General features: G+C 70.8%; 43 protein-coding genes, 1 tRNA gene and 1 pseudogene (1 of these 45 cut by a window edge). 18 read left to right on the top strand and 27 right to left on the bottom strand.

What is annotated here, in order from left to right; translation table 11 throughout:
* Positions 1-1,339, top strand: the 3' portion of a protein-coding gene (locus ACFWM2_RS26480) for a cellulose binding domain-containing protein (RefSeq protein ID WP_383284755.1). It extends 131 nt beyond the left edge of the window; only the last 1,339 of its 1,470 coding nucleotides appear in the window; its start codon lies off the left edge, out of view; it ends in the stop codon at positions 1,337-1,339.
* A gap of 122 nt (positions 1,340-1,461) precedes the next feature.
* Here the strand turns inward: ACFWM2_RS26480 and ACFWM2_RS26475 are convergent, their stop codons facing one another.
* The 4 genes from ACFWM2_RS26475 to ACFWM2_RS26460 form a co-directional block, all read right to left on the bottom strand.
* Complete coding sequence (locus ACFWM2_RS26475) at positions 1,462-2,892, bottom strand: GH1 family beta-glucosidase (protein ID WP_383284752.1); 1,431 nt, start codon at positions 2,890-2,892, stop codon at positions 1,462-1,464.
* 102 nt (positions 2,893-2,994) lie between these two features.
* Positions 2,995-3,927 (bottom strand): carbohydrate ABC transporter permease, encoded by a 933-nt coding sequence (locus tag ACFWM2_RS26470; protein WP_383284749.1) that lies wholly within the window; start codon positions 3,925-3,927, stop codon positions 2,995-2,997.
* The gene (locus ACFWM2_RS26465; RefSeq protein WP_383284746.1) at positions 3,924-4,952 is read right to left on the bottom strand and encodes a carbohydrate ABC transporter permease; all 1,029 of its coding nucleotides are present in this window, start codon (positions 4,950-4,952) and stop codon (positions 3,924-3,926) included. The genes ACFWM2_RS26470 and ACFWM2_RS26465 overlap by 4 nt, the downstream gene beginning before the upstream one ends.
* On the bottom strand, positions 4,949-6,271 hold the full coding sequence (locus ACFWM2_RS26460) for an extracellular solute-binding protein (protein WP_383284743.1): 1,323 nt from the start codon (positions 6,269-6,271) through the stop codon (positions 4,949-4,951). The genes ACFWM2_RS26465 and ACFWM2_RS26460 overlap by 4 nt, the downstream gene beginning before the upstream one ends.
* Positions 6,272-6,670: 399 nt before the next feature.
* Between ACFWM2_RS26460 and ACFWM2_RS26455 the strand changes: the two genes are divergently transcribed.
* Together ACFWM2_RS26455 and ACFWM2_RS26450 are read left to right on the top strand one after the other, a co-directional pair.
* On the top strand, positions 6,671-7,726 hold the full coding sequence (locus ACFWM2_RS26455; RefSeq protein ID WP_383284740.1) for a LacI family DNA-binding transcriptional regulator: 1,056 nt from the start codon (positions 6,671-6,673) through the stop codon (positions 7,724-7,726).
* A gap of 64 nt (positions 7,727-7,790) precedes the next feature.
* Complete coding sequence (locus tag ACFWM2_RS26450) at positions 7,791-8,618, top strand: serine/threonine protein kinase (protein ID WP_383284737.1); 828 nt, start codon at positions 7,791-7,793, stop codon at positions 8,616-8,618.
* Between the two features lie 79 nt (positions 8,619-8,697).
* Here the strand turns inward: ACFWM2_RS26450 and ACFWM2_RS26445 are convergent, their stop codons facing one another.
* From ACFWM2_RS26445 to ACFWM2_RS26425, 5 genes are all read right to left on the bottom strand, one after another.
* Positions 8,698-9,258: a GNAT family N-acetyltransferase gene (locus ACFWM2_RS26445; RefSeq protein ID WP_383284734.1), complete on the bottom strand. Its 561-nt coding sequence runs from the start codon at positions 9,256-9,258 to the stop codon at positions 8,698-8,700.
* Between the two features lie 72 nt (positions 9,259-9,330).
* Positions 9,331-9,403 (bottom strand) — tRNA-His (locus ACFWM2_RS26440).
* A 107-nt stretch (positions 9,404-9,510) separates the two neighbouring features.
* Complete coding sequence (gene orn / locus ACFWM2_RS26435; RefSeq protein WP_383284731.1) at positions 9,511-10,113, bottom strand: oligoribonuclease; 603 nt, start codon at positions 10,111-10,113, stop codon at positions 9,511-9,513.
* Between the two features lie 106 nt (positions 10,114-10,219).
* Complete coding sequence (locus ACFWM2_RS26430) at positions 10,220-11,455, bottom strand: helix-turn-helix domain-containing protein (protein ID WP_383284728.1); 1,236 nt, start codon at positions 11,453-11,455, stop codon at positions 10,220-10,222.
* Positions 11,456-11,833: 378 nt separating this feature from the next.
* Positions 11,834-12,310, bottom strand: coding sequence for a hypothetical protein (locus ACFWM2_RS26425; RefSeq protein ID WP_383284725.1), 477 nt, complete (start codon positions 12,308-12,310; stop codon positions 11,834-11,836).
* A gap of 393 nt (positions 12,311-12,703) precedes the next feature.
* On the opposite strand from ACFWM2_RS26425, the gene ACFWM2_RS26420 reads away from it, so the two are divergent.
* On the top strand, positions 12,704-13,231 hold the full coding sequence (locus ACFWM2_RS26420) for a universal stress protein (RefSeq protein WP_383284722.1): 528 nt from the start codon (positions 12,704-12,706) through the stop codon (positions 13,229-13,231).
* Between the two features lie 211 nt (positions 13,232-13,442).
* On the top strand, positions 13,443-14,012 hold the full coding sequence (locus ACFWM2_RS26415; protein WP_383284719.1) for a GPR1/FUN34/YaaH family transporter: 570 nt from the start codon (positions 13,443-13,445) through the stop codon (positions 14,010-14,012).
* Positions 14,013-14,136: 124 nt separating this feature from the next.
* Here the strand turns inward: ACFWM2_RS26415 and glmS are convergent, their stop codons facing one another.
* Both glmS and ACFWM2_RS26405 read right to left on the bottom strand, forming a co-directional pair.
* The gene (glmS, locus tag ACFWM2_RS26410) at positions 14,137-15,954 is read right to left on the bottom strand and encodes a glutamine--fructose-6-phosphate transaminase (isomerizing) (protein ID WP_383284716.1); all 1,818 of its coding nucleotides are present in this window, start codon (positions 15,952-15,954) and stop codon (positions 14,137-14,139) included.
* Positions 15,955-15,967: 13 nt separating this feature from the next.
* Positions 15,968-16,225 carry a hypothetical protein gene (locus ACFWM2_RS26405; RefSeq protein WP_383284713.1) on the bottom strand — a complete coding sequence of 86 codons (258 nt, stop codon included), beginning with the start codon at positions 16,223-16,225 and terminating at the stop codon, positions 15,968-15,970.
* A gap of 164 nt (positions 16,226-16,389) precedes the next feature.
* On the opposite strand from ACFWM2_RS26405, the gene ACFWM2_RS26400 reads away from it, so the two are divergent.
* A complete protein-coding gene (locus ACFWM2_RS26400) occupies positions 16,390-17,955 on the top strand; it encodes a purple acid phosphatase family protein (RefSeq protein ID WP_383285347.1) in 1,566 nt (521 codons plus the stop codon).
* Positions 17,956-18,004: 49 nt separating this feature from the next.
* Here the strand turns inward: ACFWM2_RS26400 and ACFWM2_RS26395 are convergent, their stop codons facing one another.
* Positions 18,005-18,883, bottom strand: coding sequence for a DUF4429 domain-containing protein (locus ACFWM2_RS26395; protein WP_383284710.1), 879 nt, complete (start codon positions 18,881-18,883; stop codon positions 18,005-18,007).
* 62 nt (positions 18,884-18,945) lie between these two features.
* On the opposite strand from ACFWM2_RS26395, the gene ACFWM2_RS26390 reads away from it, so the two are divergent.
* Entirely contained in the window at positions 18,946-20,535 is a 1,590-nt protein-coding gene (locus tag ACFWM2_RS26390) for a beta-N-acetylhexosaminidase (protein ID WP_383284707.1), read from the top strand.
* A 72-nt stretch (positions 20,536-20,607) separates the two neighbouring features.
* On the opposite strand, the gene ACFWM2_RS26385 is transcribed toward ACFWM2_RS26390, so the two are convergent.
* From ACFWM2_RS26385 to ACFWM2_RS26340, 10 genes and pseudogenes are all read right to left on the bottom strand, one after another.
* Positions 20,608-22,392 carry an IucA/IucC family protein gene (locus tag ACFWM2_RS26385; RefSeq protein WP_383284705.1) on the bottom strand — a complete coding sequence of 595 codons (1,785 nt, stop codon included), beginning with the start codon at positions 22,390-22,392 and terminating at the stop codon, positions 20,608-20,610.
* The gene (locus ACFWM2_RS26380) at positions 22,389-22,991 is read right to left on the bottom strand and encodes a GNAT family N-acetyltransferase (RefSeq protein WP_383284702.1); all 603 of its coding nucleotides are present in this window, start codon (positions 22,989-22,991) and stop codon (positions 22,389-22,391) included. Before ACFWM2_RS26380 ends, ACFWM2_RS26385 begins: the two co-directional genes overlap by 4 nt.
* Positions 22,988-24,271, bottom strand: coding sequence for a lysine N(6)-hydroxylase/L-ornithine N(5)-oxygenase family protein (locus tag ACFWM2_RS26375; RefSeq protein WP_383284699.1), 1,284 nt, complete (start codon positions 24,269-24,271; stop codon positions 22,988-22,990). The genes ACFWM2_RS26380 and ACFWM2_RS26375 overlap by 4 nt, the downstream gene beginning before the upstream one ends.
* Positions 24,255-25,697 carry a lysine decarboxylase DesA gene (gene desA, locus ACFWM2_RS26370; RefSeq protein ID WP_383284696.1) on the bottom strand — a complete coding sequence of 481 codons (1,443 nt, stop codon included), beginning with the start codon at positions 25,695-25,697 and terminating at the stop codon, positions 24,255-24,257. Before desA ends, ACFWM2_RS26375 begins: the two co-directional genes overlap by 17 nt.
* A gap of 164 nt (positions 25,698-25,861) precedes the next feature.
* Positions 25,862-26,737 carry a siderophore-interacting protein gene (locus ACFWM2_RS26365; RefSeq protein ID WP_383284693.1) on the bottom strand — a complete coding sequence of 292 codons (876 nt, stop codon included), beginning with the start codon at positions 26,735-26,737 and terminating at the stop codon, positions 25,862-25,864.
* Between the two features lie 70 nt (positions 26,738-26,807).
* A complete protein-coding gene (locus tag ACFWM2_RS26360; protein ID WP_383284690.1) occupies positions 26,808-27,857 on the bottom strand; it encodes an ABC transporter substrate-binding protein in 1,050 nt (349 codons plus the stop codon).
* A gap of 177 nt (positions 27,858-28,034) precedes the next feature.
* Entirely contained in the window at positions 28,035-29,195 is a 1,161-nt protein-coding gene (locus ACFWM2_RS26355; RefSeq protein ID WP_383285344.1) for an acyl-CoA dehydrogenase family protein, read from the bottom strand.
* Between the two features lie 10 nt (positions 29,196-29,205).
* Complete coding sequence (locus tag ACFWM2_RS26350; RefSeq protein WP_383284687.1) at positions 29,206-30,168, bottom strand: hydroxymethylglutaryl-CoA lyase; 963 nt, start codon at positions 30,166-30,168, stop codon at positions 29,206-29,208.
* Positions 30,169-30,310: 142 nt separating this feature from the next.
* Positions 30,311-32,234: pseudogene (locus ACFWM2_RS26345) on the bottom strand (acetyl-CoA carboxylase biotin carboxylase subunit); the annotation flags it as partial.
* Between the two features lie 14 nt (positions 32,235-32,248).
* Entirely contained in the window at positions 32,249-33,871 is a 1,623-nt protein-coding gene (locus ACFWM2_RS26340; protein WP_383284684.1) for a carboxyl transferase domain-containing protein, read from the bottom strand.
* An 86-nt stretch (positions 33,872-33,957) separates the two neighbouring features.
* Here ACFWM2_RS26340 and ACFWM2_RS26335 point away from each other — a divergent pair, with 86 nt between their 5' ends.
* The 4 genes from ACFWM2_RS26335 to ACFWM2_RS26320 all read left to right on the top strand — a co-directional run bounded on the left by ACFWM2_RS26335 (position 33,958) and on the right by ACFWM2_RS26320 (position 37,843).
* On the top strand, positions 33,958-34,560 hold the full coding sequence (locus ACFWM2_RS26335; protein WP_383284681.1) for a TetR/AcrR family transcriptional regulator: 603 nt from the start codon (positions 33,958-33,960) through the stop codon (positions 34,558-34,560).
* A 201-nt stretch (positions 34,561-34,761) separates the two neighbouring features.
* On the top strand, positions 34,762-35,919 hold the full coding sequence (locus ACFWM2_RS26330; RefSeq protein WP_383284678.1) for an acyl-CoA dehydrogenase family protein: 1,158 nt from the start codon (positions 34,762-34,764) through the stop codon (positions 35,917-35,919).
* Positions 35,920-35,953: 34 nt separating this feature from the next.
* The gene (locus ACFWM2_RS26325; protein WP_383284675.1) at positions 35,954-36,835 is read left to right on the top strand and encodes an acyl-CoA thioesterase; all 882 of its coding nucleotides are present in this window, start codon (positions 35,954-35,956) and stop codon (positions 36,833-36,835) included.
* Positions 36,836-36,844: 9 nt separating this feature from the next.
* Positions 36,845-37,843, top strand: coding sequence for a cation diffusion facilitator family transporter (locus ACFWM2_RS26320; RefSeq protein WP_383284672.1), 999 nt, complete (start codon positions 36,845-36,847; stop codon positions 37,841-37,843).
* 151 nt (positions 37,844-37,994) lie between these two features.
* Here the strand turns inward: ACFWM2_RS26320 and ACFWM2_RS26315 are convergent, their stop codons facing one another.
* Positions 37,995-38,783, bottom strand: a complete 789-nt coding sequence (locus tag ACFWM2_RS26315; RefSeq protein ID WP_383284669.1) for a phosphatase — start codon at positions 38,781-38,783, stop codon at positions 37,995-37,997.
* Between the two features lie 113 nt (positions 38,784-38,896).
* Positions 38,897-40,399, bottom strand: a complete 1,503-nt coding sequence (locus tag ACFWM2_RS26310; protein WP_383284664.1) for a PucR family transcriptional regulator ligand-binding domain-containing protein — start codon at positions 40,397-40,399, stop codon at positions 38,897-38,899.
* Between the two features lie 190 nt (positions 40,400-40,589).
* Here ACFWM2_RS26310 and ACFWM2_RS26305 point away from each other — a divergent pair, with 190 nt between their 5' ends.
* Genes ACFWM2_RS26305 through ACFWM2_RS26295 form a run of 3 tightly spaced genes read left to right on the top strand, consistent with a single transcriptional unit; the run spans position 40,590 to position 44,757 of the window.
* Positions 40,590-42,053 carry a sodium:solute symporter gene (locus ACFWM2_RS26305; RefSeq protein WP_383284661.1) on the top strand — a complete coding sequence of 488 codons (1,464 nt, stop codon included), beginning with the start codon at positions 40,590-40,592 and terminating at the stop codon, positions 42,051-42,053.
* Positions 42,054-42,106: 53 nt separating this feature from the next.
* Positions 42,107-43,075 carry an agmatinase gene (gene speB / locus ACFWM2_RS26300; protein WP_383284658.1) on the top strand — a complete coding sequence of 323 codons (969 nt, stop codon included), beginning with the start codon at positions 42,107-42,109 and terminating at the stop codon, positions 43,073-43,075.
* Entirely contained in the window at positions 43,072-44,757 is a 1,686-nt protein-coding gene (locus ACFWM2_RS26295; RefSeq protein ID WP_383284655.1) for a thiamine pyrophosphate-binding protein, read from the top strand. The genes speB and ACFWM2_RS26295 overlap by 4 nt, the downstream gene beginning before the upstream one ends.
* 82 nt (positions 44,758-44,839) lie before the next feature.
* On the opposite strand, the gene ACFWM2_RS26290 is transcribed toward ACFWM2_RS26295, so the two are convergent.
* The 3 genes from ACFWM2_RS26290 to ACFWM2_RS26280 all read right to left on the bottom strand — a co-directional run bounded on the left by ACFWM2_RS26290 (position 44,840) and on the right by ACFWM2_RS26280 (position 49,797).
* Positions 44,840-46,333, bottom strand: coding sequence for an FG-GAP-like repeat-containing protein (locus ACFWM2_RS26290; protein WP_383284653.1), 1,494 nt, complete (start codon positions 46,331-46,333; stop codon positions 44,840-44,842).
* A 165-nt stretch (positions 46,334-46,498) separates the two neighbouring features.
* Positions 46,499-47,302, bottom strand: a complete 804-nt coding sequence (locus tag ACFWM2_RS26285) for an endonuclease I family protein (RefSeq protein ID WP_383284650.1) — start codon at positions 47,300-47,302, stop codon at positions 46,499-46,501.
* Between the two features lie 395 nt (positions 47,303-47,697).
* Positions 47,698-49,797: an ArnT family glycosyltransferase gene (locus ACFWM2_RS26280; protein ID WP_383285341.1), complete on the bottom strand. Its 2,100-nt coding sequence runs from the start codon at positions 49,795-49,797 to the stop codon at positions 47,698-47,700.
* Between the two features lie 668 nt (positions 49,798-50,465).
* Here ACFWM2_RS26280 and ACFWM2_RS26275 point away from each other — a divergent pair.
* The 4 genes from ACFWM2_RS26275 to ACFWM2_RS26260 all read left to right on the top strand — a co-directional run bounded on the left by ACFWM2_RS26275 (position 50,466) and on the right by ACFWM2_RS26260 (position 57,554).
* A complete protein-coding gene (locus ACFWM2_RS26275; protein ID WP_383284647.1) occupies positions 50,466-51,392 on the top strand; it encodes a serine hydrolase in 927 nt (308 codons plus the stop codon).
* Between the two features lie 187 nt (positions 51,393-51,579).
* Positions 51,580-55,311: an ABC transporter ATP-binding protein gene (locus tag ACFWM2_RS26270; RefSeq protein WP_383284644.1), complete on the top strand. Its 3,732-nt coding sequence runs from the start codon at positions 51,580-51,582 to the stop codon at positions 55,309-55,311.
* 228 nt (positions 55,312-55,539) lie between these two features.
* On the top strand, positions 55,540-55,926 hold the full coding sequence (locus ACFWM2_RS26265) for a hypothetical protein (protein WP_383284641.1): 387 nt from the start codon (positions 55,540-55,542) through the stop codon (positions 55,924-55,926).
* Between the two features lie 179 nt (positions 55,927-56,105).
* Positions 56,106-57,554, top strand: coding sequence for a S28 family serine protease (locus ACFWM2_RS26260; RefSeq protein ID WP_383284638.1), 1,449 nt, complete (start codon positions 56,106-56,108; stop codon positions 57,552-57,554).
* Positions 57,555-57,671: the final 117 nt, after the last annotated feature.

Raw genomic sequence — 57,671 nt, 5'->3', positions numbered from 1 at the left:
GTACACCAAGACCAGCGACTGGTCGACCGGTTACACCGCGCAGTACGTCATCACGAACGACACCGGCCAGGCGAAGAACGACTGGACGCTGGAGTTCGACCTGCCGGCCGGAGCCAAGCTCAGCTCGCTGTGGAACGGCGAGTCCAAGGTGAGCGGACAGCACGTCACCGTGAAGCCGCCGTCCTGGGACAAGGACGGGCTGGCGGCCGGCAAGTCCGTCACCGTCGGCTTCGTCGTGAACGGCACCGCCAACCCCACCGGTTGTCTCATCGACAGCGCCAAGTGTTCGGTGGACGACGGCGCGACCCCCGAGCCGAGCGGCCGCCCGACGGACCCCTCGACGCCCAAGCCGACCGCCACCCCCACCAAGACCACGAGCCCCACGCCGAGCACCCCGGCCACCCCCAGCCCCTCGGCCTCCGAGAGCTCCGGCAGCGGCACCAAGGCGAGCGCCGGCTTCGCCCCCTACGTCGACACGTCCCTCTACCCGGCCTTCGACCTGGTCGCGAGCGCCTCGGCCACCGGCGTGAAGGAGTACAACCTCGCCTTCATCACCGACGGCGGCGGCTGCACCCCCAAGTGGGGCGGCGTGACGGACCTGGGCAGCGACGGGGTGGCCGGACAGATCGGTGCCCTGCGCGCCAAGGGCGGTGACGTCCGGGTCTCCTTCGGCGGCGCCTCCGGCTCGGAGCTGGCGACGACCTGCTCGTCGGCGGACGCGCTCGCGACGGCGTACGGCAAGGTCGTGGACGCGTACAAGCTCACCAAGGTCGACTTCGACGTCGAGGGCGGTGCGCTGCCGAACACGGCCGCCAACACCCGCCGTGCGCAGGCCATCGCCAAGCTGGAGAAGGCGCACCCGAACCTGGACGTCTCCTACACGCTCCCGGTCATGCCCGAGGGTCTGACCCAGGACGGTGTGAACCTGCTGTCCAACGCCAAGTCGAACGGCGTCTCCATCAACACCGTGAACATCATGGCGATGGACTACGGCCCCGGCTACAGCGGTGACATGGGCACGTACGCCGAGCAGGCCGCCACCGCCACCCAGGCCCAGGTCAAGAGCGTCCTCGGGCTCTCCGACAGCGCGGCCTGGAAGGCGGTCGCCGTCACTCCGATGCTCGGCGTCAACGACGTCGCCAGCGAGATCTTCAAGGTCGACGACGCGACGCAGCTGGTGAACTTCGCCAAGTCGAAGGGTCTGGGCTGGCTCTCCATGTGGTCCGCGACCCGCGACAAGCAGTGCGCGGGCGGCGCGAAGAACTCCGCCGACGCCGCCTGCAGCTCGATCGTCCAGGACGGCAACGCATTCTCGAAGGCCTTCGGCGCCTACAAGTAGGAATCCCCAGTCGTCTCCTGCTCACAGGCCCCGAACCCACGGGGGAACGCGCGCCCCGGCCGGAACATCCCCCCACCCGGCCGGGGCGCAGCGCTGCCCTCGTGCGCTGCCCCCCGGCGGCTCTATTCGGCGACCGGCACCGGCGGCAGCTCGGCCGTCCGGGCCGCCTGCCCGTACCAGTGGGCGCTCGACTTCGGCGTACGGGCCAGCGTCGCGTAGTCGACGTACACCGCGCCGAAGCGCTTGCCGTAGCCGTAGGACCACTCGAAGTTGTCCATCAGGGACCAGAGGTAGTAGCCGCGGACATCGGCGCCGTCGCCGATCGCGCGGCGGACGGCGGAGAGATGGCCGTGCAGATACGCGATCCGCTCCGGGTCGTGGACGCGGCCCTCGGGGTCCGGCTTGTCGTCGTACGCAGCGCCGTTCTCGGTGATGTGGAGCGGCAGACCCGGTGCCTCGCGGGTGTAACGCATGATCAGGTCGTGCAGCCCTGTCGGGTCGATCGTCCAGCCCATCTCCGTGCGCTCACCGGGAGTCTGGTGGAAGGTGACGTCCTCCGCACCCGGCCAGGGGGAGTGCTCGCTCGCCCCGTGACCGTCCGCGCTCGACCCGCCGCCGGACGCGTCCCCGGCCGAAACGAGCGCCGGCGTGTAGTAGTTGAGGCCGAGCGCGTCGAGCGGCTGGTTGATCAGCTGGAGATCGCCGTCCAGCACGAAGGACCAGTCGGTGACCGAGGACGTGTCCGCGAACAGGTGCTTCGGGTACGCGCCCTGCAGCATCGGACCGTGGAAGACCCCGTTGGCCAGGTCGTCGATGCGCCGCGCCGCCGCCAGATCGGCCGGGCTCTGCGAAACCGTCCTGACCACCGAGGAGTTCAGGCTCACCGCGACCGTGTTGCGGGCGGGCATCGCGGCCCGGAGCGCGGACGTGCCCAGACCGTGCCCCAGGTTCAGATGATGCGCGGCCCTGAGTGACGCCGCCGCGTCCGTCCGGCCGGGAGCGTGCACGCCCGAGCCGTACCCCAGAAAGGCGCTGCACCACGGCTCGTTGAGGGTGATCCACTGCTCGACGCGATCGCCCAGCGCCTCGCCCACGATCCCCGCGTACTCGGCGAAGCGCAGCGCGGTGTCCCGCACCGGCCAGCCGCCCGCGTCCTCCAGCTCCTGGGGGAGGTCCCAGTGGTAGAGGGTGACGGCGGGCTGGATGCCGTGCGCCAACAGCTCGTCGACCAGGCGGCGGTAGAAGTCCAGGCCGCGCTGGACGGCCGGGCCGCGACCGGTGGGCTGCACCCGGGGCCAGGAGACCGAGAAGCGGTACGCGCCCAGGCCCAGCTCCGCCATCAGGGCCACGTCGTCGCGGTAGCGGTGGTAGTGGTCGACCGCCGTGTCACCGTGCTCGCCGCCGGCCGTCTTGCCGGGCGTATGACTGAAGGTGTCCCAGATCGAAGGGGTACGGCCGTCCTCGCGCACCGCTCCCTCGATCTGGTAGGCGGAGGTCGCCGCGCCCCACAGGAAACCGGGGGGGAAGGTCACGGGCGTTTCGGGCTCAGGCATGGAAGCGCTCCCATAGGTGGTCGTGGAGACCGACGGGTCGGAGGAGGGGGGAGAAAGGGGGCCGGGGCGGCGATGACCCGGCCCCCTGAAGACGGCAGGGGGTCAGCCCTTGATCGCGCCCTGCATGATCCCGCCGACGATCTGCTTGCCGAACAGGAGGAAGGCGATGAGCAGCGGCAGCGTGCCGAGCAGCGCGCCCGCCATGATGACCGCCTGGTCGGGGACGTAGCCGGTGCCCAGCGAGTTGAGGGCGACCTGCACGGTGGGGTTCTGCTGGTTGAGCGCGATGATCGGCCACAGGAAGTCGTTCCAGGCCATCACGAAGGTCAGCAGCCCCAGCACCGCCATCGCCGGCCGCGCCGCCGGGAAGACCACGTGCCACACGACGCGCAGACTGCTCGCGCCGTCGACGCGCGCCGCCTCGATCAGTTCGGTGGGCAGCGCCTGCACCAGGTACTGCCGCATGAAGAACGTGCCGAAGGCGGTGACCAGGGTGGGCAGGATGACCGTCTGCAGATGGTTGGACCAGTGCAGATCGCTCATCCACAGATACAGCGGTACGACGGCCAGCTGCGGCGGGATCATCATCGTCCCGATGGTCAGCAGCAGCAGGGTGCTGGAGAACCGGAACCGCAGCTTGGCGAAGGCGAACCCGGCGAGCGTGGAGAACAGCACCGTGCCGACCGTGATGGTGCCGGCCACGATCGTGCTGTTGAGCATGGCGGTGCCGAGGCCGGCCTGCTCCCAGGCGGACTGGAGGTTCTTGAACAGGTTCCCGCCGAACCACAGCGGCGGGGGCGCCTGCGCCAGCCGGGTGTCAGAGCGCGAGGCCGCGATCGCCGTCCACACCAGCGGCGCCAGCGAGATCAGCGCGAAGACGGTCAGCACGACGTAGGTGACCGGGCCCGCGTGCAGCTGTTTGCCCGCGCCGAGCACCCGAGGACGCCGGGATGCCCGGCGTTTCTCGCCGTTGCCCGCTCCCGTGCCCCCGCTCTTAACCCCGGCCTGAGGCATCGTCAGGTCACTTGTGGTCATTGGGACTTCCTCAGGCGACGGGTGAGCAGCAGATTGATCACGGCGACGATCAGCAGGATCAGGAACATCGACCAGGCGATCGCGGACGCCTTGCCGAGGTTGCCGATGAGCCAGCCCTGGTCGTACATGTACAGGCCGAGCGTCTGGTACTGGTGCGCCGAGCCGCCCTTCGAGCCGCTGACGCCGCCGAACAGCAGCGGCTCGCCGAAGAGCTGGGTCGCGCCGATGGTGGAGATGACCACCGTGAACAGGATCGTCGGGCGCAGCATCGGAACGGTCACGTGCCGGAACTGCTGCCAGCGGTTGGCGCCGTCGAGGGCCGCCGACTCGTACAGGTCGGCCGGGATCGCCTGCATCGCCGCGAGGTAGATCAGCGCGTTGTAGCCGGTCCACCGCCAGATGACGATCGATGAGACGGCGAACTGACCGCCCCAGTCGGACTCACGCCAGTTGATCGGGTCGACCCCGACGAAGTGGAGCAGCCAGTTGATCATGCCGCCGTCCCACGAGTACAGCAGCGTGAAGACGAGCGTCGCGGCCGCCACCGAGGTGGCGTACGGGGTGAGCATCACGACGCGCCAGACGGTCGAGCCGCGCAGCCGGTAGTTGAGCAGGTGCGCGATGCCGATCGCCGCCAGCAGCTGCGGCACCGTCGAGATCAGACCGATGGTGAAGGTGTTCGTCAGGGCGTTCCAGAAGAAGTCCGAGGCGAACAGGTTCTTGTAGTTGTCCAGGCCCACCCAGGTCTGGTGGTCCAGTGCGGACAGCTGCACGTTGTGCAGCGAGTACCAGGCCGTGTAGAGGAGCGGGATCAGCCCGAACGCCCCGAAGATGATGAAGAAGGGGGCGATGAAGGCGTACGGCGAGGCCTTCATGTCCCAGCGGTACAGCCGGCTGCGCCACGAACTCGTGCCCGGGGGCGGCGTACCGCGACCGTGAGCGCCCCGCGCCGCGCCCGGCGGTGTGCCGGGCGCGGCGTCGGCACTCGGCGCGGATTGCGCGAGAGCCTGCTTCGGGCTGGTCACTGGCCGAGCACGTCCTTGATCTCCTTGGAGGCCGCGGACCACCCCTGGGCCGGGGACTTGCCCTTCTGCTCGACCTGGAGGATGCCCACGTCGGTGATCGCGGTGCCGATCGGCTGGTCCTTCGCGCCGAGGGACTGCGTCGGGATGGTCTTCGCCGAGTCGGAGAAGATCTGCGTGATCGGCGCGTTCGAGAAGTACGCCGTGGTGTCGGCCTGCGGCTTCAGATCCGCGTACGCCGACGGGGTCGACGGGAAGCTCGCCTGCTTGGCGAAGACCTTCGCCTGCTGCTCGGGCGCGGTCAGCCACTTCGCCAGCGCGACGGCCTCCTTCTGGTGCTTGCTCGCCGTCGGTACGCCGATGAAGGAGCCGCCCCAGTTGGCCGCGGTCGGCGCCGCCGCCACGTCCCACTTGCCGCTGCCGGAGTCACCGGACTTCTGCTCGATGTAGCCGATCATCCACGCGGGGCAGGCCACCGTCGCGAAGGTGCCCTTGGCGAAGCCCTGGTCCCACGTCGGGTCGAACTGCTTCAGCTTCGCCGACATGTTGCTGGTGGCCACTTCCATGGCGGTGTCCCAGGACTTCTTCACACCCGCGGACTCGTCCCAGACGACGTTGCCGTCCTTGTCGTAGTACCGCTCGCTCTCGCCGCCGACGGCCGCGTTGTAGACGGAGGAGGCGGAGTCCACGTACTTGGTGCCGCTCGGCGCCTTCTTCATGTAGTCCTTGCCGAGGTCCACGTACTTCTTCCAGTCGCCCTTCCACTGCGCGGCGAGCTTGGTGCGGTCCGTCTCCAGACCGGCCTTCTGGAACAGGTCCTTGCGGTAGCAGATGGCCATCGGACCGATGTCGGTGCCGAGCCCGATCGTCTTGCCGTCCTTCGTGGTGGCCTGGGCCGTCTTCCAGTCCAGCCACCGGGACTTGTCGACGTCCTTGCCGAGATCGACGAACTTGGCGGCCTGGGTCTGCACGGCCTCGGTGATGTTGCCGACCTCGATCGCCTGGATGTCGTCGGTGCCGGAACCGGCCTGGAGGCGGGTGAGGGTCTTGGGCCAGTACACGTCGGTGCGTGTGGTGACGTTCTCCTTGATGGAGATGTCCGGGTGCAGCTTCATGTAGTCGTCGTAGAGGCCGGCCTGCTTGTAGCCGAAGACGCCGAAGGTGCCGACGGTCAGTGTCGTCCTGCCGCCGCCGCCACTGCCGCCGTCCGAGTTCGACGCACCGTCGTCGTCGTTGGCGCAGCCGGCCAGCAGCCCTGTCGTCAGCGCGGCGACGGCCGCGAGGGCCCCCAGCCTGCGGGACCGGCGGGTACTCGTGCGCATTGCGTCCTCCTGATGCCTGACGTGCCGACCCCCCGGCCAACTGCTCTGTTGGGCCCGTTGGTTCTCGCTGCGGCTCGGGCGGGGAACGTGCGGGATGTGTATGTGTCAGGTACTGTGGGAGCGCTCCCACATGTGATGAGTTGAAGAGTCGTCGGTTCGCGCGGGGGTGTCAAGAGTGGGGACGCGGAGAGCTGTCTTCGGTTATCGGGCCGTTAGCTAACTCTCCGGAACGCCCGTCGTCCAGGCCCCGTTCGGGGGTTTTGGGACACGGCCGCTCGGACCGGGGGTACGGCTTCGCTGGCGACTTCGGTGCTCGTACCGGGCCCCCTGCCCGGTGAGCGGGCTGTTACATTCCAGGCCAGGCGCGGCTCGACACCGCGGTGTGACGGGAGGCGGACCATGGCAGGCCACGGAGCGCGGGGCCGGAGCGGCGGGCGGCCGACCCTCGAGGAGGTCGCCGCGCGGGCCGGAGTGGGCCGCGGCACGGTGTCCCGGGTGATCAACGGTTCGCCGCGGGTCAGCGATGCCACGCGCGCCGCCGTCCAGGCCGCCGTCGCCGAGCTCGGTTACGTCCCGAACACGGCGGCCCGTGCGCTCGCCGCCAATCGGACGGACGCGATCGCCCTGGTGGTCCCCGAACCGGAGACCCGTTTCTTCGCGGAGCCGTATTTCTCCGACATGCTCCGAGGGGTCGGCGCGGAGCTCTCCGAGACCGAGCTGCAGCTGCTGCTGATCTTCGCGGGCAACGACCGCGAGCGCCGCCGGCTCGCGCAGTACCTGGCCGCGCACCGGGTGGACGGCGTCCTGCTGGTGTCGGTCCACGCGGACGACCCCCTCCCGGACCTGCTGTCCCAGCTGGAGATCCCGGCCGTGATCAGCGGCCGCAGATCGGCGGACGAGATCCTGCCGTCGGTGGACTCGGACAACTTCGGTGGCGGTGTCGCCGCCGTCGAGCATCTGATCTCCGGGGGGCGGCGCACCATAGCCCACTTGGCCGGACGCCTCGACGTCTTCGGTGCCCAGCGGCGTATCGACGGCTACTGCGCGGCCGTGCGCGACGCGGGCCGCGAGGTCGACGAGGCGCTGATCGTCCCCGGCGACTTCACGGAGGAGGGCGGCCGCCGCGGGATGACCGAACTGCTGGCCCGCTGTCCCACCCTGGACGCGGTCTTCGCCGGCTCCGACGTGATGGCGGCCGGCGCCCGCCAGGTCCTGCGGGAGGCCGGCCGCCGGATTCCCGACGACGTGGCCCTGGTCGGATACGACGACTCGGCCATCGCCCGCCACATGGACCCCCCGCTGACCAGCGTGCGCCAGCCGATCGAGGAGATGGGCCGCGCGATGATCGACCTGTTGCTGGACGAGATCGCGCACCGCCGTCCCGCGGTCTCCAAGGACCTGGAACGCCGTCAGGTCGTGCTGCCCACGGAACTGGTGGCACGGGCCTCGTCCTGACGCGCCCCCCGTCTGCGCGGGTTTCTCTCCCCACGGGAGCGGCCCGGTGAGGCAGGCTGTCGTCATGGCCCTTCATCCCCTTATCGGAGTCGACGAAGTACCCGCCGTGGAGCCGCATCTCGGCCGGGTGGGCGAGGTGTTCACGGCGTTCCGGGAGCAGGACTCGGGATGCGTGTCGTACGGGGTGCAGCTGCTGGACGGCGCGCGCTGGTTCGTCAAGGAGGCGGTCACCGCGCGGGCGCGGGAGTCGCTCGAACGCGCCTGGCGCTTCCACCGGGCCGTACGGCACCCGGCGATCGTCCCGCAGGTCCACCGCATCGCGGTGCGCGGCAGCTGGGCGGTGGTGATGCCCTGGCGGGACGGCGAGGTGCTGTACCGCCCCAGCGCGCAGGGGCCGCACGAGCGGACGAGTCCGGGCAGCGCGATGGCCCGGTTCCGCGCGCTGCCGACCGCGTCCGTCCTGCGCGCCTTCGACCGTGTCCTGGACGCCCATCTCGCCGTGGCGGCCGCCGGCCACGTCGCGGTCGACTTCTACGACGGCGCGCTGATGTACGACTTCGGCGGCGACGTGGCCCATCTGGTCGACCTCGACGAGTACCGGCCCGGCCCGTTCGTGCTGGAGGAGGACCGCCTCCCCGGCTCGCAGCGGTTCATGGCGCCGGAGGAGTTCGTGCGCGGCGCGACCATCGACGCCCGTACGACCGTGTTCACCCTGGGCCGTGCCGCCCGGGTGCTGCTGGACGCCGGCGACGAGGAACGCGCCTGGCGGGGGACGCCCGCGCAGCTGGCGGTGGTCGAACGCGCCACACGCACGGACCCCGGCGACCGCTTCGAGGACCTGCACGGCTTCGCCGCCGCCTGGCGGGCGGCCGACGCGCCCCGGCGCGGATGACGGCACCGAGCGGCCCCGACACGGGAGTTACGGCCCTACGGACCCTCGCCCGCCGTCCGGGCACCGGAGTTGAGCGACCTCAGGGCCGTGCACGCGCCGGAAGGGCGCGCCCTCGGCGCCGTACCGACAGCCGCCATCGGATCTCACCGTCCTGCTCCTCCTCGGTCGCGGTCAGCCCGGCCGAGGAGGCGACGGCGGCGGAGGCGTGGTGGTCCGGGTGGATGTGCGCGAGGACCGTGCGGATGCCGGGCTGCCCGCCCAGTGCGCCGACCAGCTCGCGGGCCGCCTCCCCGGCGAAGCCCCGCCCCTGCCAGGGCGTGCCCACCACCCAGGCGATCTCCGCGACCTCTCCGGTGATCGTCGCCTGGACCGTGCCGACCGGACACGCCTGAGCGCGCAGCCGCAGAACCCAGTTGCACCAGATGGCGCCGGGGTCGGGGGAGCCCGTGACGAGACGTTCGTAGCGGGTGCGCAGGGCGTCGGGCCGGGCCGGGGCGCCGCCGGTGAACGTGTGCAGCGCCGGATCCGCGAGCACCGTGGTCATCTCCTCGGCGTACTCGACGCGCAGCGGGAGGAGATCAAGCCGGTCGGTGCGGAGGGTGGGGACGGGCCAGAGGGGCTGCGCCGTGCAGTCGGTCATGGCTCGCTGCCGCCTTCCTGGAACGCAGTCAGCCGGTGACCTGTTCGCACAGGTCACCGGCTGACTGATCAGGGTGAGTGACGGGACTTGAACCCGCGACTTCCTGGACCACAACCAGGTGCTCTACCAGCTGAGCTACACCCACCATGACCGGCGGTTCTCCGAAAGTGGGTTTCCCCGACCGGCCGAGAAAAAGTGTACAGGGTCCGAAGGGGTGCTCGCGCCCGCCTTTGTGACGGGCGGCCGAGAGCCCTATTCGACAGGCAGGACGTGCTTCGCCGCGATGGTGCGGGCCGTCTCCGAGTCGGGGCCCGGCTGGGGGACGAAGATCGCCTCGCGGTAGTAGCGCAGCTCCGCGATGGACTCACGGATGTCGGCCAGGGCCCGGTGGTTGCCGTTCTTCTCGGGGCTGTTGAAGTACGCCCTCGGGTACCAGCGGCGGGCCAGCTCCTTGACGGAGGAGACGTCCACGATCCGGTAGTGGAGGTAGTCCTCCAGGGTCGGCATGTCCCGCAGCAGAAAGCCGCGGTCGGTGCCGACCGAGTTCCCGCACAGGGGGGCCTTGCCCGGCTCCTTGACGTGCTCGCGTACGTAGGAGAGGACCAGCTCCTCGGCGTCCGCCAGGGTCGTGCCGGCGGCCAGCTCGTCGAGGAGACCGGAGGCGGTGTGCATCTGGCGCACCACGTCCGGCATCGTCTCCAGCGCGGCGTCGGGCGGGCGGATCACGATGTCCACCCCCTCGCCGAGTACGTTCAGCTCAGAGTCGGTGACCAGCGCGGCCACCTCGATGAGCGCGTCGTCGGACAGCGAGAGGCCGGTCATCTCGCAGTCGATCCACACCATGCGATCGTTCATGCGTCTTACCCTACGGCCCGCTTCGGCCGGCCGGACCGCGCGTGCGTCGGGGCGACCGGGACAAGTGGTGCGGGTGGGGGTCCGTGAACCCCCACCCGTGACCCCTTTACGGCGCGCTGCGCTGCCCCGGCAGGCTCGGGCGGCCCGCCGCGTACAGCTCGGCGCCGTGCCTGGCCGAGTCCGTCGACAGCGAGGTCGACGGGCCCATGGCGCTCGCGGCCGCCGTGCGCCGGGTCTGCATCGGGACCGGGCTCTCCGGATTCAGCGAGGAGACCTGACCCGAGGAGCCCAGCGAGCCGTCCGTGTCCGACGGCTTGTCGCCCTGCGGCCGGCGCGCCCGGTAGGCGGCCCGGTACGCGGCGGGGGACGAGCCGAGCTGGCGGCGGAAGTGCCCGCGCAGCGCCACCGGTGAGCGGAAGCCGCAGCGGCCCGCGACCTCGTCCACCGAGTAGTCCGACGTCTCCAGGAGCCGCTGCGCCTGGAGCACCCGCTGGGTGATCAGCCACTGCAGGGGAGCGCTCCCGGTGAGCGACCGGAAACGGCGGTCGAAGGTCCGCCGGCTCATATAGGCGCGCGCGGCCAGGGTCTCCACGTCGAACTGCTCGTGGAGATGCTCCAGCGCCCAGGCGACGACCTCCGCGAGGGGGTCGGCGCCGATCTCCTCTGGTAAAGACCTGTCGAGGTAGCGCTCCTGGCCGCCGCTGCGGCGCGGTGGGACCACCAGGCGGCGGGCCAGCGCGCCGGCCGCCTCGTTGCCGTGGTCCGTCCGCACGATGTGCAGACAGAGGTCGATTCCGGCCGCGGTGCCGGCCGACGTCAGGACGTCGCCGTCGTCCACGAAGAGTTCGCGTGGATCGACGTGCACCGACGGATAGCGCTTGGCCAGCGTCGGCGCGTACATCCAGTGGGTGGTGGCCGGGCGGCCGTCCAGCAGTCCGGCGGCGGCCAGCACGAAGGCGCCGGTGCACAGCCCGACTATGCGGGCACCTTCTTCGTGCGCGCGGCGCAGCGCGTCGAGCGCCTCCTCCGGTGGTGGTGAGGTGATCGACCGCCAGGCGGGCACGACGACGGTGCCTGCCCGTGAGATCGCCTCGAGGCCATGTGGCGCGGTGAGTTCGAGCCCGCCTGTGGTCCGCAGTGGGCCCTCTTCACCCGCGCTCACCAGTAGTCGGTAGCGCGGAACTCCCGCGTCCTGGCGGTCGATGCCGAACACCGACAGCGGTATGGAGCTCTCGAAGATGGGGCCGCCGCTGAACAGCAGCACCGCGACGATCTCCTTGCGGCGTCGCCCGGAAAGTTTCCGGGCCGCGGCTTCCGGCGCGGCAGTGGAGTCGTGGCTCATACTGCTAAGCCCCCCTCGGTGGTCGCGGCTCCTCGGTTGTGTCGCTCCTGCACGTTTCCCCTCGGTCCTGCACGAGTCCCCCGCCGTAAGACAGTCATGATCGAATCTACTGTGTCCCATGGTGCCGGCGTGACCAGTTCACCATCCGGCACATTGTCGACATGGCAACATGGCGTGAAGCATTCGATCACGAAGCGTTGCACTCGTGGGCCGTGCAGGGAAGTGCGCCTTGTCCCAGTGGCCGGACCACGTAGGGTGCGCCGACCCTCTGAGACCCTTTCCGTGCAGGTGGAACGGGGGTTGGGGGGTCGTTCGACCAAGACAAGCCGGGGTGGCCGAAGTTGGCTGAAAAGAATCGGAGGCGTGCGCGTAAACCGGTCAGTCGCCCGGCGTACTTCCTCCGGTGCGACGGCCGCCCCTGTGCGCCCCTGAGCCACTTCTTCCGTGGGCCCCGGCGTGGCCGTGGGAACCGCCCCTGCCATGCCCCCCGCTCAGGGCGTGCGAGCCGCCCCGGCCGTGACCGCCCCTGCCGTGCTCGGCGCCCGCCGGGAGCCCGGCGCCCCTGCCGTGCCGCCCCCGGTGCGGGGCGTCGTCCTCGTCCAGCAGCCGGGCCGCGCCCCGCTCGGACTGCCTCAGCAGCACCCGGCAGGCCCCGGTCACCGCGGCCAGCCCCAGGGCGGTGCCCGCCGCGCCGGCCAGCGAGGTGCCGTACCAGACGAGGACGACGGGGACCAGGACACAGCTGAAGGCCGCCCAGCGCATCACATCACTCGCCGGGTCCGGGACGGGCGGTGCCGGCGGCGCGGTGGAGCGCGTCGTGGCGGCGGACTGGGACGCGGTCTCTGGTACGGGCACGCTGTGCTCCCTGGTACTCCAGTGCTCCCCATGGCGGACACGGGCGGCTCCCCGTGGCGGTGGCTGACCCGTTCAACGCGTGTTCGACCGGCCGGTCACTGCCCGGGCGCCGGAGTCCGGCCACGGCGGCTGCCCCTTACGCACCGGTAACCCCTCCGTGCCTGGGTGAACCCTGTGCAAACCGCCTGTACGGGGCAGCAACCATTGCGTTACGGGCGCCCCCTCGTGCATGCTCCCTGAAACCCCGTGCAGCGGGCGCGGGATATGGGCAGAGGGAGGCGTGCAGCCGTACCCTTGGGGGTATGGGGGTTGGGAAGATGATTCCCGGACACAGCTCCGCCGCACCCTGTCGTCTGCCGTCCCACCCACGAGGATCCAAACGCCGAGACACCCATGGCCGGTCACGAATTCTTCGAACCTGCGGACCGCAAGCGCCCCGTCGCCGACCCCACGGCGGCCGAGCCCTTGGCGGCGGAAGAGGCACGTCACTCCTGCGACCCCGCGTTCCAGCACGGTGTCGTCGTCGGCTTCGACGGCTCGACATCCAGTGAGCGTGCCCTCGCGTACGCGATCGGCATGGCCCACCGCTCGGGCTCGGGCCTGATCATCGTGCATGTCGCCAACCGGTTGCCCACCACGGTGTGGGCGGGCTGCGAGCCCCCGGTCTTCGTCGATGTGCCGGACCACCGCACCGAGGTGCTCGGGCTCGAACTGGCCTGTGCGGAGTATCTGGCCGAGGTGCCCTGGATCCTGGTCGAGCGCGGCGGCGACATCTGCCACGAACTCGAAGAGGTGGGGCAGGAGTACGAGGCGGACGCGATCGTCGTCGGCTCCACGCACGGCATCGTCGGGCGCATCTTCGGCTCGGTGGCGGGGCGGCTGGCGAAGCGCGCCAAGCGGCCCGTCGTGGTGATCCCGTAGCGCGTTCCGCGTTCCGCGCGTTCTTCGGTCAACTCGCCCTTGTGCCAGGTCCGATGAGGGGCGGCCCGGATCGGACCGTCTGTGCCGTCGCATAAATCTACTGGCGCGTAGAGGTGTTTGTGCCTTTGTGAAGGGCATATATCGGTCGCCGGTCCTACAGCGTCGACCGGTATCGCGCAGCACAACTGCACCTGCACGAAGGGAGCCCGCCGTGGACAACGACGTCTCTGCGGGAAGCACCACCTCGACCCTCGGCCAACTCGCGCTCGGACTCACCCTGTTGGCCTTCGGCCTCGGTCACACCCAGGTGATCGACGGCGTCACCGCCGCGGACTCCGTCTCTCTCGCCACCTACGTCGGCGGCATCGCGCTCTTCGTCGCCGGTCTCTTCGCCTTCCGCGACCGTGACGCCCTCACCGGTACGGCCTTCTCGGCGCTCGGCGCGCTCTGGTTCACCTGGGGCGTGACGTCCGACGCCCAGGTCTCCGCCAACGCGGCCGGCCTCTTCCTGCTCCTGTTCGCGCTTGTCGCGCTCAGCCTGACCGTCGGGGCGAGCGGTGCCCCGACCCTCGCCCGGGCGACGTACGCGCTGCTGTTCGTCTCTCTTCTCCTGCTGGCCGTGGGCCAGTTCGCCGATTCGGGCGCGCTCGCGAAGGCCGGTGGCTGGTTCGCCGTGGCCGGCGGAGCGGTCGCCTGGTACGCGGCCACCGCGGCTCTCGCCCACTGGCCCACCGCCGTTCCCGGACGCGCCGCCGGCCGGGGGGTGACGGCCACCGGCTGAGGCTGGCGCGGGCCGGGGTTTTGGGCGGCCCCGGCCCCTGAAAGAACGATCCCTGTGCGCGGGTGGCACGCACAGGGATCGTTCATGTGCACGCGCGGGCGACGGCCCGCGCACGGTCGGGTGTCTACTCGACCGTCACCGACTTCGCCAGGTTGCGCGGCTTGTCGATGTCCCGGCCCAGGGCCAACGCCGTGTGGTAGGCGAGGAGTTGCAGCGGGATGCCCATCAGGATCGGGTCCAGCTCGTCCTCGTTCTTCGGGACGACGATCGTCTGGTCGGCCTTCTCCTGCTCCTGGTGCGCCACCGCGAGGATCTTGCCGCTGCGGGCCTTGATCTCCTCCAGGGCGGCGCGGTTCTTCTCCAACAGGTCGTCGTCGGGGACGATCGCGACTGTCGGCAGGGCGGGCTCGATGAGCGCCAGCGGGCCGTGCTTGAGCTCGGAGGCGGGGTAGGCCTCGGCGTGGATGTACGAGACCTCCTTGAGCTTCAGGGAGGCCTCACGGGCCACCGGGTAGCCCCGGACGCGGCCGATGAAGAGCATCGAGCGGGCCTGGGCGTACTGCTCGGCCAGCTTCTTGATCTCGTCCTCCTGCTCGAGGATCTCGGAGATCTGGGCGGGCAGCTTGCGCAGGCCCTCGATGATCCGCTTGCCGTCGCGGACCGACAGGTCGCGGGTGCGGCCGAGGTGCAGCGCGAGCAGCGCGAAGGCGACCGTGGTGTTGGTGAAGCACTTGGTGGAGACGACGCAGACCTCGGGGCCCGCGTGCACGTACATGCCGCCGTCGGCCTCGCGGGCGATCGCCGAACCGACCACGTTGACCACACCGAGGACCCGGGCGCCCTTGCGCTTCAGCTCCTGGACGGCGGCCAGCACGTCGTACGTCTCACCGGACTGGGAGACCGCGACGTACAGCGTGTCGGGGTCGACGACCGCGTTGCGGTAGCGGAACTCGGAGGCGGGCTCGGCGTCCGCGGGGATGCGGGCCAGCTCCTCGATCATCTGGGCGCCGATCATGCCCGCGTGGTACGAGGTGCCGCAGCCGAGGATCTTCACGCGGCGGATCTGGCGGGCCTCGCGGGCGTCCAGGTTGAGTCCGCCGAGGTGCACGGTCGAGAACCGGTCGTCGATGCGGCCGCGCAGCACGCGGTCCACGGCGTCGGCCTGCTCGTGGATCTCCTTGTGCATGTACGTGTCGTGGCCGCCCATGTCGTACGACTCGGCCTCCCACTCCACGGTGGTCGGCTCGGCCGTCGTACGGGTGCCCTCGGTGGTGTAGGTGCGGAAGTCGTCGGCCTTGAGGGTGGCCATCTCGCCGTCGTCGAGCGTGACGATCTGGCGGGTGTGGGTGACGAGCGCCGCGACGTCCGAGGCGACGAACATCTCCTTCTCGCCGATGCCGAGGACCACGGGGGAGCCGTTTCGCGCCACCACGATGCGGTCGGGGAAGTCGGCGTGCAGGACCGCGATGCCGTACGTGCCCTCGATCACCCGCAGCGCGTCGCGGACCTTGTCCTCCAGCTTCTCGGCCTGCGAGCGGGCGATCAGGTGGGTGAGGACCTCGGTGTCGGTCTCGGAGAGGAACTCGACGCCGTCGGCCTCCAGCTTCCTGCGCAGGTCGGAGGCGTTGTCGATGATGCCGTTGTGGACGACGGCGACCTTGTCGTCGGCCGACATGTGCGGATGGGCGTTCACATCGGAAGGGGCGCCGTGGGTGGCCCAGCGGGTGTGGGCGATGCCGGTGGTGCCCTTGAAGCGCGCCGGGACCTTGGCCTCCAGGTCACGGACCCGGCCCTTGGCCTTGACCATCTTCAGGCCGGCCGACTTCGGGGTGGTGACGACGATGCCCGCCGAGTCGTAGCCGCGGTACTCCAGGCGCTGCAGGCCCTCAAGGAGCAGCGGCGCCACATCGCGCTTGCCGATGTATCCGACGATTCCGCACATATAGATGTATTCCTCAGCCGTAGACAATGCGGCGCAGCTGCCTGAGGGTGAGCTCGGGCGGCGCGACCGCGCGGTACTTCAGGTCCGCCTCGATCCGTTCGAAGATCGCCGTGTTCACCAGGCCCTGGGCCTGGAGCTCGCGGTGGCGGCGGCGGACGTACTCCTCGGTCGGCTCGTCGAAGTAGGCGAGCACGTCCTGGATCACCCGTAGTGCCTCGCCCCGGTTCAGGGGCGTGGAGCGCGTCAGATGATCAACAAGTTCGTCGTGCACCCGTTGATCCTGGGGGACGAGAAGTCGATTCGCAAGAATCCTGCCCGATATCGGGCAAGCCGCTGTTGAATCTCTTATGGGCGGCTGTTTGCACACTGTCCATCCTGTGTCTTGCGGAGCGTCGATTGCCGGGAGCAACTTCTGAGGCCATGGACACTCCACGCATGGGCGTACCGGAGAAGCTCGCCGAGCGCATGAGCATGGCCGAGCAGCACGAATACCTCCGCGCCAAGTTCTCCCGGCGCACGATGATCAGAGGCGGCGCCGTCACCCTGGGCGCCGTCGCGGGCGGCGCCTTCGTGCCGGGCGCCGTCGCACAGGCCGCGGCACCGACCCGGGCCACCGCCTCCTCGGCCGAGAAGGTCGACGGCGCGCTCGTCGCCCCCTTCGGCCGCCACCTCGCCTTCGGCAACGACCCGCGCACGGAGATCACGGTCTCCTGGCAGGTGCCGACCGCCGTGAAGAAGCCGTACATACGCATCGGCGCCCACCCCTGGGACCTCTCCCGCAAGATCGAGGCCGAGGTCCGCACCCTCTACACACCGGCCGGCGTCGGCGCGAGCGGCGACCACACGCAGTACTACCTGCACGCCGAGCTCACCCACCTGCGCCCCGGCCGGACGTACTACTACGGCGTCGGGCACGCCGGCTTCGACCCGGCCGCGCCCCACCTGCTGGGCACCCTCGGCACCTTCACCACCGCGCCCGCGACCGCCGAGCCGTTCACCTTCACGGCCTTCGGCGACGAGGGCGTCGGTTATCACGGCCTGGCCAACGACGCCCTGCTGCTCGGCCAGAACCCCGCCTTCCACCTGCACGCCGGCGACATCGCGTACGCGGACCCGTCCGGCGGCGGCAAGAAGGAGGACACCGGATTCGACTCGCGCATCTGGGACCAGTTCCTCGCCCAGACCGAGACGGTCGCCAAGCAGGTGCCGTGGATGCCGGCGTACGGCAACCACGACATGGAGGCCTGGTACTCGCCCAACGGCTACGGCGGCGAGGACGCCCGCTGGAACCTCCCCGACAACGGCCCGGACGCCGAGAACCTGCCCGGCGTCTACTCCTTCGTCTACGGCAACACGGCGGTCATCTCGCTGGACGCCAACGACATCTCCTTCGAGATCCCGGCCAACCTCGGCATCTCCGGCGGCACCCAGACCAAGTGGCTGGAGACGCAGCTCAAGAAGTACCGGGCCGCCAGGAACGTCGACTTCATCGTCGTCTTCTTCCATCACTGCGCGTACTGCACCTCCACCGCGCACGCCTCGGAGGGGGGCGTGCGCCAGGAGTGGGTGCCGCTGTTCGAGAAGTACACCGTTGACCTGGTGATCAACGGCCACAACCACCAGTACGAGCGCACCGACGTCATCAAGGCGGGCGCGGTCGCCAAGAAGCTGCCGATCGGCGGCACGGCGTACCCGGAGACCGAGGGCGTCGTGTACGTGACGGCGGGCGCAGCCGGCCGCAGCCTCTACGCGTTCTCCGCCCCGCAGTCGTACGAGGGTCACGAGAACGAGGTCGACTCGGTCGCCTCCTTCATCAACCAGAAGGACGGCAGGCAGAACGAGACGGTCGCCTGGTCGCGCGTGCGCTACCTCGACTACTCGTTCCTGCGCGTGGACGTCACCCCGGCGGCGAAGGGCCGTCTTGCCACGCTGAAGGTGCGCGGCATCGCCGAGACCGGTGCGGAGGTCGACCACTTCACGGTGGCGCGCCGGGTGAAGTAGCGGACCCGACTGACCGGGACAGCGGGATGCGGCGCCGAGCGGGCGGCCCTCACAGCCTCTTGAGGACCGCCTGCTTGGCCAGCGTGAACTCCTCGTCCGTCAGAACGCCCGACGTGTACAGCTCGCCGAGCTCACGCAGCCGGCGCAGCAGGGCGTCGTGGTCGTCCCCCGCGGCCGCCCCGGGAGCGCTCGGGAGCTCCTTCGGTACGTCCGTCCCGGCGGGCGGGGTCGCCGGATGCGGGAGCCGGGCCTGTACGGCCGCCGCGACCAGCGCCATCAGCGGATCCCTCTTGAAGCCCCACAACTGCACGCAGTGGGGGTCGTACTTCGGCGGGATCCTGGTCGCCGCGCCGCGCACGGTGAGACGGAGGCAGCCGTCCTCCAGCCCGACCGCGGGGTGCCACTCCACCGCCGTGATGTCGGCGACGGCGAGCAACCGGCTGCCCGCAGCGGCCTTGGCGTCCTCCGCCTTCCAGTTCCACTCCAGGCGTACCTGCTCCCCGTCGAAGGTCACGGTGCCGTCGCCCGCGGACACGGAGAGCGGGACGGAGGGGCCCGGCAGCAGATAGGAGCCGACGGGACCGGACGGCACCCGGTCCAGCAGCAGGGCGTTGCGGACCTCGTCGACGACGTACTCGGCGACGCCGTACCGGTCGGAGTCGACGGTCAGCTGGTACGGGTCGTTCGGCTCCGCGAGCCGGCCGCCGGTCGCCTGGAGCAGCGGGTCGGAGCCGTCCCGCAGCCGCAGCCTCAACCGGCCCGACTTCTTGCCCTGCTCGAAGGAGATACTCGCCAACGCGCCCAGCGGGACGGTCAGTTCACCCAGGGTCCGGCGGAGCAGACCGACGTTCTTGTCCCGTCCCGGTGTCAGCCGGAGTGCGTCGCCGTCGAGGATCCACGTGCCGTCCCTCTGGATGATTTCCGCCATGAGGGGGATTGTTTCACCGGCTGTGCGGGAGAGTGGTCTTTACCAATTTGAAGGGAGCGCATGTGAGACAGCACCACAGAACGCCCCGTCTTCTCGGTACGCTGCTGCTCGTGGCGGCTGCCGGTGTCTCCGTTGTCGGCGCGGCTCCTGCCGCCGCCGCGAAAACCGCCACCCCACTGGGGCAGGTGGTCCCGGCACCCGCGTCGGTCCACGCGAGCGGATCCTCGTACCGCATCACCGGCGACACACGCATCCGTGTCGACGACTCGCGCGAGGCCCGCCGGGTCGGCGAGTACCTCGCGGACATCCTGCGGCCCTCCACCGGCTACCGGCTGCCGGTCACCTCGCACGGCGGAGGGGGCATCCGGCTCGAACTCGGCTCGAAGTCCCTCGGCGCCGAGGGCTACCGGCTCGACAGCGGCAAGGAAGGCGTCACCATCACGGCCGGCAAACCGGCCGGCCTCTTCCACGGCGTGCAGACCCTGCGCCAGCTCCTGCCGGCCTCGGTCGAGAAGAACTCCGAACAGCGCGGCCCCTGGCTGGTCGCCGGCGGCACCATCAAGGACACGCCCCGCTACGGCTACCGCGGCGCGATGCTCGACGTCTCCCGGCACTTCTTCTCCGTCGGCCAGGTCAAGCGCTACATCGACGAGTTGGCGCTCTACAAGGTCAACACCCTGCATCTGCACCTCTCCGACGACCAGGGCTGGCGCATCGCCGTCGACTCCTGGCCGCGCCTGGCCACCTACGGCGGCTCGACGCAGGTCGGCGGCGGCCAGGGCGGCTACTACACCAAGGCCCAGTACAAGGAGATCGTCCAGTACGCGGCCTCGCGCTATCTGGAGGTCGTCCCGGAGATCGACATGCCGGGCCACACCAACGCGGCGCTCGCCTCGTACGCCGAACTGAACTGCGACGGCGTCGCGCCACCGCTCTACACCGGCACCGAGGTCGGCTTCAGCTCGCTGTGCCCGGGCAAACCGGTCACGTACGACTTCGTGGACGATGTCATCCGGGAGCTGGCCGCGATCACGCCGGGCAGGTATCTGCACATCGGCGGGGACGAGGCCCACTCCACCAGCCATGCCGACTACGTGGCCTTCATGGACAAGGTGCAGCCCCTCGTCGCCAAGTACGGCAAGACGGTGATCGGCTGGCACCAGCTGACCGGGGCCACACCGGCGAAGGGCGCGATCGCGCAGTACTGGGGTCTCGACGACACCAGTGACGCCGAGAAGGCCCAGGTCGCGAAGGCCGCGCAGAACGGGACCGGGCTCGTGCTGTCCCCGGCCGACCGGGTCTACCTCGACATGAAGTACACCGCGGACACCCCGCTGGGCCAGGACTGGGCGGGACTCGTGGAGGTGCGGCGGTCCTACGACTGGGATCCGGGCAACTACCTGCCCGGAGCGCCCGCTTCGGCGGTCCGGGGTGTCGAGGCCCCGCTGTGGACCGAGACGATCGTGACCTCGGCGGACATCGACTACATGGCGTTCCCGCGGCTGCCCGGCGTCGCCGAGCTCGGCTGGTCGCCCGCGTCGACGCACGACTGGGACACCTACAAGGTGCGGCTCGCCGCACAGGGGCCGCGCTGGGAGGCGCTGGGGATCGGCTACTACAAGTCGCCCCAAGTACCCTGGCCCGCCCAGTAGTTCACTGAGCACGGCCGGTCGGCACTGAAAGGGTGGGGCTCAGGGGGACCGTGTCCTGAGCCCCACCCGGCTTCAGAGACCCGCGATGGGGTTCTTCAGGGTGCCGACGAGCTGCAGCGCGCCGGCCGGGTCCGCGAGGTCCACCATCTGCCGGTTGTTGCGCAGCTGGAGCCGGTTGAGGCAGGACAGCGCGAACTCGGGCGCGAACATGTCGTACTGGGCGAACTTCTCCGCCAGTTCGGGCGTCGCGGCCTGGTACTCACGGACGGACTCGGCGACCGTCCGCCAGAAGACGTCCTCGTCGAGTACGCCCTCACCGGCGAGGTTCGCCGCCAGGAAGCGGAAGAAGCAGTCGAAGACGTCCGTGAAGATGGACAGCAGTTTCTTGTCGTCCGGGACGTCGGCCTTGATCCGCTCGACCGCCGGCGGCAGCACCGCGTCCGGGTCCATGACCGCGATCTCCTCGGCGATGTCCTTGTAGATCGCCCGCCGCACGGCGCCGTCCTGGAGCACCAGGATGACGTTCTCGCCGTGCGGCATGTAGACCAGGTCGTAGGCGTAGAAGCTGTGCAGCAGTGGGGTGAAGTAGGCGCGGAGATAGCGGCGCAGCCACTCCTTGGGGGCCAGCCCCGACTGCTCGATCAGCGCACCGGCGAAGGACCGCCCCTCGTGGTCCACATGGACCAGCGAGGCCATGGTCGCCAGGCTCTCGCCCTCCTGGAGCGAGGACACCGGGCTCTCCCGCCACAGGGCGGCGAGCATCTTGCGGTACGGCGAGTAGCGGTCGGTGGCCTTCTCGTACTCCAGGTGCCGGTAACCGACGGCGGCGCGCTCGCGGATGATCGACAGACCGGTGGACTTGAGCACCGGGTCGTTGTCGATGAGCTGGGCCAGCCAGTCGTTGATGGCCGGAGTGGCCTCCATGTACGCGGCCGAGAGCCCGCGCATGAAGCCCATGTTGAGGACCGACAGCGCCGTTTTGACGTAGTGCTTCTGCGGGGCGCTCCTGTTGAAGAACGTCCGGATCGACTGCTGGGCCAGGTACTCGTCGTCGCCCTCGCCGAGGCAGACCAGGTGCCGCCGCGCGACCTCGGCGGCGAAGGTCACGGAGAGCTTGTTCCACCACTGCCAGGGGTGCACCGGGATCAGCAGGTACTCCTCCGGGTCGAGCCCCAGGTCCGTGAGCGTGGCCGTGAAGCGCGCGACGGTCTCCGCGCCCAGTTCCTCCCGCACGAAGGACTCGTACTCGATGCCCACGCCCGCGGTGAAGGCGGCCCGGGAGCGGTGCGCGGCCAGCCACACCAGCCGGACCGGGCTGGCGGTCTCGGGCGCGTACGCGAGGTACTCGTGCACCCCGAAGCCGAGCCGCCCGTTGTTGGCGACGAAGCAGGGGTGCCCCTCCGTCATGCCCGTCTCGATGGCCTGGAAGCCGCTCTTCGCGAGGTCGGCGGAGCGGACCTGCGGCTTGGTGAGCTTGAAGCAGGTGCCCGAGACGGTGGAGGAGATCTCCTCCAGATAGACCGGCAGGATGTCGTCGCTCAGACCGAGCGACTTCTTCAGTTCGAGGAAGAAGTCCAGTGCGGCGAGCGGGAGTTCCTCGCCGTCGCGGTGGCGCGTGAGGGACTCGGCGTCCACCTGCCAGTGGTCGAGCGCATGGCGGCGGGCGGTGAAGAGGTAGCGGGTGAGACCGTCGTCGCTGCGGACGGCGTACCGGCCGTCGCCCTGTGCCTCGGGTGCGAGCAGCCGCTCGTGGGCGAACTCGGCGAGCGCCTTGCGGATCAGCAGACGGTTGGCCTCGGCCCAGCGCTCGGGGGAGAGGTGGGCCACGGCCTCGGACAGATGCGTACGCGGGGTCATGTCGTCACTCCTCGGACGGCCGCGAGGACTGCCGCCTCGCGGGCCGCCAGATACTGCTCACGCGTGCAGAAGCTCAGCAGCGCGTTCTTCTCGGGCTTCTCGATCTCGCGCTCCGGCACGAATCCGACGGACTCGTTCAGGGCGTGCACCGCCTTGTTGCGGATGTCGGGCTCGACCACGACCCGCCGGGTGCGCGGGTCGGCGAACAGTTCGTCCATCACGGTGGTGATGACCGCCCGCGTGAACCCGTGCACCGGGGTGTCCGTCGGCGCGACCAGGAAGTGCATGCCGACGTCACCCGGCTGGGGGTCGTACAGGCCGACCAGTTCGACATGCGCCGGGTCGTAGCGCTCCATCAGGAACGCGGGCTCGCCGTCGTGCAGCCCGAGATACGCGTCGTGGTACTCGCTGGCCGCGATGGCCATGTACTCGCGCTCCACGTCGTGCAGCCTGGCCTCCTGCATCATCCAGAAGGCGGACTTGGGGTGGGTGACCCAGCCGTGCAGCAGCTGGGCGTCCTCGATCGGGTCGAGCGGCCGGATGGCGAAGACGCCGATTCCGGTGTCGTTCAGGGGACTTGTGCGGTCGTTGCGGGTCATACGGAGAACTCCTGGAACGCGATCGTCTTCTCGACGGCGTAGTACTCGGAGCCGAGCAGCTCGCGGATGATGCACGCGTTGCGGTACGCGCCCATGCCGAGGTCCGGCGATGTGATCGAGTGGGTGTGCACACCGGCGTTCTGGAGGAAGACTCCCCGGCCGGTCGTGTCGACGGCGTAGTTGCGGGCGACGTCGAAGTTGCCCCGGGTGTCGTAGCGCAGGCGGTCGCGGACCGGCTTGAGGAACTCCGGCTCGGTGTACTTGTACCCGGTGGCGAGGATCAGGCCCTGGGAGGTCAGCTCGTAGTCCTTCTCCTGCTCCTCCTGACGCAGTCCCAGGGTGTACGTCCCGTGTTCGTGACTCACCGAGTTCAGCGCGGAGTTGGTGAGCAGGCGGGTGGGGACCGGGCCGCCGACGTTCTTCTGGTAGAGCAGGTCGAAGATGGCGTTGATCAGCTCGCCGTCGATGCCCTTGAACAGGCCCTTCTGCTCCGTCTGGAGGCGGTAGCGGGTCGGTTCGGGCAGCGCGTGGAAGTAGTCGATGTACTCCGGGGAGGTCATCTCCAGGGTGAGCTTGGTGTATTCGAGGGGGAAGAAGCGCGGGGAGCGGGTGACCCAGTTGAGCTGGTAGCCGTGGACGTCGATCTCGCTCAGCAGGTCGTAGTAGATCTCGGCGGCGGACTGCCCGCTGCCGACGAGGGTGATCGACTCCTTGGCCTGCAGCTCCCGCTTGTGGTGCAGATAGCGGGAGTTGTGGATGAAGTCCCCGCCGAGGCCGGCGCAGGCCTCGGGGATGTACGGCGGGGTGCCGGTGCCGAGGACCAGCCGGCGGGCGCGCAGGACGTCACCGGCCTCGGTCCGTACGACGTACACCTCGTCACCCTCGTCGTACGTCACCTCCGCCACCGTCGTGCCGAAGCGGATGCTGGAGAGTTTCGACGCCGCCCACCGGCAGTAGTCGTCGTACTCGACCCGGAGCGGGTAGAAGTTCTCCCGGATGTAGAACGAGTACAGGCGGCCTGATTCCTTCAGGTAGTTGAGGAAGGAGTACGGGGAGGTCGGGTCGGCGAGGGTGACCAGGTCCGACATGAACGGGGTCTGGAGGTGCGCGCCCTCCAGGAACATCCCCGAGTGCCACTCGAAGTCCGGCTTGGACTCCAGGAAGACACCGTCCAGTTCGGCGATCGGCTCGGTGAGGCAGGCGAGGCCGAGATTGAAGGGGCCGAGCCCGATCCCCACGAAGTCGTGGGTCTTCTCGGAGGGTTCAGGAAGCGCGGTCAAGGGACTCTCCCAGGTACTGCTCGGCATGGCCGGCGATCAGATCGAGTACGGCGGAGATGTCGTCCGTCGTGGTCTCGGGATTGAGCAGGGTGAACTTGAGGTAGTGGCGGTCGCCGACCTTGGTGCCCGCGACCACCGCGTCGCCGGAGGCGAACAGGGCCTTGCGGGCGTACAGGTTGGCGCGGTCGATCTCGGCCGGGTCGGTGACGGCCGCCGGGATGCAGCGGAAGACGAGGGTGGAGAGGGACGGCTGGACGACCACGTCGTAGCGGGGGTCGCCGGCCAGCAGTTTCCAGCCCTCCTCGGCGAGTTCGCAGACCTCGTCGAAGAGCCGGCCGATGCCGTCGGCGCCCATCACGCGCAGCGTCATCCACAGCTTGAGCGCGTCGAAGCGGCGGGTGGTCTGCAGGGACTTGTCGACCTGGTTGGGGATTCGTTCCTGCACCATGCGGCGCGGGTTGAGGTACTCCGCGTGGTACGTGGCGTGCCGCAGGGTGGAGGCGTCGCGGACGAGTACCGCGGAGGAACTCACCGGCTGGAAGAAGGACTTGTGGTAGTCGACGGTGACGGAGTCGGCGCGCTCGATGCCGTCGATCCGGTCCCGGTTCTTCAGCGAGGTGAGCAGTCCGCAGCCGTAGGCCGCGTCGACGTGCATCCAGGCGCCGAACTGGGCGCACAGCTCGGCGATTTCGGGCAGCGGGTCGATGGAGCCGAAGTCCGTGGTGCCCGCGGTGGCGACGACCGCCATGGGGACCAGGCCGTTCTGCTTGCAGCGCTCCAGCTCACGGGCGAGCGTGACCGTCTGCATCCGCTTGTCGTGGTCGACGGGGATCGACACGACGGAGTCCGCGCTCAGTCCGAGGAGTTTCGCCGACTTCTTGACGCTGAAGTGGCTGACGTCGGAGGCGAAGATCCGCAGTTTCGCGGTGTCGTCGGACTTGGCCTCCTCGCGGGCGAGGAGCAGCGCCTGGAGGTTGGACTGGCTGCCGCCGGAGGTGAACACGCCGTCGGCGGCCGGGCCGAGGCCGATCCGCTCGTTGGTCCAGTCGATGAGCTTGCGCTCGATGAGGGTGCCGCCGGCCGACTGGTCCCAGGTGTCGAGGGAGGAGTTGACCGCGGACAGCACCGCCTCGCCGACCACGGCCGGGATGACGACCGGGCAGTTGAGGTGCGCGAGGTAGCGCGGGTGGTGGAAGTAGACCGCGTCCCGGAGGTAGATCTCCTCCAGCTCGTCCAGCACCGCCGTCGTGTCGTGCAGCGGGCGGTCCAGGTCGATCCGCTCGATGCGGGGGGCGAGGGCGTCGACCGTGACGCCGGTGAACGGACGGTCGGTGGTGGCGAGTTTGGCCGCCACCCGCTCGATTCCTTCGGTCACGCAGCGGCGGTACCGCTCCGCGGTCGTGTCATTGAGCAGGTGCGAGCGCATGGGGGGTCCTCCGTGCGGGAGAGTGTCCGGTCGGGACGGGGTGGGAGGGAACAGGAGAGGGGCGAGGGCGCGACGTTCAACTTAGGTTAGCCTAACCTAAGTCGATCGTGCGACCCCGCCCCACCTGCTTCTTCCGTGACGTACGCCTCGGCCGCGTCGGCGAGTTACTCCTCCTCGCGCAGTTGCTCCTCGCTCAGCCCGCGGCGCCAGTAGCCCACGAACGTGACCCGCCTGCGGTCGAACCCGCGCTCGCGCACGAGATGGCGGCGCAGCTCCTTCACGCCGCCGGACTCGCCCGCGATCCAGGCGTACGGGGCGGCGGCGGGCGGGAGTTGGGCATCCCGGATCGCGTCGAGGGCCGTGGGGGTGGGGGCACCTCCCACGCCCTTGGGGCGGTGGGGGACCTCGTCGCGTACCAGCCAGGTGATCTCGGCGTCGGCCTCGGTCACCACGTCCTGGATGTCCCCGGCGTGGTGGACCTCCAGCCAGACGCGGGCGCGGGTGCCCGCCGGCAGCGATTCGAGGATCGCCGTGGCGGCGGGTACGGCCGTCTCGTCCCCCCACATGACCACCAGGTCGGTGTCCGCGGGCGGACGGAAGCGGATCGCCCGGTTGTCCTCGATGGCGGGCCCCAGCAGCAGGACGCGGTCACCGGCGCCGGCGCGTGCCGCCCACCGTGCGGCGGGACCCGCCGGCCTGGCCGCCCCCGGCTCCACGCCGTGCAGCGCGAAGTCGATGTCGATCTCGTCGGGGTCGCGCCGCAGGGCCCGCAGCGTGTACGAGCGCATCACCGCCCGTACGTCGTCCGGGAGTTCGCGCCAGCCGTGCCACCAGCCGTCGCCCAGTTCGATGGGGACCGCGGGCTCGGACTGGCCCGGATGCGGCAGGAACAGGGACAGGCTCTGGTCCCGGCCGGCGGAGGCGAACGCGTGCAGATCGGGGCCCGCGAAAGTCACCCGCAGCAGAGACGGGCCGAGCCGCCTCGTCCGTACGACCTGGAGGGAGAAGAAGCGGAACGGGGCGGCTACGGCCGTTGTCATGAGGGCTCCTGAGTCTTCGTCAGGGGGCGGGGGTCCGGGAGGGTCGGTGCCGACCCTCCCGGGTGAGGGGTCAGCTGACCTTCTTGGCCTTCTCGATGGCGGTGGCGAGGTCGTCGAGGATCGGGGCGCACTTGTCGTACGAGAAGATCGGCTCGGTGACGCGCGGGATGACCTGGCCCGCCTTGACGGCCGGGAGCTTCTTCCAGGTCGCCTTGGTGATGTCGGCGGGCTGGATGGTCGAGGTGCGGTTGTCCATCATGATGAGGTCCGCGTCGTACTTGTCGACGTTCTCCCAGCTCAGGTTCTCGAACCAGCCGCCGCTCGCCGCGAGGGTCTTGGCCGGCGGCTCGACGATGTTCACGCCGAGCGCCTTGAAGTACTCCAGGTCCACGGAGAGGTTGGAGCCGGAGACGTAGAAGATGTCCTGGCTCGCGGAGCCGATGAGCACCTTGATGTCGGGGTTGGCCTTGGCGGCCGCGCGCAGTCGGGCGGCCGCGTCCTCGAAGCGCTTCTTGGCCTTGGTGACCCGGTCCGCCTGCACGTCCGCGCCCAGCGACCCGGCGAGCGCGAGCAGGCGCTGCAGCGGCTCGGTCAGCTGGCGGTCGTAGACGGAGATGCCGACGCTCGGCGCACCGACCTTGAGGATCGTGTCCGCGGACTCCTCGGGGACGTACCAGAGGGTGCCCTTGGCGTCGAACATCGTGGAGATCAGGACGTCGGGCGCGAGGGCCGCGTACTTCTCGATGTTGAACTGGCCCCACTCGTTGCCGAGGATCGTCAGCTTGCTGATGTCCATGTCGCCGGCCTGGACATCGGCCTTGCCGTCCTTGGTCCTCGTCGGGCCGAAGACGCCCTTGACCTCGATGCCGTAGTCGAAGAGGGCGGCGGCGACACCGGTGAAGGCGACGATGTTCGCCGGGACCCTGTCGGCCTTGGCGGTCTTGCCGCGGTCGTCCTTGAACGACCAGGGGCCGGACTTCGCGGCCCCCGAGGTGCTGCCCGTTCCACCGCTTTTCGCGTCTTCGTCGCCGCAGGCGGCGAGCGCGGCGCCGAGACCGAGGGCGCCGCCCGCGGCGAGGACGCCGCGGCGGGTGAGGTGGGTGGAACGGGCCTTGGACATGAGTGTGACTGCTTTCGGCACGGGGCGGAGCGCCCGCCGGACAAGTTCGAAGGTAGGTTAGCCTAACCTCAGTTTCTGTCCAGGGGGTAGGTCGCCCCCGCGGCAGCCCTCCGGCCTGGGGCAGCGGGTGTGCCCGGTGACGGCCGGCCCGGCGGGTGCGCTCCGTGCCCGCCGTCGTCAGCCCACGAGCCCCAGCTCCCGGGCGATCAGCATGCGTTGCACCTCGCTCGTGCCCTCGCCGATCTCCAGGATCTTGGAGTCGCGCCACATCCGGGCCACCGGGTACTCGTTCATGAAGCCGTAGCCCCCGTGGATCTGGGTGGCGTCGCGGGCGTTGTCGACCGCCACCGTCGACGAGTAGAGCTTGGCGAGCGCGGCCTGCTTCTTGAACGGCTCACCGGTGATCAGACGGGACGCCGCGTCGCGCCAGGTGAGCCGGGCCGTGTGCGCCTTCATCTCCATGTCGGCGATCTTGAACTGGATCGCCTGGTTCGCCCCGATGTTCCGCCCGAACGCGTGCCGTTCCTTGGCGTACTTCACCGACTCGTCCACGCAGCCCTGGGCGAGGCCGGTGGCCAGCGCCGAGATGGCGATCCGGCCCTCGTCGAGGATCCGCAGGAACTGCGCGTAACCGCGGCCCTCCTCGCCGAGCAGGTTCGCCGCCGGTACGCGCACGTCGGCGAAGGACAGCTCACGGGTGTCCGAGGCGTTCCAGCCGACCTTCGAGTAGGGCGCCGCGACCGTGAAGCCGGGGGTGCCGGACGGCACGATGATCGCGGAGATCTCCGGACGCCCGTCCTCCTTGCGGCCGGTGACCGCGGTGACCGTCACCAGAGCGGTGATGTCGGTGCCCGAGTTGGTGATGAAGCACTTGGTGCCGTTGATCACCCACTCGTTCGTCGCCGGGTCGAGGCGGGCGGTGGTGCGCGTCGCGCCCGCGTCGGAACCGCCGTCCGGCTCGGTCAGCCCGAAGGCGCCGAGCATCTCGCCGGAACAGAGCCGGGGGAGCCACTCGGCCTTCTGCGCGTCGGTCCCGAAGAGATACAGGGGCATCGCGCCGAGCGAGACGCCCGCCTCCAGGGTGATGGCGACGGAGGAGTCGACGCGCGCCAGCTCCTCCAGGGCGATGCCGAGGGCGAGATAGTCGCCGCCCATCCCGCCGTACTCCTCGGGAAAGGGCAGTCCGAAGAGCCCCATGCGGCCCATCTCCCGGACGATCTCGTACGGGAACTCGTGCCGCTCGTAGAAGTCGCCGATCTTCGGCGCCACGACGTCGTGCGCGAACGCCTCGACCGTGCGCCGGAGTTCTTCCAGTTCGGGGGAGAGGCGGTGGTCCAGGGACATGGGATCACTCCTTGTGGGGCTGTGTTGTTCCACCGAGCGCTTTGACGGTGCGGGACGGGCTGGGTCGGCCCAGTCGGCCGGCCATCCACACGCTGGTGGCGGTGAGACGGCCGAGGTCGACCCCGGTGTCGATACCGAGGCCCTGGAGCATCCACACGAGGTCTTCGGTGGCGAGATTGCCGGTGGCGGACTTGGCGTACGGGCAGCCGCCGAGGCCGCCCGCGGAGGCGTCGACGGTCGTCACGCCGTGCTGGAGCGCGGCCAGCGTGTTGGAGAGCGCCTGGCCGTACGTGTCGTGGAAGTGCACGCCGAGGGCGCTGGTGGGGATGTGCTGTTCGTTCAGCGCGGCGAGGAGCGCCTGGACGTGCCCGGGTGTCGCCACCCCGATGGTGTCGCCGAGGCTCAGCTCGTCGCAGCCCAGGTCGAGCAGTGCCCGGCAGACGCGGACGACCTGGGGCACCGGCACCGCGCCCTCCCAGGGGTCGCCGAAGCACATGGACAGATAGCCGCGGACGTGGAGGTTCGCCGCCCGCGCCTTCTCGACCACGGGCGCGAACATGGCGAGTGCCTCGTCGACCGTCCTGTTCAGGTTGGCCTTCGCGAAGGACTCGGTGGCGCTGGCGAAGACGGCGATGCGGTCGGCGCCGAGCGCGAGGGCCCGGTCGAGCCCGCGGTCGTTCGGCACCAGGACGGGCAGGTGGACGCCCGGCAGGTCCCGGACGAGCGGGAACAGCTGCTCCGCGTCGGCCAGTTGGGGCACCCACTTGGGGTGCACGAAGCTGGTGGCCTCGATGGTGGTCAGGCCCGCGTCGGCGAGGCGCCGGACGAACTCCGCCTTGACCTCCGTCGGCACGGTCGCCTTCTCGTTCTGCAGTCCGTCGCGGGCGCCGACCTCGTGGATCCGCACCCGCGCGGGCAGGCCCTCGGCGGGTACGACCATGGGGAGGGCCGGTTCGGGGATGGTCATGCCTGCTGCTCCTCTCCGACGGGTCCCACGGGCGCGTCCGCCGGGGCGGGTTGGGTCTGCGCCGGGGTGACTGCCGCGTCCGCCGGGACGGGGCCGGTCCCCGCCGGGGTGGCGTCCGCCGCGTCGTCCGGGGTGGGCTCCGCCTCCGCCGGTGTGATGACCGCCAGGACCTGGTCCATGGCGACGGTCGTGCCCGGTGTGACGTCCAGCTCGCTGACGGTGCCGGCGTGCGGTGCGGAGACGACGTGCTCCATCTTCATCGCCTCGACCACCAACAGGCTCTGACCGGCGGTCACTTCATCGCCGACGGCGACCTTCACGACGGTCACCGTGCCGGGCATCGGGGCGGTGAGGGAGTCGGCACCGCTGCGCGCGGCGCCGGTGAGGGAGGCGGCCACCGGGTCGTGGTCGCGCACCTGCCACGCGTCGCCGTCCCGGCCGATCCAGTCACCGGCGCGATGGAACGTGTGCCGTACGCCGTCGAGGGTCACGGAGACCCGGTCGGCGGTGACCGCGTGGGAGCCGCGCGGGGAGTGCGTGACGGGTTCGAATCCCGGCACCCGCAGGGCGAAGCGCACCGGCTCCGGTTCGCCGCCGAGCCGCCACCCGCTCGGCACGGAGAACGGGTCGGTCCAGCCACTGCCCCGAGGAGCCAGCGCGTCGAGCCGTACGGCAGCGGCGGCCTCGTACACCTCGTCCGGCACCTCACCCGGCACCAGGGAGTCCGCCTCCCGCTCCACGAGCCCGGTGTCCAGGTCGCCCGCCACCACCGCCGGATGGGCGAGCAGCCGGCGCAGGAAGCCGGCGTTGGTCTGCACGCCCAGCGTGACCGTCTCGGCCAGCGCCGCCCGGAGCCTGCGCAGTGCCGTCGCGCGGTCGGGGCCGTACGCGATGACCTTGGACAGCATCGGGTCGTAGAGGCTGCCGACCTCCGTGCCCTCGCTCAGGCCCGAGTCGGTGCGGACACCGTCGCCCTGCGGCTCGCGCAGTGCGACCACCGTGCCGCCGGACGGGAGGAAGCCGCGGGAGGGGTCCTCGGCGCAGATGCGGGCCTCCACCGCGTGCCCGGCGAGGGTGATGTCGTCCTGCCCGTACGGGAGTTGCTCGCCGGCGGCCACCCGCAGCTGCCACGCGACCAGGTCGAGGCCGGTGATCAGCTCGGTCACCGGATGCTCCACCTGGAGACGGGTGTTCATCTCCATGAAGTAGTACGACGACGGGTCGCTGCCGGGGACGATGAACTCGACCGTGCCCGCGCCCCGGTAACCGCAGGAGCGGGCCGCCTGGACGGCCGCCTCGCCCATCGCGGCGCGGGTGCTGTCGTCCAGGAGCACGCTCGGCGCCTCCTCGATGATCTTCTGGTGGCGCCGCTGGAGCGAGCACTCGCGCTCGCCCAGATGCACGACGTTTCCGTGGCCGTCGGCCAGGACCTGGATCTCGATGTGCCGGGGGCGGTCGATCCAGCGCTCCACGAGGAGCGTGTCGTCGCCGAAGGAGGCGCGGGCCTCGCGCCGGGCGGCGGCGATCTCGTCGGCGAGCAGGGCGGCCTCGCGCACCAGCCGCATGCCCTTGCCGCCGCCGCCGGCCGACGGCTTCAGGAGCACCGGCATGCCGATCTCCCGTGCCGCGTCGGCGAGTTGCGCGTCGGTGAGCCCGCTGCCGGACGAGCCGGGGACCACCGGGACGCCGGCCTTCTGCACCGTCTCCTTGGCGCGGATCTTGTCGCCCATGAGGGCGATCGCCTCGGCGGGCGGGCCGATGAAGACCAGCCCCGCCTCGGCGCAGGCACGCGCGAACGCGGCGTTCTCCGCGAGGAAGCCGTAGCCCGGGTGGACCGCCTGTGCGCCGGAGCGCGCGGCGGCCTCGATGAGCCGCTCCGCCGACAGATAGCTCTCGGTGGCCGGCGCCGGACCGATGCGGACCGCCGTGTCCGCCTCGCGCACATGCCGGGCGTCGGCGTCCGCGTCGGAGAAGACGGCCACCGAGCGCACGCCCAGCGAGCGCAGCGTGCGGATCACGCGGACGGCGATCTCACCGCGGTTGGCCACAAGTACCGTGTCGAACATCGTCAGGGGTCCCCTCACATCCGGAAGACGCCGAAGCCGTCGGCCTTGGGCGGCAGTGGCGCGTTGGCGCAGGCGGTCAGGGCAAGACCCAGCACCTGCCGGGTCTCCAGCGGGTCGATCACGCCGTCGTCCCAGAGCCGGGCCGTCGCGTAGTAGGCGTTGCCCTGCTGCTCGTACCGGCTGCGGATCGGGGCCTTGAAGGACTCCTCGTCCTCGGCGGGCCAGGACTCGCCGCGCGCCTCCAGCTGGTCGCGCTTGACGGTCGCGAGGACGGACGCGGCCTGCTCGCCGCCCATCACGGAGATCTTGGCGCCCGGCCACATCCACAGGAAGCGCGGCGAGTACGCCCGGCCGCACATCGAGTAGTTGCCCGCGCCGTACGAACCGCCGATGACGACCGTCAGCTTCGGCACGCGCGTGCAGGCCACGGCCGTGACCATCTTGGCACCGTGCTTGGCGATGCCCCCGGCCTCGTACTGCCGGCCGACCATGAACCCGGAGATGTTCTGCAGGAAGACCAGCGGGATGCCGCGCTGGTCGCACAGCTCGATGAAGTGGGCGCCCTTCTGGGCGGACTCGGAGAACAGGATGCCGTTGTTGGCGACGATCCCCACCGGGTGGCCGTGGATCCGTGCGAAGCCGGTGACGAGGGTCTGCCCGAACTCGGCCTTGAACTCGGCGAAGCGCGAGCCGTCGACCACGCGCGCGATGACCTCGCGCACGTCATAGGGGGTGCGGGAGTCGACCGGCACCGCGCCGTACAGCCCGAACGGGTCCACCTTGGGCTCGACGGGCTCCGACACCGACCAGGGCAGCTGCCCGCGCGCGGGGAGGGTGGCCGCGATGTTCCGGACGATCCGCAGCGCGTGCGCGTCGTCCTCCGCGAGGTGGTCGGTGACACCCGACACGCGCGCGTGGACCTCGCCGCCGCCCAGCTCCTCGGCCGTCACGACCTCGCCCGTGGCGGCCTTCACCAGGGGCGGGCCGCCGAGGAAGATCGTGCCCTGATTGCGCACGATCACGGCCTCGTCGCTCATCGCGGGCACATAGGCGCCGCCCGCCGTGCAGGAGCCGAGCACGGCCGCGATCTGCGGGATGCCGGCGCCCGACATCCGCGCCTGGTTGTAGAAGATCCGGCCGAAGTGGTCGCGGTCGGGGAAGACCTCGTCCTGCAGGGGCAGGAAGGCGCCGCCGGAGTCCACCAGGTACACACAGGGGAGCCGGTTCTCCAGCGCCACCTCCTGGGCGCGCAGGTGCTTCTTGACCGTCATCGGGTAGTACGTGCCGCCCTTGACCGTCGCGTCATTGGCGACGATCACGCACTCGCGCCCGCTGACGCGCCCGATCCCGGCGATCACTCCCGCCGCCGGTGCCTGTCCCTCGTACATCCCGTCGGCCGCCAGCGGGGCCAGCTCCAGGAAGGGCGAGCCCGGGTCGAGCAGCGTGTCCACGCGCTCGCGCGGCAGCAGCTTGCCGCGCGCGGTGTGCCGGGCGCGGGCCCGCTCACCGCCGCCGAGCCGGGCCGCGGCCAGCTTGGCGCGCAGCTCCTCGCCCAGGGCGTGGTGCGCCGCCTCGTTGGCTCGCCAGGCCTCCGACGCGGGGTCTGCCGCGCTCGTCAGCTCCGGTGCCTCGTGCATCCCGCGGTCCCCTCACTTTGTTAATGAGCGTTAACGCATTTCCTCCAGGTTAACGAGCGCTAACCTCCCTGTCTAGAATTGCTTTCATGGCCACCAGAACCGACGCCCCCACCCGTCGCGAGCAGATCCTCAAGGAAGCCGCCCGGCTCTTCGCCGAGCGTGGTTTCCACGGCGTCGGAGTGGACGAGATAGGAGCGGCGGTCGGCATCAGCGGCCCCGGTCTGTACCGGCACTTCCCGGGCAAGGACGCGATGCTCGCCGAGCTGCTGGTGGGGATCAGCGGCCAGCTGCTCACCGGCGGCAAGCGCCGCGTGGCGGAGGCCGACGGGGACGCGGAGACGCTCCTCGACTCGCTCATCGAGGGGCACATCGACTTCGCGCTCGACGACCGCCCGCTGATCACCCTGCACGACCGCGAGCTGGACCGCCTCCGGGACACCGACCGCAAGCTCGTACGGCAGCTCCAGCGGCAGTACGTCGAGCTGTGGGTGGAGGTCGTCCGGGAGGTCTATCCGGACCTGGGAGAGCCCGCCGCCAGATCGTCCGTGCACTCGGTCTTCGGGCTCCTCAACTCCACCCCGCACCTCGGCCGCCCGGGTGCCCTCCCGGGCCGCACCGGCACGGCGTCCCTCCTGCACCGGATGGCCCGCGGGGCGTTCGCGGCGGCCGGCACGGCCGCGGTCGACTGAGCGGCCCCCGGCGATCCGACGGGGTCGCGGGCGTGACGAGCGTTACGGGGGTGCTCCCCTGGACGGTCTCCGTACTCACCGGTACCTTTGATCTGAGCAAGCGCTTAGCCACGGGACCGCAACCAGCAATTGAGGAACCCGCACGGCGAGCAACCACATCCGCGAGAGCGGCGCCGGTTCAGGCGCAGAGAGGGGCCGGCGGTGCGCCGTACGGTGTTCAACGAGGATCACGAGGCGTTCCGGGAGACTCTGCGGGCCTTCATCGAGGCCGAGGTCGTTCCCGTCTACGACGAGTGGTTCGCCGCGGGCCAGGCGCCGCGCGACTTCTACTACAAGCTCGCCGAGCTGGGCGTCTTCGGCATCCGCGTCGACGAGGAGCACGGCGGCGCCGGCATCGACTCGTACAAGTTCGAGGCCGTGATGTACGAGGAGACCGCCCGCGCGGGTGTCTCCTTCGGCGGCTCCGGTGTGCACGTGCTGCTCGGCCTGCCCTACATCAAGATGCTCGCCAACGACGAGCAGAAGAAGAAGTGGCTGCCGAAGTTCGTCTCCGGTGAGGAGATGTGGGCCCTCGCGATGACCGAGCCGGGCACCGGCTCCGACCTCGCGGGCATGAAGACCACCGCGAAGCTCTCCGAGGACGGCACGCACTACGTCCTCAACGGCGCCAAGACCTTCATCACCGGCGGTGTGCACGCCGACCGTGTGATCGTCTGCGCCCGCACCTCCGCGCCGCGCGAGGACGACCGCCGCTTCGGCATATCGCTGTTCGCCGTCGACACCAAGTCCGAGGGCTACTCCGTCGGCCGCAAGCTGGACAAGCTCGGCCTGAAGGTCTCCGACACCGCCGAGCTGGCGTTCGTCGACGTGCAGGTGCCGGTCGAGGACCTGCTGGGCGAGGAGAACAAGGGCTTCTCCTACCTCGGCCTCAACCTCGCCTCCGAGCGCTGGGGCATCGCCTTCGGCGCCTACGCGCAGGCCGCCGCCGCCGTCCGGTTCGCCAAGCAGTACGTCCAGGAGCGGACCGTCTTCGGCAAGCCGGTCGCCGCCTTCCAGAACACCAAGTTCGAGCTGGCCGCCTGCCAGGCCGAGGTGGACGCCGCGCAGGCCGTCGCCGACCGCACCCTGGAGGCCCTGGACGCGGGCGAGCTGACCCCGGCCGAGGCCGCGAGCGCCAAGCTGTTCTGCACCGAGGTCGCGCACCGCGTCATCGACCGCTGCCTCCAGCTGCACGGCGGCTACGGCTTCATGAACGAGTACCCGATCGCCCGGCTGTACGCGGACAACCGCGTCAACCGCATCTACGGCGGCACGAGCGAGATCATGAAGTCGATCATCGCCAAGGACATGGGGCTGTAAGGCCCACGAAAAAAGTTCACGGTACAACTGACCCATGAGTCAGGCACTTGAGTCCCTGCTCGATCTGCTCGACCTCGAGCGGATCGAGCAGGACATCTTCCGCGGCCAGTCACGGTCCGCCGTCGTCCCGCGCGTCTTCGGCGGGCAGGTGGCGGCGCAGGCACTGGTCGCCGCCGGCCGTACGGTCCCGGAGGACCGGCTCGCCCACTCCCTGCACGCGTACTTCCTGCGCGCCGGCGACCCGGGCGCGCCCATCGTCTACACCGTCGACCGGATCCGCGACGGCCGCTCCTTCACCACCCGCCGGGTCGTCGCCGTCCAGCACGGGCAGCCGATCTTCCATCTCTCCGCGTCCTTCCAGACGTACGAGGAGGGCATGGACCACCAGGCCGCCATGCCGGCCGCACCGGACCCGGAGACCCTGCCGACCGCGGCCGAGATGCTCCCGCGGTACGCGGACGTCATCACGGAACCGGGCGTCGTGGAGCGTCTGCTGGAGGCGCGCGAGGCCGTCGATCTGCGGTACGTCGACGCCCCGCCCTTCGGCAGCGTCGGCGAGGCCCGCGAGCCGCGCTCCCAGGTGTGGTTCCGCACGAACGGCAAGCTCGGCGGCGCCATCGACGAACCGCTGCTGCACGTCTGTCTGGCGACCTACGTCTCCGACATGACGCTCCTCGACTCCGTGCTGCTCGCGCACGGGCGCGGCGGCTGGGCGATCGGGGACGTCGTCGGGGCCTCGCTCGACCACGCGATGTGGTTCCACCGGCCGTTCCGCGCCGACGAATGGCTCCTGTACGACCAGGAGTCGCCGTCCGCGTTCGGCGGCCGCGGTCTCGGCCAGGCCCGTATCTACACACAGGACGGGCGGCTCGCCATTTCGGTCATCCAGGAGGGCGTGGTCCGCATCCCGCGGTAAGACTGGGGCATGGCCGAAGCGGACGTGGAAACGGAACAGGACAAAGACGGCGACGTCGGCGGCGGTGGCGAGAGCACTTTCACGGTGATCGTCGCCGCCGTCGCCAATCTCGGCATCGCCCTCGCCAAGGCCGTCGCCGGTGTCATCAGCGGCTCCAGCGCGATGCTCTCCGAGGCAGCGCACTCGGTCGCCGACACCATCACCGAGGTGCTGCTGCTCACCGCGCTGAAGCGCAGCGAGAAGCCGGCGGACGAGGAACATCCGCTCGGCTACGGGCCGGAGCGGTACATCTGGGCGATGCTCGCGGCCGTCGCCACCTTCGTCGGCGGCGCGGTGTTCTCCCTCTACGACGGTATCCACACCCTCGTCGCGGGCGAGGAGCTCGGCGACCCGCTGGTGTCGTACATCGTGCTGGCGCTCGCCTTCGTGCTGGAGGGGTACTCCCTGCGCACCGGGGTGCGGCAGGCCCGGGGCGAGGCCGATCGCTTCGGGGCGTCCGTCAAGCTCTACCTCCGGCACACCCCCGACACCGCCGTGAAGGCCGTCGTCATGGAGGACTCGGCCGCGCTGGTCGGCCTCGTCCTCGCCGCGGGGGGACTGCTTGGCGGGCAGCTCACCGGATCCGGGGTCTGGGACGGTGCCGCGTCCCTGTGCATCGGGGTGCTGCTGCTGTACGTCGCCTGGGTGCTCGGGCGGTCCAACGCGCAGCTGTTGATCGGGCGGCCGTTGCCCCGGCCGATGCGGGAGCGGATCCGGGACGAGCTGCTCGATGTGCCGCATGTCGAGGCGGTGCTCGAGCTGATCACCCTGGTGCAGGGGCCGCGGGAGGCTCTCGTCGCCGCCAAGGTCGACTTCCGGGACGTGTCGACTGCCGCGGAGATCGAGTGGGCCTGTGAGCAGGCGGAGGCGCGGTTGCGCGAGGCGTTTCCGGCGGTGAGCCGGGTGTACCTCGACCCGACGCCCGGGTACGCCCAGCGGCGGGCGGAGGGCTTGAACCCGTGGCCGTGAGCTGTCCCGGGGGCGGGGACGGGTGGTTGTCCCTACGGGGTTCTCGCCCCCGCCGCCCCTACCCGTCCCGCACCTGGGGGCTCCGCCCCCAGACCCCCGTATCGCGCTGACGCGCTCGTCCTCAATCGCCGGACGGGCTGAAAAACTCTGCTCAGGACAGGCCCGCCTCGGACAAGAGGTACGCGGTCATCGGGTCGTAGTGCCGGGGACTGGTCACGTGGTCGTCGAGGGGGATCGTGACCTGGAGGGTCCCCTCGGCCTCGGCGAGGAAGAGCGCGGGGTCGTTGGAGTCGGCGTATCCCATGGAGTCGACGCCGAGTTGGCCGGCACAGCCGGCCCAGCCGTGGTCGGCGACGACGAGGTCGGGCAGCGGCCGCCCAGCCCGCTCGAGCCCGGTGAGGATCGCCCGCATCGGCTCCCCCGAGTGGGTGTGCCAGAGCGTCGCCCCGTGCTCCAGCACCGCCACGTCCGCGAACTGGAAGACGTACCCCTCGTCCGTCTGCAGCCCCTCCGGGATGACGACGATCTCGCACCCGGCGGCCCGCAGCGCGGCGGCGGTGGCGCGATGCACGTCGAGCAGCCCGCCGGGATGGCCGGTGGCGAAGAGGACCCGCTGCCCGCCGGCGGCCGCCTTGCGCAGCCGGGCCGCCATCCGCTCCAGGGCGTCGACGGTCAGGTCGGGGTCGATGGTGTCCTGTCCGTAGCGGTACTCCGGGTCGTCGTTCACGCCGCACCGCTCCGCCATCACCGCGAGCACGTCCTGCTCGTCGCTCCAACGGTCGCCGAGCTCCAGACCCAGCCAGAAGTTGCGGTCGCCGTTCGCGAGCTTGCGGTAGTGGGAGAGGTTGTTCTCGCGGGGCGTGGCGACGTCGCCCGCGATACGCGTCCGTACGAGGTGGTCGACGAGCTCGGCGCGGCTGGGGGTCCCGGATATCGGCATGGTCCTTATTCTGCCGGTCCGGCCCGGTGGGAGTCTCCGATGTCCCGAACGCTGGGACGGGGGTCACTCGCAGCGCCGGGGCCGGCCGGACCCGGGGGCGCCTTTCGCCGCGCTCACTCGTGGCGCAGCGCGAACCACAACTCCATCCGTACGTCGGGGTCGTCGAGGTCCACCGCGAGCAACGCCGAGCATCGCGCGATGCGTTGACGCACGGTGTTGCGGTGCACGGACAGCGCCACCGCCGTACGGTCCCAACTCCCGTGCAGGGAGAGCCAGGTGCGCAGCGTCTCGGTGAGGGCGGGGGTGCCCGCGACGGGGGCGAGGAGCGCACGGGCGTGCGTCCGGGCGTCGGACGGCGGGACGAGGTCCGCGAGTGCGGGCCGCTCGCCGTGGCGCACCAGCGCCGTACGGGTGGCGCGGGCGCGGGCCAGGGCGCGGGCGGCCCGGGTGTCGGCGGCCGCCCACTCGTCGGGGCCGACGGGGGCGCTCACCCCGCAGGTCCAGCCCGGCTGCGCGGCGGGTTCGTCCTCGCCGGGGACGAGGACCCGTACGACGTCGCCGCTCACGTCGACGAGCGCGGAGCCCAGGGCCGCGCCCAGCGCTGAGGCGGCGACGGCGTCCGGCGCGGGGCCGTCACCGGCGGGCCGGGCGTGCACCACCGTCCACCGGTCACCGCCCAGCAGCGGCGCGACCGCCTCCGGCGAGGCCCCCAGCAGCAGCCGTACGAGCGCCGCCGACCGGGCGGCCCCGCTCCCGCTCTGCTGCTCCCCGGTGAGCAGCGACAGCAGGACGGCCGCCACGGAGGCGATGGTGTGGTCCCCGGTGTCGCGGCGCGGCGTCGAGACCCCGAGCACGAAACCCCGTCCGGCGCCGAGCGCGTAGGCGGCGAGATGGCTGCCGCCCACGGTGTCGCTGGCGGAGGACGGCGTCGGACCGTGGGCCGTGCCCGGGCGTACGACGGCGGCCAGTTCGGCCAGTGCCGGGACGACGCCCGTCTCGGGCGTCCGGCCGCCGCGCGCCAGCTCCGCGCCGTCCGGGCCGTACAGGACCGTCCAGCCGCCCACCCGCTGGGCGAGCTGCCGCAGCACCGCCGGCACCGGATCCGCCCTGGCCGCCGCCGCGGCCAGGCTCTGCTGGGCCTCGGTGACCCGGCGCAGCTCCGCCAGCCGGGCCTGGGCCATGAGCTGCCACACCGCGCGGGCCACACCCGAGAAGGTCGTCTGGGGCGGCACCTCCAGGAGGGGGAGCCCGTACGCGTCGCAGGCCGCGACCAGGGCGCGGGGGACCGTGTCGTGCACCGGGGCCAGACCGAAGCCGAGGGCCGCGCCGCCCGCCGCCACGATCCGGGAGACGTAGTCGTCGAAGTAGCCGCCCGAGCCCGCCGCCTCCGGGACGTGCACCCCGGCGGTCAGCAGCAGCTCACCGCCGAGGAGATACGGATACGGGTCCGCCATCTCCGAGGTGTGCGCCCAGTGGATCACCGTGTCCTGATCCGCCGGACCGGCGATCTGCCGCAGGGCCAGGTCGTCCCGGGCCAGCAGGGCGGTGAGCGGGACCGGTGGGGTGGGTGGGACAGGTGGGGCGGAAGTGTCCGGCACGGTGGACGTTCCCTCCATCCGGCAAGGCGACAGTGGATGAAACGTACACTTCAGAGTCGCTTTCCGGCCACCTAGGGTCAGTCCCGTCGGCAGCCGCGGGTACGGGCGTATGTCCCCGCGATCCGCTGCCGGTCTCCCGGCCGGGCATCCGTACCGGCCGCGTCCCCATTGCACGACACGCCACCGAGAGTGCGCGAAGGAGGGCCCCATGGCCGTCGACTACACAGTGATCGTCGTCTATCTGGCCGGCATGCTGGCCATGGGCTGGTGGGGCATGCGCCGCGCCAAGTCGAAGAGCGACTTCCTCGTCGCGGGCCGCAGGCTCGGCCCTGTCATGTACTCCGGCACCATGGCCGCCATCGTGCTCGGCGGAGCGTCCACCATCGGCGGCGTCGGGCTCGGCTACAAGTACGGGCTCTCCGGCGCCTGGATGGTGTTCACCATCGGCCTCGGCCTGCTCGCCCTCTCCGTCTTCTTCTCCGCCCGCATCGCCCGCCTCAAGGTCTACACCGTCTCCGAGATGCTCGACCTGCGGTACGGCGGCCGGGCCGGCCTGATCTCGGGCGTGGTCATGTGGGCGTACACCCTCATGCTCGCGGTGACCTCGACCATCGCGTACGCCACGATCTTCGACGTCCTCTTCGACATGAACCGGACGCTGGCGATCATCCTCGGCGGCTCGATCGTCGTCGCCTACTCGACCCTCGGCGGCATGTGGTCCATCACGCTCACGGACATGGTCCAGTTCGTGGTGAAGACCATCGGTGTGCTGCTGCTTCTGCTGCCCATCGCCGTGGTGAAGGCCGGCGGGTTCAGCGAGATGAAGGCCACGCTGCCCACCGAGTACTTCGACCCGCTCGGCATCGGCGGCGAGACGATCTTCACCTACGTGCTCATCTACACCTTCGGCATGCTGATCGGCCAGGACATCTGGCAGCGCGTGTTCACCGCGCGCAGCGACACCACGGCCAAGTGGGGCGGCACCGTCGCCGGCACGTACTGCCTGGTGTACGCCGGCGCCGGCGCCGTCATCGGTACGGCGGCCAAGGTGCTCTACCCGAAGCTGGGCAGCCCCGACGACGCCTTCGCGACCATCGTCAAGGACGAACTCCCGGTCGGCGTAAGGGGGTTGGTGCTCGCGGCGGCGCTGGCGGCCGTGATGTCGACGTCCTCCGGCGCGCTGATCGCCTGCGCCACCGTCGCCAACAACGACATCTGGTCGCGGCTGCGCGGAGCCGTCACCCGCAACGCCGACGAGGAGCACGACGAGGTCAGGGGCAACCGTGCCTTCATCCTGATCATGGGTGTCGGGGTGATCTGTACCGCGATCGCTCTCAACAACGTCGTCGAGGCGCTGACCGTCGCGTACAACCTGCTCGTCGGCGGGCTGCTCGTACCGATCCTCGGCGGTCTGCTGTGGAAGCGCGGCACCGCTCAGGGCGCCCTCGCCGCCGTCGTGGTCGGCGGTCTCGCGGTCATCGGCCTGATGGCCACGTTCGGCATCCTCGCGAACGAGCCCATCTACTACGGGCTGCTCTCCTCGCTGGCCGTCTACGTGGTCGTCTCGCTGGCGACCACGCCGACCGAGCCCGAGGTGCTGGCCGCCTGGCGGGAGCGGCTGGCCGGCCGCGGCACCGAACCCTTGTCCGAGCCGGTCCCGGCTCACCAGTAGAGTCGTATCAGTTGTACATACGCGACGAAGCGTAGGAAAGAAGGCATTTCATCATGAGCAGCAACGAGACGCCCCGCGGTCCCGTCGACTCGTCCCGCATCCCGCGGTACGCGGGCCCCGCGACCTTCGCCCGGCTGCCGCGCCTCGACGAGGTCGGCTCCGCCGATGTCGCCGTGGTCGGTGTGCCGTTCGACTCCGGTGTCTCGTACCGGCCGGGCGCCCGCTTCGGCGGCAACGCGATCCGCGAGGCGTCCCGGCTGCTGCGCCCCTACAACCCGGCGCAGGACGCCTCCCCCTTCGCCCTCGCGCAGGTCGCGGACGCCGGTGACATCGCCGCCAACCCGTTCAACATCAACGAGGCCGTGGAGACCGTCGAGGCGGCCGCCGACGAGCTGCTCGGCACCGGCGCCCGGCTGATGACCCTCGGCGGCGACCACACCATCGCGCTGCCGCTGCTGCGCTCCGTCGCCAAGAAGCACGGCCCGGTCGCGCTGCTCCACTTCGACGCGCACCTCGACACCTGGGACACCTACTTCGGCGCCGAGTACACCCACGGCACCCCGTTCCGCCGCGCCGTCGAGGAGGGCATCCTCGACACCTCCGCCCTCTCCCACGTCGGCACCCGCGGCCCGCTCTACGGCAAGCAGGACCTCACCGACGACGAGAAGATGGGCTTCGGCATCGTCACCTCGGCGGACATCTACCGCCGCGGCGCCGACGAGGTCGCCGACCAGCTGCGCCAGCGCATCGGCAAGCGCCCGCTCTACATCTCCATCGACATCGACTGCCTCGACCCGGCGCACGCGCCCGGCACCGGGACGCCGGAGGCGGGCGGCATGACCTCCCGCGAACTCCTGGAGATCCTGCGGGGACTGTCCTCCTGCAACCTGGTCTCCGCGGACGTCGTCGAGGTCGCGCCCGCCTACGATCATGCCGAGATCACCGCCGTCGCCGCCTCCCACACGGCGTACGAGCTCACCACCATCATGTCCCGTCAGATCGCGGAGGCCCGGACCAAGTGACTCACGACCACGACCTGGTGCTCCGCCCCACGGCGGCGCAGACGGAGGCCGCGCTGAACCCGCCGCCCGGCCGCAACGGCGGAGACCTGGTCGTGGAGACCCTCACCGGTCTCGGTGCGACGACGGTCTTCGGACTGCCCGGCCAGCACGCGCTTGGCATGTTCGACGCCCTGCGCCGCTCCTCGCTGCGGTACGTCGGACTGCGCGTCGAGAACAACGCCGGGTTCGCGGCCGACGCGTACGGCCGGATCACCGGCGAGGTGGCACCGCTGCTCCTGTCCACCGGCCCCGGCGCCCTGACCTCGCTGGCCGCACTCCAGGAAGCGGCCGCCGCCTCGGCGCCCGTGCTCGCGATCAGCAGCCAGATCCCGACCGCCGGACTCGGCGGCGGCCGCCACGGCTATCTGCACGAACTCCCGGACCAGCAGGCCTCGTTCCGTGGCGTGGTGAAGTCCGTGCACACCGTGCGTACGCCCTCGCAGATCCCGTCGGCCATCGCGGCTGCCTGGGAGTCGGCGCTGACCGCCCCGCACGGCCCGGTCTGGGTGGAGATCCCGCAGGACGTGCTGCTGGCCGGCACCGACCTGCCCGTGGTGACCGCGATGGACGCCACACCGGAGGACGTCGTCCCGCGCCCCGAACTGACGGCGGTGGCGGCCGACCTGCTCTCCCGCGCCGAGCGCCCCGCGATCATCGCGGGCGGTGGTGTCGTACGGTCGGACGCGTCCGGAAAGCTGCGCCTGCTCGCCGAGAAGCTGAACGCGCCCGTGGTCACCACCTTCGGCGGCAAGGGCGCCTTCCCCTGGGAGCACCCGCTCTCCCTCCAGTCCTGGCTGGAGGACCGGCACACGACGGACTTCCTGGAGGACGCCGACGTTCTCCTCGTCGTCGGCTCGGGCCTGGGTGAACTCTCCTCCAACTACCACACGTTCAAGCCGCGCGGCCGGGTCGTCCAGATCGAGGCGGACCTCGGCAAACTGGAGTCCAACCACCCGGCGCTCGGCATCCACGCGGACGCCCGGCTCGCGCTGTCGGCGCTCCTGGAGACGGTGGAAGCACGCGAGGACGCCACGGCCGGTGACCGCGTACGCACCGTCCTCGACCGGGTCCGCGCGCGTATCGCCGCCCAGGAACTCACCCTGGAACAGGACGTGTTGACGTCCGTGCGCCGGGCCCTGCCGGACGACTCCCCGTCCTTCTGGGACATGACGATCCTGGCCTACTGGGCCTGGTCCGCCTTCGACGCCCGCCACCCGAACACCATGCACTCGGCGCAGGGCGCGGGCGGCCTCGGCTACGGCTTCCCGGCGGCACTGGGCGCCGCGGCGGCCGACCCGAGCCGCCCGGTCCTCGCCGTCTCCGGTGACGGCGGCGCGCTGTACTCCATCGCCGAACTGGCCACCGCCAGGCAGTCCGACCTGAACGTCACCTGGCTGATCGTCGACGACGGCGGCTACGGCATCCTGCGCGAGTACATGACGGACACCTTCGGGCAGGCCACCGCCACGGAGCTGACCCGCCCCGACTACGTCGCGCTCGCCGAGTCGTTCGGCGTGCCCGGCATCCGTACGACGCCCGAGACGCTCGAAGCGGATCTCGCCAAGGCGCTCGCGACGCCCGGTCCTTCGGTGGTCCTGCTCCCGGCCGTCCTGCGGATGTTCGCGCCGACGCACCTGGACTGAACGGCCCGTACGCGGGCGGGAATCGGCAAGCGCCGGGAAGCGGGGGGCACCCGCTTCCCGGCGCTTTCTCGGTTCCGGCAGGTCAGCGCAGGAACGAGCCGAAGCGGGCCTTCGTGTAGGGGGCGGAGACCGTCTTCGGGCCGAAGGCGAGGGCGGACGTGGTGGTGAGGCCCGTCGCGGTGCCGCGCAGGACCCAGACCGCGCCGTTGGCCGCGTTCTCGGCCGAGGAGCCGGCCGCGAGGTCGCGGTGGCCGTTGCCGTCGACGTCCAGGAGGGCGGTGCTCACGCCGAACCGGTCGTCCTCCTCGGCGACACCGGGCACGCCGGCGGTGTCCTGGTGGAAGACCTGCGTTCCGGTGCCCGTGACGCCGGAGGGGCTCCCGTGGACCAGGGCGACCGAGCCGGCGTCGACGACACCGCTGACGTCCTCACCGGCAATGCCCAGCGCGATGTCGGCGTATCCGTCGCCCGTGACGTCGGCGACCGAGACCGAGGTGCCGAGGTCGTCGCCCTCCTCCTCGACTCCGGGGAAGCCGGGCAGGTCCTGGTCGAGGGTCTGCACCCGGGACTCGGACAGACCGGCCGCGGAACCGAGCGCGACCTGCACCTTGGTGTGCCAGCCGTCGGCGCCGACCACCACGTCGTCGAACCCGTCACCGTTCACGTCCCCGATGCCGGTGCCCGTGTCGAGGCCCACGCCGTCTCCGGGTACCCAGCCGCCGGTGAAGCCCGTGCCGCCGCCGCCGTACAGCACCCGGTTGCCCCAGGTGCCGTCACCGGTGTAGATCCACTGGACGATGTCGTCCTTGCCGTCGTGGTTGATGTCACCGGCCGTGCTGGACTGGATGGGACCGCTGATCGAGTCGGCGTCCTCCTCGCAGCCGCCGTTGGTGGCGCAGGTGGCGTCGTCGGCCTGGTAGCCCCACCACAGGGACTTGTTCAGGACGGGAAGCGTGGCGGTCGGCTTACCCGCACGCGAGACCGGGCCCTTCCACACGGTGGCCGCCCCGCTCGGGGGGTCGTCGCCCTCGACATCCTGGGTGGCGAACAGTGCGAGGTCCAAGGTGCCGTCCCCGTCGAAGTCGCCGGCCTGCGGGGCGGCCCCGTACCCGGCGATCGCCGTACCGCCGGTCAGACCGGACGTGGAACCCCACAGGACGACGGAGCCCGCCTTGCCGCCCGCGATCACCAGGTCGGTGAGGCCGTCGCCGTCCAGGTCGCCCTTGTCGAAGGTCGCGCCGAAGTACTGGTTCGCGGTGGCGGAGCCCGGGACCCCGCTGGTGGACCGGCTGATCAGCTTCTTCTTCGCGGCGGAGAGTCCGCTGGGGGAGCCGTACATGACGGCCACATAGCCGGCCTTGGCCTTGCCCGACACCGTGGCGTTCGGGGCGCCGACGACCAGGTCCGCGTAGCCGTCCCCGTTGAAGTCGTCCCGGGCGTCCGCCGACCCGGTGGTGGCGGCCTGGGCCGAGGCTCCGGTCAGGGCCCAGGTGCCGACTCCGCCGGCCAGCAGCACCGCGGCGGCCAGGGGCGCGGTGAGCCGGGCGGAACGGGTTCTGCGTCGTGCTCGGGACATGCGGATGCCTTTCGAGTCGTCCGGAGGCGGCGCGGGTGCGCGCCGCCTCCGTGGAGTGCGACTCGGGCCGGGCTTCACTGGTTGTACGCCCGCATGTCACTCATTTGTCACACACGCGGCCCGAACTCCCCGGTGAACACAGGGGGTTCGGGCCGCCACGCCGTACTACCAGATCGACTCGACCCACTCCGGGTGGTCGATGAACGGGTTGCGGTTGTGCTGGTAGGTGTCGTAGATGACCTGGTTGCGCTTCTCCTCGAAGGCGCTCGGCGGGTCCTCGTCGCTCCACTGCTTGAGGACGGCGAGCTTCCCGATGTACGGGTTGCTGCCGTTGTTGACCTTCTCGTTGGGCTCCAGGTCGGCGAAGCCGTCGCCGCCGTCGTAGCGGACCGCCATGTAGAGGATCATGCGGGCCACGTCACCCTTGTCCGCGTCACGCGGCTCGAAGGAGTCGGAGTCGGTGAGGCTGCCGCCCCCGCCACTGACCGAACTGCCGCCGTTGTCGAAGTCCTTGTTGCCGCGGATGCTGTTGACCTGGACGTCCGCGGGGCGCAGGTGGTGCAGGTCCGTGCCGGGGCCGGTCACCTCGCCGAAGTCGCCGTGGGACTTGGCCCAGGTGTGCTCGCGGTTCCAGTCGCCGGTGTCGCCGCCGTTGAGGGACTTGGCGCGCGAGGTGCCGCTGTAGAGCAGGATCACGTTGTTGCTGTTGCTCGGGTCCTGGTCGGTGACCTTCAGCGCGTTCCAGACGGCGTCGTACGAGATCTTCGTCTGGCTGCTGATGATCGTGTGCAGCGAGGTCTTCAGAGTCGTACCGGACTTGCCGATCGCGTTCTTGTAGTACGTCGTGTCGTACGCGGTCGTGGTGGCGCTCGCGGGGGTGGCGGTCACCGCGGGCACGGTGAGGCCCACGAGTACGGCTGAGGTGGTCAGCGCCAGCGTCTTCCAGCGGCGTATGTGCGTGGCGGGCATCTGGGGGAGTCCGATCTACGCGGGTTGAATGAGCGGCCAACGGGAGAGTGGCACGCATGCGCGTTTCGGAGCGTGAACAGGGTGGGTCGATTGTGTGTCGGGATCGGGCAAGTCCCGCGTTGTGCACACGATTTGGCGGTGCTTTTGACGGTATGCCGCGGGCCCCTGTCCCGGGGTGGGACAGGGGCCCGCGGTCTACGGGTGCCGGCGTGGATGTCCGTGGCCCGGTGGCCCGGTCGCCCGTCGGCGTCGGTCGGTGCCGGCACGCGTCGGGCGTGCGGGTCCGGTGCCGGGCGCCCGCGGGTGTCGGGCGCGGGCGCCGCCGCTTGCGTCGGCCGACGGGTTGGCGGGTCTGTCGACGGGGTGCCGGGTCGGCCGACGCGGTGGCGGGTCGGTCAGCCGACGTCCGACGGGTCCAGGCGGTAGAGGCCCGACTGGGCGCTCTGCGCACCGGAGTTGGAGCCCGCCTCGGCACCGGCCCCGGCGGCTGAGGACGCGCTCTTGCTGTACGCGCTCGCGTCGACCGCCGTGGCGTTCTTCTGCACCCAGGCCGTCACCTCGGCACTGACGCCGCCGGAACCGCCCCGGCCGCCGCCCATGCCGCCGCCGAGCTGGACGTAGTGCAACTCGCCCTTCTTGACGAGCTCTTTGAGCTTGGCGAGGGTCATCGCCTTGTCGGTCCCGGTCCAGCCCCACATCGAGATGACGGGCTGTCCGCTGCTCACGATGAGCGCGGAGGCGCTCTGCGAACCGGACACCGCGAGGAGCCATGTGGCGCCGTCCCGGTGCTTCTCCAGATAGGAGATCAGCTCGCTGTCGGCGCCGGCTCCCATACGGCCGCCGCCACCCATGCCGCCTCGCTGCGCGGCACCGGCACCACCGCCCGCGGCACCGGCACCCGCACCGGCCCCGCCGGGAGGCATGCCCGTGGGGGCGCCACCCCGCTGGCCGCCGGCCGGCGCGCCGCCCGGAGGCGTACCCGTCCCGCCGGTCTGGCCACCCGGACGCTGACCGCCCTGCTGCGCACCGCCGGGCATCGCCCCGCCGGCGCCGCCGCCGCGGAAGCCGCCGCCACCGCCGCCTCCCATGCCGCCGCGCGACGAGGGCCCGGCCGTCGGGTTGGTGCCGCCCATGCCGCCCACCCCGGCCGACGGCACGGACGCGGCGTACGCGGCCGGCCCGGCGACGGACGCGACGACCGCCGCGGCCAGCGCGGCCGCCAGCAGCCGGACCCGCCCGCCGAAGCGGAAGCGGTGGGCGAGCAGACCCGCGATCGCGAGCACCATGACCAGCGCGACCAGCGGCCACAGCCAGGTGTTCCAGCCGGAGATCCGGCGCAGCAGTACGACTGACCAAAGGCCGGTCGCGGCGAGCGCGACCGGCAGAACCCAGGCCCACCGCTTGGCGTCGCCGCTGCGGAAGGCGCGCAGGAGCAGCACGCCGCCGCCCCCGCACAGGGCCGCGATGCCGGGGGCGAGCGCGGTCGTGTAGTACGGGTGCATGGTCCCTTCGGCGAAGCTGAAGGTGAGGTAGTGCAGCGCCGTCCAGCCGCCCCAGAGCAGGAGCGCGGCGCGCGTCAGGTCGGTGCGCGGGGCGCGGCCGCGCAGCACCAGACCGCCGACGAGGGCGATCGCGGCGAACGGCAGCAGCCAGGAGATCTGGCCGCCCAGTACGTCGTTGAACATGCGGCCGATCCCCGCGGTGCCGGAGAAGCCGCCACCTCCGCCGCCGCCACCTCCGCCGCCCATGTTGCCCTCGCCGCCGAAGACCCGGCCGAGGCCGTTGTAGCCCATGATCAGGTTCCAGGCGGTGCCGTCCGTGGAGCCGCCGATGTACGGCCGGTCGGCGGTGGGCACCAGCGACACGGCCGCCGCCCACCAGAAGCTGGAGACGGCCAGGGCCACGCCCGCCAGCAGCAGGTTGACGATCCGCTTCACCAGGTCCGCGCGGGCCGCGTACAGATAGACGGCGAAGACGGCGGGCAGGGCGATGTAGCCCTGGAGCATCTTGGTGTTGAAGGCGAGACCGAAGCAGACCGCCGAGCCGAGCAGCGGCAGCAGCCGCCCGTTGTGCACGGCGCGCAGCGCGAGTGCGGCACCCGCCACCATCAGGAGGACGAGCAGGGTGTCGGGGTTGTTGTCGCGGTTGATGGCCACGGTGATCGGGGTGAGCGCGAGCACCAGCGCGGCGACGGCGGCCGCCGCGTGCCCGAAGAAGCGCTTCACCGAGGAGTGCAGAATCCAGATCGTGCCCAGCGCGGAGGCGACCAGCGGCGCCATCATCTGCCAGGTGCCGTAGCCGAAGACGCGACAGGACAGGCCCATCACCATCAGTACGAAGGGCGGCTTGTCCACGGTCGTGAAGTTGCCCGCGTCGAGCGAGCCGAAGAACCACGCCTTCCAGCTGTGCGTGCCGCTCAGCACGGCGGCGCTGTAGAAGCTGTTCAGGCTGGAGGCGGAGAGGTTCCAGGAGTACAGGACCCCGGCCAGCACCATGATCGCGAGCAGCACGGGGAGCGACCAGCGGGGGGCCGGGGTGTCCGACCCGACCGGGTCGGCGGGGTTTGTACCGGCCGGCCCGGTGGGGGAGGCCCCGGCCCGGGCGTCCGGCTCGGTGGGTGAGGAACCTGCGGGTCGGGCGGCCTCCGCGGGGGAGGAACCAGCGGGGACGGAGGGCTCCGCGGGCGCCGACGAGGACGGCGCGTGAGAGGTCGACGGAGCGTCGGGCGATGGATCGGTGGCAGACGTCACCAGCGCACCCTGCCTCCCGGTGATGGGCGCGCACTGTGGCCTGCCTGGGGGTGAGCTGTGCGTTCCGCTACGGCCCTGGAGTGACGCGGGTTCCGGTGCCCCGTGTGGCGCACATCACTTCTTCAGCAGGTAAAGGTGCGCCCAACTGGTCGCCAAGGTGCCCTGGTTGATCAGTCCCTGGTCGGCAGCACCATCGCCCGGTGTTGCCGACCTCACATCCTCAGCCCGACGACCCCCGTCCCCCACCCCCGTGTTGCCGACCTCACACCCCCACCCCCCAGTCCCCGCAAGGCTGTTGCAGAGCTCACACCTTCGCGTGACCTCTCGTACAACCATTCGCACCATCCTGTGAGTCAAGGATGCGGGCGTGCCGGGGGCGCGCTCGTATCGCTTCAAGGGGATGGGAAGCCTTCATGACTCACCGGATATCCCGGCGTGCCCGTGTGCTCGCGGCCGGGCTCGGCGCCGGCCTCGTCGTGCCGCTCGTCGCGGCCGCGGCGCCGGCCTCGGCCACCGCGGCGGCGCAGGTCAGCTGCACGTCGGACCAGGCGGGCCTCGCCGCCAAGCTGCAGCGGGACATCACCGCGGCGCTCGCCAACCGCTCGGGCACCATCGCCGTCGGGCTGCACGACCGTACGACCAACACCACCTGCACCCTGCGGAGCAGCACGGCCTTCGACTCCGCCAGCGTCGTCAAGGTGACCGTCCTCGCCACGCTGCTGTGGGACGCCAAGAAGCACAACCGGCTGCTCACCCAGCGCGAGAGCGACCTCGCCACCGCCATGATCACCAAGTCGGACAACGACGCGACGAGCACGCTGTGGCGGCAGCTCGGGGTCACGAAGGTGAAGGGCTTCCTGACGGCCGCCGGGATGACCCAGACCAAGCCCGGCGCCGACGGCTACTGGGGTCTCACCCAGATCACCGTCCGCGACGAGCAGAAGCTGCTCGGCCTCGTCACCGCCAAGAACTCCGTGCTGAGCGACAACTCCCGCACGTACATCCTGAAGCTGATGAACAAGGTCATCTCCTCGCAGCGCTGGGGTACGCCGGCCGGGGCGCCCTCCGCCGTCTCCGTGCACGTGAAGAACGGCTGGCTGTCGCGCTCCACGCACGGCTGGCGCGTGCACAGCGTCGGCACGTTCAACGGCGGCGGCCACGACTACACGATCTCCGTGCTCACCCACGGCAACAGCACCATGAACTACGGCGTGACCACCATCCAGGGCGTGGCGAAGGCCATCCACAAGGACCTGGTGCCGGTCACCGCCGGTGCGCAGCGGTACACCCCGACGGCCACCCCGCAGGAAGCGTTCGTGTCCGTCCCCGCCGGGGGCTGACGCTCCCGCCCGTCTCGTGAACTGTCCTTCACTGGGCGCCCCGGCCTAGCGGCCGCGGGCCCGGCCCTGCGCGGACGGCTGCCCGCAGGTGGCCGTCCGCGCCCGCGATTGTTGCGGAGGGATGAAATCCGCTCTGCTGGACGTTGGTGCAATCCGGTGGAGTGAAGATCTAGGGAAGGCACCGGGCGTGACAGCGCAGCAGGGGGAGAAGAGCGGCTGGGCACGGCGGCTGGCCGGGTACGCGTGGCGGTACCCGGAGGACGTCGTGCTCGCGCTCGGCGCCTCGCTGGGCGGCATGGCCGTCATGGCCCTGGTCCCGCTGGTCACCAAGGTGATCATCGACGACGTCGTCGGGGACCACAGCAAGGGCATGGCCCCCTGGGCGGGCGCGCTGATCGGCGCCGCCGTCCTCGTCTACGTCTCCGCCTACATCCGCCGCTACTACGGCGGCCGGCTCGCCCTGCACGTCCAGCACGACCTGCGCACCGACATGTACCGGACGATCACCCGACTCGACGGCCGGCGCCAGGACGAGCTCTCCACCGGGCAGGTCGTGGGCCGGGCGACCAGCGACCTCCAGCTGATCCAGGGCCTGCTCTTCATGCTGCCGATGACCATCGGCAACGTCCTGCTCTTCCTGATCTCGCTCGGGATCATGGCCGCGCTCTCCCTGCCGCTCACCCTGGTCGCGCTCGCTGTCGCCCCCGCCCTGTGGTTCGTCGCCAAGCGCAGCCGCACCAAGCTGCACCCCGCCACCTGGTACGCGCAGGCGCAGGCCGCCGCCGTCGCCGGAGTGGTGGACGGCGCCGTCAGCGGCGTCCGCGTGGTGAAGGGCTTCGGGCAGGAGGACCAGGAGACCGGGAAGCTGCGGGAGGTCGGGCGCCGGCTCTTCGCCGGGCGGCTGCGCACCATCCGGCTGAACGCCAGGTACACCCCAGCCCTCCAGGCCGTGCCCGCCCTCGGCCAGGTCGCCATGCTCGCGCTCGGCGGCTGGCTCGCGGTGCGCGGACAGATCACGCTGGGCACCTTCGTCGCCTTCTCGTCGTACCTCGCCCAGCTCGTCGGACCCGTGCGGATGCTGGCCGTCGTCCTCACCGTCGGCCAGCAGGCCCGCGCCGGCGCGGAGCGCGTCCTGGAGCTCATCGACACCGAGCCGTCCATCGAGGACGGCACGAAGACCCTGCCGGCCGACGCGCCGGCGACCGTCGAGTTCGACGACGTGTCCTTCGGATACGAGGACGGGCGGCCGGTCCTGGACGGGCTGAGCTTCGAGATCCGGCCGGGCGAGACCCTCGCCGTGGTCGGCTCCTCCGGCTCCGGCAAGTCGACGGTCTCGCTCCTGCTGCCCCGCTTCTACGACGTGACGCACGGCGCCGTCCTCATCGGCGGCCACGACGTCCGCGAGCTGACGACCGAGTCCCTGCGCGCCGCGATCGGACTGGTCCCCGAGGACTCCTTCCTCTTCTCCGACACCGTGCGCGCCAACATCGCGTACGGCCGCCCGGAGGCGAGCGACGAGGAGGTCGAGACCGCCGCCCGCGCCGCCCAGGCGCACCGCTTCATCACCGAACTGCCCGGCGGTTACGACACCAAGGTCGGCGAGCACGGACTGACCCTCTCGGGCGGCCAGCGTCAGCGCGTCGCCCTCGCCCGCGCCCTCCTCACCGACCCCCGGCTGCTCGTCCTCGACGACGCCACCTCCGCCGTGGACGCCCGGGTCGAGCACGAGATCCACGAGGCCCTCGCCCAGGTCATGCAGGGCCGCACCACCCTCCTGATCGCGCACCGCCGCTCCACCCTGAACCTCGCCGACCGCATCGCCGTCCTCGAAGACGGGCGGCTCGCGGACATCGGCACGCACGACGAACTCCAGGAGCGGTCCCCGCTGTACCGGCGGCTGCTCACCGACCCGGACGAGCTGGGCGGGGTCTCGCCGGGCCACGCCCGGCCCGCCGAGCCGCAGGAGGACACCTCCGTACGAGACGAGCTGGACGCCGAGTTCGACGCCGAGCGCAGTGTCACCCCCCACCTGTGGACCGGCGACCGCGAGCCCAAGGACAACGCGCTCGCCGGGATGCCGGCCACTCCCGGGCTCCTCGCCCAGGTCGAGGCGCTGCCCCCGGCCACCGACACCCCCGGCATCGACGAGGCCCGCGCGGTCACGCCCGAGGAGTCGTACGGGCTGAAGCGGCTGCTGCGCGGTTTCGGCAGACCGCTGCTCATCAGCCTCGGGCTGGTCGCCGTCGACGCGGGCATGAGCCTGCTGCTGCCGGTGCTGATCCGGCACGGCATCGACCAGGGCGTCTCACGGCTCGCCCTCGGCGCCGTGTGGGCCGCGGCCGTGCTCGCGCTGATCACCGTGCTCGTCCAGTGGACGGCGCAGATCGGCGAGACCCGGATGACCGGACGCACGGGCGAGCGGGTCCTGTACTCGCTCCGGCTGAAGATCTTCGCGCAGCTCCAGCGGCTCGGACTCGACTACTACGAGCGGGAGTTGACCGGGCGGATCATGACCCGGATGACCACGGACGTGGACGCCCTGTCCAGCTTCCTGCAGACCGGCCTGGTCACGGCCTTCGTCTCCGTCGTCACCTTCTTCGGCATCATGGGCGCGCTGCTGGTGATCGACGTGCAGCTGGCCCTGGTCGTCTTCGTCACCCTGCCGCCGCTGATCATCGGCACCTTCTTCTTCCGCCGGGCGAGCGTGAAGGCGTACACACTCGCCCGCGAGCGCGTCTCGGTGGTCAACGCCGACCTCCAGGAGTCGGTCTCCGGGCTGCGGATCCTGCAGGCCTTCCGGCGGGAGAGCGCGGGCAGCCGGCGGTTCACGGAGGGCAGCGACAGCTACCGCCAGGCGCGCATCCGGGGGCAGTGGCTGATCTCGGTCTACTTCCCCTTCGTGCAACTGCTGTCGTCGGTGGCCGCGGCCGCCGTCCTGATCGTGGGCGCGCACCGGGTCGACGCCGGCACACTCACCACCGGCGCGCTGGTCGCGTATCTCCTCTACATCGACCTGTTCTTCGCGCCCGTGCAGCAGCTCTCCCAGGTCTTCGACGGCTACCAGCAGGCGACCGTTTCGCTGGGCCGGATCCAGGAACTGCTCCAGGAGCCGACGTCGACGAAGTCCGCGGACGAACCGCTCGAGGTGCTCTCCCTGCGGGGCGAGATCGCCTTCGAGGGCGTCGACTTCGCGTACGGCAGCGACGAGGAGGCGATCAGCGGGGTGGATCTGCGCATCCCGGCCGGCCAGACCGTCGCCTTCGTCGGCGAGACCGGCGCGGGCAAGTCGACCCTCGTGAAACTGGTCGCCCGCTTCTACGACCCGACGGGCGGGCGCGTCACGGTCGACGGCACCGACCTGCGCTCCCTCGACCTCACCTCCTACCGGCACCGGCTGGGGGTCGTGCCGCAGGAGGCGTACCTCTTCCAGGGCACCGTCCGTGACGCCATCGCGTACGGCCGGCCGGACGCGACCGACGCGGAGGTGGAGGCGGCGGCCCGCGCGGTCGGCGCGCACGACATGATCGCCACCCTCGACGGCGGCTATCTGCACGAGGTGGCCGAGCGCGGCCGCAATCTGTCCGCCGGACAGCGGCAGTTGATCGCCCTGGCCCGCGCCGAGCTCGTCGACCCGGACATCCTCCTTCTCGACGAGGCCACCGCCGCCCTCGACCTGGGCACGGAGGCCCTGGTCAACCAGGCGACCGACCGGATCGCGGGCCGTCGTACGACGCTGGTGGTCGCCCACCGGCTGACGACCGCCGCCCGCGCCGACCGGGTCGTGTTGATGGACCACGGACGGGTCGCGGAGGACGGCACGCACGACGAGCTGCTCCAACGGGGCGGTATGTACGCCGAGTTGTGGCGGACCTTCGTCGGAGCGGCCGAGCCGGGGGAGCCGGTCGGGTCCACCGCCTGAGCGGGCCTGGGGAGCCGGTCGGATCCACTGCCTGAGCGGCCGGAGATCCGTCGGTTCCAACGCCGCGGTGGCCGAGACCGATCGCGTCCTGTGGCCGGTCAACAGCCTGACAAAAGGGCTGAAAGCGCCGTAGAGCGGGCTGAACCCCCGTGTCTGCCGCGGCGCAACCATCCGGCATACGTCCTGCGTCCGTACACCAGTACGCTGATCGCGGCGGGAGGGACGAAAGTGGACAGTGGTGCGATACGCCGACGCGTGGCGCTCGGCATGGCCGTGCTGTCCGCGTCCGGGCTGCTCGTGCTCGCCGGCCCCGGCAGCGCGGAGGCGGCCTCCTACTGCTCGGGCCGCAAGGTCCGCACGCTGCCCTTCGACACCGGCTCCGTGCACGTCTACAAGCGCAGCGGTTACGTGTGCGCGGTGACCTTCCCCAAGAAGCAGGGGGCGCGCAAGTCCATGTCCGTCAGCGTGCAGGCGCGTGGCAGCCGACCGGTCACCGACAAGGGGCGCTACACGCACCACGCCGGTCCCGTGACCGTGCACGCCGGACACCGCTGCGTCTGGATCAGGGGCTCCGTCGGCTCGGGCTCGGTGAGCTCGGGCTGGATTCTCTGCTGACCGCGCCGGCCGCGCTGACCGTACCGGCCGTGCTGCCCGTGTTGATCGCGCCGATCCGGGTCGGCTGATACCGGGCAGATCCGCGCCATGTCACACAGACTTCTCCAACATCCCCTGGTGCGCCGGGTGTTGCTCCGCTAGGTTCCGGCGGACATCCGCGTAACTCCAGGGGAGGGTGCATGCGCAAGGCGCTCAGATGGCTGCTGGCGCTCACGGTGCTCATAGGCACACTGAGCACGGCCGGGGCGGCCACCGCCGCCCAGCCGGAGGCCACCGGCACCACCGGCACCACCAGTACGGACATCAAGGACCAGCTGCTCGCGATACCGGGCATGAGTCTGATCGAGGAGAAGCCCTACCCGGGTTACCGCTTCTTCGTCCTCAACTACACCCAGCCGATCGACCACCGGCACCCGTCCAAGGGCACCTTCCAGCAGCGCATCACGGTGCTGCACAAGGACACCTCGCGCCCGACGGTCTTCTACACCAGCGGCTACGGCGTGTCCACGGCTCCCAGCCGCCGCGAGCCGACCCAGATCGTCGACGGCAACCAGGTCTCGATGGAGTACCGCTTCTTCACTCCCTCCCGGCCCGAGCCGGCCGACTGGACCAAGCTCGACATCTGGCAGGCGGCCAGCGACCAGCACCGCATCTTCAAGGCGCTGAAGACGGTCTACCGGCAGAACTGGCTGGCGACGGGCATCTCGAAGGGCGGCATGACCGCCACGTACTACGAGCGCTTCTACCCGCACGACATGGACGGCGTCGCGGCGTACGTCGCCCCCAACGACGTGGTGAACGACGAGGACTCCGCCTACGACCGCTTCTTCACCAAGGTCGGCACCAAGGAGTGCCGCGACAAGCTGAACGCGGTGCAGCGCGAGGCGCTGGTACGCCGTGGACCGCTGGAGAAGAAGTACGCGGCGTACGCAGCCGAGAACGGCTACACCTTCAGTACCGTCGGCAGCCTCGACAAGGCGTACGAGGCGGTCGTCCTCGACTACGTCTGGGGCTTCTGGCAGTACGCCCAGCCGGCCGACTGCGCGAACGTGCCGGCCGACGCCGCACACGCCACCGACGACGCGATCTGGGACTCCGTCGACACGATCTCCGGGTTCTCCGCCTACACCGACCAGAGCCTGGAGACGTACACGCCGTACTACTACCAGGCGGGCACCCAACTGGGCGCGCCCACCGTGCACTTCCCGTACATCGAGAAGAAGCTGATCCACTACGGCTACCAGCCGCCGCGGAACTTCGTGCCGCGCTCCATCCCGATGAAGTTCCAGCCCGGAGTGATGCGGGACGTGGACTCCTGGGTCCGCCACCACGCCCGGCACACGGTCTTCATCTACGGCCAGAACGACCCGTGGGGCGCCGAGCGCTTCCGTGTCGGGTCGGGCGCGCGGGACGCGTACGTCTTCACGGCACCGGGGATGAACCACGGCGCCAATGTCGCGGGCCTCGTCCCCGACGAGAAGGCGCTGGCCACGGCCCGCATCCTGGAGTGGGCGGGTGTCGCCTCGGCGGCGGTCCAGGCCGACCCGTCGGCGGCCAAGCCGCTGGCCCGGTACGACGCGAAGCTCGACCGCCAGGAGCCGGACCGCGAGCCGATGCTCCGTCCGTAGGCCCCGGCTGGTTCTCCGCCGGAATCCCCGGCGGCGCTCCGGGGCGGGGGGGGGGGGGAAGGCGGGCCATCAAAACAGAAAAGAAAAGTACCCAAGAGGATTTCCCCCGCATAAAAC

Source organism: Streptomyces sp. NPDC058371, from assembly GCF_042723265.1.
Taxonomy (GTDB): Bacteria; Actinomycetota; Actinomycetes; order Streptomycetales; family Streptomycetaceae; genus Streptomyces.
The sequence above is the reverse complement of the archived record's forward strand: the minus strand, read 5'-3'. Positions and strand labels throughout refer to the sequence as shown.

Excerpts from the sequence above, each read along its gene's own strand:
- ACFWM2_RS26310 (WP_383284664.1), bottom strand. The coding sequence starts at position 40,399 with ATGGAGGGAACGTCCACCGTGCCGGACACTTCCGCCCCACCTGTCCCA.
- ACFWM2_RS26470 (WP_383284749.1), bottom strand. The coding sequence starts at position 3,927 with ATGACCACAAGTGACCTGACGATGCCTCAGGCCGGGGTTAAGAGCGGG.
- ACFWM2_RS26335 (WP_383284681.1), top strand. The coding sequence starts at position 33,958 with ATGGCCACCAGAACCGACGCCCCCACCCGTCGCGAGCAGATCCTCAAG.
- ACFWM2_RS26460 (WP_383284743.1), bottom strand. The coding sequence starts at position 6,271 with ATGCGCACGAGTACCCGCCGGTCCCGCAGGCTGGGGGCCCTCGCGGCC.
- ACFWM2_RS26290 (WP_383284653.1), bottom strand. The coding sequence starts at position 46,333 with ATGTCCCGAGCACGACGCAGAACCCGTTCCGCCCGGCTCACCGCGCCC.
- ACFWM2_RS26380 (WP_383284702.1), bottom strand. The coding sequence starts at position 22,991 with ATGACCCGCAACGACCGCACAAGTCCCCTGAACGACACCGGAATCGGC.
- ACFWM2_RS26260 (WP_383284638.1), top strand. The coding sequence starts at position 56,106 with ATGCGCAAGGCGCTCAGATGGCTGCTGGCGCTCACGGTGCTCATAGGC.
- desA (WP_383284696.1), bottom strand. The coding sequence starts at position 25,697 with ATGCGCTCGCACCTGCTCAATGACACGACCGCGGAGCGGTACCGCCGC.
- ACFWM2_RS26450 (WP_383284737.1), top strand. The coding sequence starts at position 7,791 with ATGGCCCTTCATCCCCTTATCGGAGTCGACGAAGTACCCGCCGTGGAG.
- ACFWM2_RS26340 (WP_383284684.1), bottom strand. The coding sequence starts at position 33,871 with ATGCACGAGGCACCGGAGCTGACGAGCGCGGCAGACCCCGCGTCGGAG.
- ACFWM2_RS26365 (WP_383284693.1), bottom strand. The coding sequence starts at position 26,737 with ATGACAACGGCCGTAGCCGCCCCGTTCCGCTTCTTCTCCCTCCAGGTC.
- ACFWM2_RS26305 (WP_383284661.1), top strand. The coding sequence starts at position 40,590 with ATGGCCGTCGACTACACAGTGATCGTCGTCTATCTGGCCGGCATGCTG.
- ACFWM2_RS26350 (WP_383284687.1), bottom strand. The coding sequence starts at position 30,168 with ATGACCATCCCCGAACCGGCCCTCCCCATGGTCGTACCCGCCGAGGGC.
- ACFWM2_RS26400 (WP_383285347.1), top strand. The coding sequence starts at position 16,390 with ATGGGCGTACCGGAGAAGCTCGCCGAGCGCATGAGCATGGCCGAGCAG.
- ACFWM2_RS26445 (WP_383284734.1), bottom strand. The coding sequence starts at position 9,258 with ATGACCGACTGCACGGCGCAGCCCCTCTGGCCCGTCCCCACCCTCCGC.
- ACFWM2_RS26315 (WP_383284669.1), bottom strand. The coding sequence starts at position 38,783 with ATGCCGATATCCGGGACCCCCAGCCGCGCCGAGCTCGTCGACCACCTC.
- ACFWM2_RS26280 (WP_383285341.1), bottom strand. The coding sequence starts at position 49,797 with ATGGTGCTGGCCGGGGTCCTGTACTCCTGGAACCTCTCCGCCTCCAGC.
- ACFWM2_RS26325 (WP_383284675.1), top strand. The coding sequence starts at position 35,954 with ATGAGTCAGGCACTTGAGTCCCTGCTCGATCTGCTCGACCTCGAGCGG.
- ACFWM2_RS26285 (WP_383284650.1), bottom strand. The coding sequence starts at position 47,302 with ATGCCCGCCACGCACATACGCCGCTGGAAGACGCTGGCGCTGACCACC.
- ACFWM2_RS26275 (WP_383284647.1), top strand. The coding sequence starts at position 50,466 with ATGACTCACCGGATATCCCGGCGTGCCCGTGTGCTCGCGGCCGGGCTC.
- ACFWM2_RS26395 (WP_383284710.1), bottom strand. The coding sequence starts at position 18,883 with ATGGCGGAAATCATCCAGAGGGACGGCACGTGGATCCTCGACGGCGAC.
- glmS (WP_383284716.1), bottom strand. The coding sequence starts at position 15,954 with ATGTGCGGAATCGTCGGATACATCGGCAAGCGCGATGTGGCGCCGCTG.
- ACFWM2_RS26420 (WP_383284722.1), top strand. The coding sequence starts at position 12,704 with ATGGCCGGTCACGAATTCTTCGAACCTGCGGACCGCAAGCGCCCCGTC.
- speB (WP_383284658.1), top strand. The coding sequence starts at position 42,107 with ATGAGCAGCAACGAGACGCCCCGCGGTCCCGTCGACTCGTCCCGCATC.
- ACFWM2_RS26455 (WP_383284740.1), top strand. The coding sequence starts at position 6,671 with ATGGCAGGCCACGGAGCGCGGGGCCGGAGCGGCGGGCGGCCGACCCTC.
- ACFWM2_RS26430 (WP_383284728.1), bottom strand. The coding sequence starts at position 11,455 with ATGAGCCACGACTCCACTGCCGCGCCGGAAGCCGCGGCCCGGAAACTT.
- ACFWM2_RS26385 (WP_383284705.1), bottom strand. The coding sequence starts at position 22,392 with ATGACCCCGCGTACGCATCTGTCCGAGGCCGTGGCCCACCTCTCCCCC.
- ACFWM2_RS26320 (WP_383284672.1), top strand. The coding sequence starts at position 36,845 with ATGGCCGAAGCGGACGTGGAAACGGAACAGGACAAAGACGGCGACGTC.
- ACFWM2_RS26475 (WP_383284752.1), bottom strand. The coding sequence starts at position 2,892 with ATGCCTGAGCCCGAAACGCCCGTGACCTTCCCCCCCGGTTTCCTGTGG.
- orn (WP_383284731.1), bottom strand. The coding sequence starts at position 10,113 with ATGAACGATCGCATGGTGTGGATCGACTGCGAGATGACCGGCCTCTCG.
- ACFWM2_RS26360 (WP_383284690.1), bottom strand. The coding sequence starts at position 27,857 with ATGTCCAAGGCCCGTTCCACCCACCTCACCCGCCGCGGCGTCCTCGCC.